The 57,671-nt window shown below is 44.6% G+C and carries 35 protein-coding genes and 5 tRNA genes (2 of these 40 cut by a window edge); 27 read left to right on the top strand and 13 right to left on the bottom strand.

The window, feature by feature from the left end; translation table 11 throughout:
- Both AC23N5_RS11690 and AC23N5_RS11685 read left to right on the top strand, forming a co-directional pair.
- Positions 1 to 835 carry the 3' end of a TonB-dependent receptor gene (locus tag AC23N5_RS11690; protein WP_487755713.1) on the top strand. 2,717 nt of this gene lie to the left of the window's left edge, so only the last 835 of its 3,552 coding nucleotides appear in the window; its start codon lies beyond the left edge, outside the window; its stop codon occupies positions 833 to 835.
- A 19-nt stretch (positions 836 to 854) separates the two neighbouring features.
- Positions 855 to 2,624, top strand: a complete 1,770-nt coding sequence (locus AC23N5_RS11685; protein WP_487755712.1) for a RagB/SusD family nutrient uptake outer membrane protein — start codon at positions 855 to 857, stop codon at positions 2,622 to 2,624.
- Positions 2,625 to 2,687: 63 nt separating this feature from the next.
- Here the strand turns inward: AC23N5_RS11685 and AC23N5_RS11680 are convergent, their stop codons facing one another.
- Positions 2,688 to 5,642: a hybrid sensor histidine kinase/response regulator transcription factor gene (locus AC23N5_RS11680; protein WP_487755711.1), complete on the bottom strand. Its 2,955-nt coding sequence runs from the start codon at positions 5,640 to 5,642 to the stop codon at positions 2,688 to 2,690.
- Between the two features lie 292 nt (positions 5,643 to 5,934).
- On the opposite strand from AC23N5_RS11680, the gene AC23N5_RS11675 reads away from it, so the two are divergent.
- The 6 genes from AC23N5_RS11675 to AC23N5_RS11650 all read left to right on the top strand — a co-directional run bounded on the left by AC23N5_RS11675 (position 5,935) and on the right by AC23N5_RS11650 (position 24,342).
- The gene (locus tag AC23N5_RS11675; protein ID WP_487755710.1) at positions 5,935 to 7,653 is read left to right on the top strand and encodes a hypothetical protein; all 1,719 of its coding nucleotides are present in this window, start codon (positions 5,935 to 5,937) and stop codon (positions 7,651 to 7,653) included.
- 11 nt (positions 7,654 to 7,664) lie between these two features.
- A complete protein-coding gene (locus AC23N5_RS11670; protein WP_487755709.1) occupies positions 7,665 to 9,617 on the top strand; it encodes a hypothetical protein in 1,953 nt (650 codons plus the stop codon).
- A gap of 30 nt (positions 9,618 to 9,647) precedes the next feature.
- Positions 9,648 to 13,757, top strand: a complete 4,110-nt coding sequence (locus AC23N5_RS11665; protein WP_487755708.1) for a hypothetical protein — start codon at positions 9,648 to 9,650, stop codon at positions 13,755 to 13,757.
- Between the two features lie 12 nt (positions 13,758 to 13,769).
- Positions 13,770 to 15,866: a fibronectin type III domain-containing protein gene (locus tag AC23N5_RS11660; protein WP_487755707.1), complete on the top strand. Its 2,097-nt coding sequence runs from the start codon at positions 13,770 to 13,772 to the stop codon at positions 15,864 to 15,866.
- Complete coding sequence (locus AC23N5_RS11655; protein ID WP_487755706.1) at positions 15,863 to 22,939, top strand: beta strand repeat-containing protein; 7,077 nt, start codon at positions 15,863 to 15,865, stop codon at positions 22,937 to 22,939. The genes AC23N5_RS11660 and AC23N5_RS11655 overlap by 4 nt, the downstream gene beginning before the upstream one ends.
- A gap of 74 nt (positions 22,940 to 23,013) precedes the next feature.
- On the top strand, positions 23,014 to 24,342 hold the full coding sequence (locus AC23N5_RS11650) for a PKD domain-containing protein (protein ID WP_487755705.1): 1,329 nt from the start codon (positions 23,014 to 23,016) through the stop codon (positions 24,340 to 24,342).
- A gap of 31 nt (positions 24,343 to 24,373) precedes the next feature.
- On the opposite strand, the gene AC23N5_RS11645 is transcribed toward AC23N5_RS11650, so the two are convergent.
- Complete coding sequence (locus AC23N5_RS11645) at positions 24,374 to 24,625, bottom strand: BPTI/Kunitz domain-containing protein (protein WP_183976228.1); 252 nt, start codon at positions 24,623 to 24,625, stop codon at positions 24,374 to 24,376.
- Positions 24,626 to 24,811: 186 nt separating this feature from the next.
- Here AC23N5_RS11645 and AC23N5_RS11640 point away from each other — a divergent pair, with 186 nt between their 5' ends.
- Positions 24,812 to 25,864, top strand: coding sequence for a sugar phosphate isomerase/epimerase family protein (locus AC23N5_RS11640; protein ID WP_183976230.1), 1,053 nt, complete (start codon positions 24,812 to 24,814; stop codon positions 25,862 to 25,864).
- Between the two features lie 73 nt (positions 25,865 to 25,937).
- On the opposite strand, the gene AC23N5_RS11635 is transcribed toward AC23N5_RS11640, so the two are convergent.
- The 7 genes from AC23N5_RS11635 to AC23N5_RS11605 form a co-directional block, all read right to left on the bottom strand.
- Positions 25,938 to 26,363, bottom strand: coding sequence for a nuclear transport factor 2 family protein (locus tag AC23N5_RS11635; RefSeq protein WP_487755704.1), 426 nt, complete (start codon positions 26,361 to 26,363; stop codon positions 25,938 to 25,940).
- Between the two features lie 81 nt (positions 26,364 to 26,444).
- A complete protein-coding gene (locus AC23N5_RS11630; protein WP_487755703.1) occupies positions 26,445 to 26,675 on the bottom strand; it encodes a response regulator transcription factor in 231 nt (76 codons plus the stop codon).
- 5 nt (positions 26,676 to 26,680) lie between these two features.
- The gene (locus AC23N5_RS11625; protein ID WP_487755702.1) at positions 26,681 to 27,067 is read right to left on the bottom strand and encodes a response regulator; all 387 of its coding nucleotides are present in this window, start codon (positions 27,065 to 27,067) and stop codon (positions 26,681 to 26,683) included.
- 95 nt (positions 27,068 to 27,162) lie between these two features.
- Positions 27,163 to 27,357 carry a hypothetical protein gene (locus AC23N5_RS11620; protein WP_487755701.1) on the bottom strand — a complete coding sequence of 65 codons (195 nt, stop codon included), beginning with the start codon at positions 27,355 to 27,357 and terminating at the stop codon, positions 27,163 to 27,165.
- The gene (locus AC23N5_RS11615) at positions 27,347 to 27,586 is read right to left on the bottom strand and encodes a hypothetical protein (protein WP_487755700.1); all 240 of its coding nucleotides are present in this window, start codon (positions 27,584 to 27,586) and stop codon (positions 27,347 to 27,349) included. Before AC23N5_RS11615 ends, AC23N5_RS11620 begins: the two co-directional genes overlap by 11 nt.
- Before the next feature lie 54 nt (positions 27,587 to 27,640).
- Complete coding sequence (locus AC23N5_RS11610; RefSeq protein ID WP_487755890.1) at positions 27,641 to 27,874, bottom strand: hypothetical protein; 234 nt, start codon at positions 27,872 to 27,874, stop codon at positions 27,641 to 27,643.
- Between the two features lie 257 nt (positions 27,875 to 28,131).
- Positions 28,132 to 28,647: a c-type cytochrome gene (locus tag AC23N5_RS11605; RefSeq protein WP_183977036.1), complete on the bottom strand. Its 516-nt coding sequence runs from the start codon at positions 28,645 to 28,647 to the stop codon at positions 28,132 to 28,134.
- 153 nt (positions 28,648 to 28,800) lie between these two features.
- Between AC23N5_RS11605 and AC23N5_RS11600 the strand changes: the two genes are divergently transcribed.
- The 5 genes from AC23N5_RS11600 to AC23N5_RS11580 all read left to right on the top strand — a co-directional run bounded on the left by AC23N5_RS11600 (position 28,801) and on the right by AC23N5_RS11580 (position 38,512).
- The gene (locus AC23N5_RS11600) at positions 28,801 to 29,880 is read left to right on the top strand and encodes a dipeptidase (RefSeq protein ID WP_487755699.1); all 1,080 of its coding nucleotides are present in this window, start codon (positions 28,801 to 28,803) and stop codon (positions 29,878 to 29,880) included.
- Positions 29,881 to 30,058: 178 nt separating this feature from the next.
- Positions 30,059 to 30,349: a carboxypeptidase-like regulatory domain-containing protein gene (locus tag AC23N5_RS11595; RefSeq protein WP_183977018.1), complete on the top strand. Its 291-nt coding sequence runs from the start codon at positions 30,059 to 30,061 to the stop codon at positions 30,347 to 30,349.
- Between the two features lie 11 nt (positions 30,350 to 30,360).
- Positions 30,361 to 33,468 carry a SusC/RagA family TonB-linked outer membrane protein gene (locus AC23N5_RS11590; protein ID WP_487755698.1) on the top strand — a complete coding sequence of 1,036 codons (3,108 nt, stop codon included), beginning with the start codon at positions 30,361 to 30,363 and terminating at the stop codon, positions 33,466 to 33,468.
- 31 nt (positions 33,469 to 33,499) lie between these two features.
- Positions 33,500 to 35,092: a SusD/RagB family nutrient-binding outer membrane lipoprotein gene (locus AC23N5_RS11585; RefSeq protein WP_487755697.1), complete on the top strand. Its 1,593-nt coding sequence runs from the start codon at positions 33,500 to 33,502 to the stop codon at positions 35,090 to 35,092.
- Between the two features lie 87 nt (positions 35,093 to 35,179).
- A complete protein-coding gene (locus AC23N5_RS11580) occupies positions 35,180 to 38,512 on the top strand; it encodes a VCBS repeat-containing protein (protein ID WP_487755696.1) in 3,333 nt (1,110 codons plus the stop codon).
- A gap of 3 nt (positions 38,513 to 38,515) precedes the next feature.
- On the opposite strand, the gene AC23N5_RS11575 is transcribed toward AC23N5_RS11580, so the two are convergent.
- Positions 38,516 to 39,124 (bottom strand): Uma2 family endonuclease, encoded by a 609-nt coding sequence (locus AC23N5_RS11575; RefSeq protein ID WP_487755695.1) that lies wholly within the window; start codon positions 39,122 to 39,124, stop codon positions 38,516 to 38,518.
- 93 nt (positions 39,125 to 39,217) lie between these two features.
- Between AC23N5_RS11575 and AC23N5_RS11570 the strand changes: the two genes are divergently transcribed.
- The 12 genes from AC23N5_RS11570 (at position 39,218) to AC23N5_RS11515 (ending at position 51,215) form a co-directional block, all read left to right on the top strand.
- The gene (locus AC23N5_RS11570) at positions 39,218 to 42,181 is read left to right on the top strand and encodes a DUF5107 domain-containing protein (RefSeq protein WP_487755694.1); all 2,964 of its coding nucleotides are present in this window, start codon (positions 39,218 to 39,220) and stop codon (positions 42,179 to 42,181) included.
- Between the two features lie 11 nt (positions 42,182 to 42,192).
- Positions 42,193 to 42,936: an SDR family NAD(P)-dependent oxidoreductase gene (locus AC23N5_RS11565; RefSeq protein WP_487755693.1), complete on the top strand. Its 744-nt coding sequence runs from the start codon at positions 42,193 to 42,195 to the stop codon at positions 42,934 to 42,936.
- A gap of 142 nt (positions 42,937 to 43,078) precedes the next feature.
- Complete coding sequence (gyrB, locus tag AC23N5_RS11560; protein ID WP_487755692.1) at positions 43,079 to 45,049, top strand: DNA topoisomerase (ATP-hydrolyzing) subunit B; 1,971 nt, start codon at positions 43,079 to 43,081, stop codon at positions 45,047 to 45,049.
- Between the two features lie 178 nt (positions 45,050 to 45,227).
- Positions 45,228 to 47,507: a polyphosphate kinase 1 gene (gene ppk1, locus AC23N5_RS11555; protein WP_487755691.1), complete on the top strand. Its 2,280-nt coding sequence runs from the start codon at positions 45,228 to 45,230 to the stop codon at positions 47,505 to 47,507.
- Between the two features lie 3 nt (positions 47,508 to 47,510).
- Complete coding sequence (locus AC23N5_RS11550; protein WP_487755690.1) at positions 47,511 to 48,767, top strand: alkaline phosphatase family protein; 1,257 nt, start codon at positions 47,511 to 47,513, stop codon at positions 48,765 to 48,767.
- 86 nt (positions 48,768 to 48,853) lie between these two features.
- Entirely contained in the window at positions 48,854 to 49,324 is a 471-nt protein-coding gene (locus tag AC23N5_RS11545; protein WP_183976998.1) for a hypothetical protein, read from the top strand.
- Between the two features lie 53 nt (positions 49,325 to 49,377).
- Positions 49,378 to 50,130, top strand: a complete 753-nt coding sequence (locus tag AC23N5_RS11540; protein ID WP_487755689.1) for an SDR family NAD(P)-dependent oxidoreductase — start codon at positions 49,378 to 49,380, stop codon at positions 50,128 to 50,130.
- Positions 50,131 to 50,201: 71 nt separating this feature from the next.
- A tRNA-Val gene (locus AC23N5_RS11535) sits at positions 50,202 to 50,276 on the top strand.
- Between the two features lie 128 nt (positions 50,277 to 50,404).
- Positions 50,405 to 50,479: transfer RNA gene (locus AC23N5_RS11530), tRNA-Val, on the top strand.
- Positions 50,480 to 50,608: 129 nt separating this feature from the next.
- Positions 50,609 to 50,683, top strand: a tRNA-Val gene (locus tag AC23N5_RS11525).
- Between the two features lie 134 nt (positions 50,684 to 50,817).
- Positions 50,818 to 50,908, top strand: a tRNA-Val gene (locus tag AC23N5_RS11520).
- Positions 50,909 to 51,125: 217 nt separating this feature from the next.
- A tRNA-Val gene (locus tag AC23N5_RS11515) sits at positions 51,126 to 51,215 on the top strand.
- Between the two features lie 174 nt (positions 51,216 to 51,389).
- Here AC23N5_RS11515 and AC23N5_RS11510 read toward each other — a convergent pair.
- The 3 genes from AC23N5_RS11510 to AC23N5_RS11500 are packed head-to-tail and all read right to left on the bottom strand — an operon-like array spanning position 51,390 to position 57,249.
- A complete protein-coding gene (locus AC23N5_RS11510; protein WP_487755688.1) occupies positions 51,390 to 52,304 on the bottom strand; it encodes a dihydrodipicolinate synthase family protein in 915 nt (304 codons plus the stop codon).
- A 37-nt stretch (positions 52,305 to 52,341) separates the two neighbouring features.
- On the bottom strand, positions 52,342 to 53,865 hold the full coding sequence (locus tag AC23N5_RS11505) for a RagB/SusD family nutrient uptake outer membrane protein (protein WP_487755687.1): 1,524 nt from the start codon (positions 53,863 to 53,865) through the stop codon (positions 52,342 to 52,344).
- Between the two features lie 60 nt (positions 53,866 to 53,925).
- Positions 53,926 to 57,249: a SusC/RagA family TonB-linked outer membrane protein gene (locus tag AC23N5_RS11500; protein WP_487755686.1), complete on the bottom strand. Its 3,324-nt coding sequence runs from the start codon at positions 57,247 to 57,249 to the stop codon at positions 53,926 to 53,928.
- Positions 57,250 to 57,431: 182 nt separating this feature from the next.
- On the opposite strand from AC23N5_RS11500, the gene AC23N5_RS11495 reads away from it, so the two are divergent.
- Positions 57,432 to 57,671, top strand: partial view of a FadR/GntR family transcriptional regulator gene (locus AC23N5_RS11495; protein WP_183976990.1) — the beginning only. 465 nt of this gene lie beyond the right edge of the window; only the first 240 of its 705 coding nucleotides appear in the window; the start codon lies at positions 57,432 to 57,434; the stop codon falls past the right edge of the window.

Below are 57,671 nucleotides of genomic sequence, written 5' to 3'. Positions count from 1 at the left end.
AGATTACAGGGCGGTAATTACCAAATACAATAACCCACAAAAATTGTTAAATGATTATTACGAAGGGCAAGTATTGGGTGAAATTTGGGGTTACGAAACCGACGGTTTTTTCAAGTCTGCGGATGATGTAAAAAACAGTGCGAGCCAGAATTTGTTCAGAACGGCTTCCAATGGGCTTTGGTTTCCAGGGGATATTAAGTTCAAGGATGTCAACGGAGACGGTGCCATTACGCCAGGTACTGAAAGGGTAGAAAACCCAGGCGACCGCTCTATCATTGGTAACTCTACGCCGAGATATACCTACGGGGTAATGCTAGGCGCAGACTGGAATAACTTCTTCTTCTCCGCTTTTATTCAGGGCGTTGGACAACAAAATTGGTATCCGAGTAGAGAGGCAAACCTATTTTGGGGACAATACAACCGTCCTTATGGAGACATTCCTAAGAGCCAATTGGGAAATATCTGGACGGAGCAAAACCCCGATGCGTACTTCCCACGCTATGTGTCGCGGATAGCTAGTAATGCCAACGGAACCCTCAGCGCTGCCCAGACCCGCTACTTGCAAAATGTGGCGTATATGCGTCTGAAAAACATTCAAATTGGTTATAATCTGCCCCGCGCCATCGTTTCAAAAATTGGTTCTTCGGCAGGACGAGTTTTCTTGTCGGCTGAAAATATTTGGTCATTATCACCCCTTTACAAACATACCCGTGATTTTGACGTAGAAAGTGCCGTCGCTTCCGACCAAGTATTTAGCCCTGGCGGAAACTCTGGCGATGCCTACAACTATCCAATTATGAAAAGTGTAACCGTTGGTTTGTCTATCACTTTCTAACCACCAAAAAAGTACGACTATGAAGCTTAAATACATCCTTATATTACTTGTCGCAACCTTCTGTGTGGGTTGTGATTTGGAGGAACTACCAGAAGCTACGACTTCAAAAGGCCCTATATTTGGTAGCGAAAGTGGCTTGGTGCTTTATACCAACTCGTTTTATACGCTGTTTAATGGTAAAAACCTCCATCGAGCCGATGCCATGTCAGACTACTTGGCGCGGCGAGAGTCGCCATCGTTTATTACCGAAGGCAACTACAGCGCCCAAGTGAGTACAGGTTGGAGTTGGTCAGATTTGAGAAACATCAATTATTTTATCCAAAACTGCAACGACCCCAAAGTACCCCTTGCCGTTCGCAAAAACTACATAGGTATTGCACGGTTCTTTCGCGCTTGGTTTTATTTTGATAAGGTCAAACGTTTTGGTGATGTGCCTTGGTACGGTAAGGCGCTTGACGTGGCAGATACTGAATTATTGTTCAAAGGCCGTGATCCACGTAGTGTAGTGATGGATTCGGTAGTGGCCGACTTGGACTATGCGTGTCAAAACATATCAACGAGCAGCGAGCCAACCAGAAGCTTAGTGACCAAGTACGTTGCGTACGCATTTAAGGCGCGCGTGTGCCTTTTTGAAGGAACTTTCCGAAAATACCACACCAACTTAGGGCTGCAAAATACAGCCGCTGGGTTTTTAACCCAAGCGGCTGAGGCAGCTAAAAAAGTAATGGACGAAGGTGGTTATAAACTTTTTGATGGTTCGGGAACGGACAAATCGTACCGTCAAGTATTCATAAGCGCTGCACCTGTGACAACGGAAGTGATGCTGTCGGCGGTCTGTGATTTGGCCCTAAATAACCTAAACGATGCCAACTGGTATTGGACAAGTGGTACTTACGGCGATAAAGCGAGCTTTATTCGGACGTTTATCAATACGTATTTGAACATTGACGGAACGCCTTTTACCAATAATCTAGCCTACAAAACCATGTTGTTTAAGGATGAGGTAAAAGGACGCGATAGGCGTCTCCAACAAACCATTCGGGTAGGCGACTACAAGCGGACGAGTGGGGGTGTGTTGGTACCGTCGCCACCGTTGTTTTCCTATACTTTCACGGGCTATATGCCTATCAAGTGGACGCTGGATGACATGTATTACGATACCCGCGACTTGAACATAAACTCTGTTTCTATTTTCCGCTTTGCAGAAGTATTACTCAACTACGCCGAGGCAAAAGCTGAATTGGGAACGCTCACCGACGCGGATTGGGCGGCTTCGATTGGGGCCTTGCGCAAGCGTGCGGGCATCACGGGTGGACTTACGACCAAACCAACGGTCGTTGATAGCTACTTGCAATCCAACTATTTCCCCGCCATTACCGACCCTGTGGTGTTGGAAGTACGTCGGGAACGTGGCATTGAGCTTTGTTTGGAAGGTTTCCGCTTTGACGATATTTTAAGATGGAAACGCGGAGAATTAATGCAAATGGAGTGGAATGGTATGTACGTCCCGTCGCTCAATACGCCGATGGATTTGAACGAAGACGGGATTTTGGACGTAGCATTTTACAAAACGCTGCCATCGTCGCGCCCTGCGGGAGTGACTTACGTGGAAGTGTCGCCTACCATCGCGGGCAAGCCTAACTCACAACTTATTTCGGGAGATACTTCAGGTGAATTGACGTGGTTGAACAACATTCCCCGTAAGTGGACAGACCGAAACTATTATTATCCAATCCCAACGGCTGATATTATCACCAATCCAAAACTTACCCAAAATGCTGGCTGGTAGAGATTGGTAAGGAATTTTGTAATTTATCACGCGCTCGGCCAACGGTCGAGCGCGTTTGTTTTTCTACACTTTGTCTTTTTTGGGCGAGTAGCCGTAGTATTCTTGGTACATCTTTGAAAAATACGATTGCGAACTGTACCCAACCTCATAAGCTACTTGGGTTACGTTTAGGTTTCCTTCTTTGAGCAATTCATTGGCACGTTCCAAACGCACTTGGTGGATAAATTGAGAAGGAGTTTGTTGAGTCAAGGCTTGGATTTTTCGATATAGTTGCGAGCGACTCAAATTGGCTTTCTGGGCCAACGTCTCTATCTCAAACGATTCTTCGGTCAGGTTCTGTAAAATGATGTTCCTGATTTTTTGGAGGAACAACTGTTCTTTTTCAATCAAAATGGGTGGTAGCGATGCCGTAAGTTCAGGCGTAAGCGGGGTAGAAGTACCAATTTTTAAAAGTAATTTTTGGCGAATCGCGATGGTGTTTTTGACCCGAATTAGCAGTTCAGAAAGGCTAAAAGGTTTACTCATGTATTCATCGGCACCAAAGGAGAGTCCTTTCAGTTTGCTGTCAAAAGACGATTTTGCCGACAAGACAATCATCGGAATGTGGCTGGTACGTTCATCGTTTTTGAGGGTTTGAATCACTTCGTAGCCGTCTGCCAAGGGCATCATTACGTCCGTAATAAGTACGTCGGGTAAAGAAGCTAAAGCGATATCAATGCCCTCTTTTCCGTTGGTTGCGGCTTTTACTTGGTAGGTAGTTTGCAAACTTTCTACCAAAAAATGACGAAGCTCTTCATTGTCTTCAATGACTAAAATAAGTGGTTTATCAGACGGAGTGCCCGTTTCTGATGTTTCATTTATTGGCGAAACGGAAGGGGTAAATTCCAACGAAACGGGTGCGGCTTTGCCTTGGGTAGCAGTAGCTTCGTTCAAAGGAAGTTCAACAACAAACGAACTCCCCAAGGCAAGAATGCTTTCAGCTTTAATGGTACCACCCATCATTTCGACCAATTCTTTCACCAGCGCTAATCCGATACCTGTACCTGCATACTGACGGGTAAATGAGGCATCGGCTTGATAAAATCGTTCAAAAATATGCGGTAGTTTTTCGGGCGCGACCCCGATTCCCGTATCATTGACTTTTAGTAAAAATACTTGTTGGGATAAAATCTGCGCGTTGACAGCCACTTTGCCACCCTCAGGCGTAAACTTGATGGCATTAGAAAGTAGATTATAAACAATTTTTTCAAGTTTATCGTGGTCATAAAAATAAGCAAACCCTGGGTCATCGGCGGAGAAAGTGAGGGAGAGTTTTTTCTTCCCCGCCATGCTTTCAAACGCCCCGACGATTTGGGCGGTTTGTTGGATGGGGTTTCCAATGGTTTCGATGACTTCCAACTTACCTGCATCTTTTTTGGTCAAATCCAGCATTTCGTTAATCAATCGAAGCAATTGATGTGAATTTTGTTGAATGGATTTGATGCGGGGTGTGGCGATTGCATCGGTGTTGGTGGCTTCCAATTGTTCGGCAGCGTTGAGAATAAGCGTCAAAGGAGTTCGAAATTCGTGGGTAAGGTTGGAAAAAAAATGCGTTTTCATCTCGTCAACTCGCTTTAATACTTCGGTTTCTTGCTGTCGTTGGCGCAGTTCTTTTCTGAGCTTACGGCGTTTTTGCCACTCTTTAAAACCCAAGTATAAAACAAGAAATCCGACAACTAAGTACAATAAAATAGCCCACCATTCTTTCCAAAAAGGTTTGATTACGATGATTTTGAGATAACCAACCTCTTTCCATTCGTTGGCCGAAACCCGCTGGGTGGTCGTAAACTTGAAAATGCCAGCATCCATTTGATTATAGGTAACGCGATTGGCCATGGTAGAAAAGGTCAATCCGTTATCGGAGGCGCCATCCAATAATTGTTTGTATTCGTACAGCTTAGCGGGCGCTGCGGGAGCGCTATAAATGGTCAGGTTATCGCCTTCTTGTAGGGTGACAATTGGAATGCCCTTTTCATCACGTACGTACGAATAATTTTCGGTGTTATCTTTGATAACGCTGCCATTGACGGTCAAGAAAATGGGGTGGAACAATTGCGTACGTTGGGTTTGGTTTAAATCATAGACCCTGACATACTTCGCATTCCCGACCCACAGCCGATTTTGGGAGTCAATCATCATCGCGAAGGCAAATCGCCCAGAAGGAGTCAAATCCATCCTAAGTAGCCCTTCACGGTCATTATAACGGTAAACCAAATACCCATGCGTAAAATAGTCATTTCCTTCGCGGTCGGTGGCGAAGTTAACGACGCGGTTATTTTCAGGAACGGAGTGAAGAAGAATGTGCTTCACTTTGCCCGTAGAAGGAGTTAGGACATTGACCTGATTTGAAAAACCTACCAAAATATCTCCGTTTTGACGGAGGCCAACGCTCATAGGCTGGTTGTTGCTGAGGGATTCGGCATTGAGTGGATCATGCAAAAAAACGGTAAATTTCCCCGTGCTGGGCGTATATTTTTGAACTCCCTGATTGGTGGCCAGCCAAAGGTTATGGTCAGCATCTTCTACAATGCCGTTGACGTTGATTTTGTTAGGGGTAACTTGGACAACGTTATCGAGCGTTGGGTCAAACCTTAACAGTCCAACTTCATTTAAGCCAATCCATAAAATGCCTTTTTGGTCGGGATATAGAAAATTACAACCATGTTTAGAAAGGTATTTTTTGATGACCAAAGCGCTGTCTGAGATGCGCACAATTTTCTGGAGTTTTGGGTCAAAATAAGATAGTGAAAACCCTAGACTGGTTTTGAACCACACTTTCCCGTCGGACGAGGCACGGGCTTTGGTGTAAAATTCTTCTTTGTCGGCAAGTGGGTCTTTAAAAATTTGAGTTTGTTTGCCATCGTACCGACACATACCTTTTCTTCCCGCAAACCAGTAGTGACCAGAACGATCTTTGGTAATGTCACTTCCTCCAAAAAAATGCCCCTTGACGGAAATCACTTGGAGTGGCTTTGGCATGATTTGGCCCCAACAGGTAAAGGCAGGCAGCAATAACAGTACCAATAAATAATAAGAACATCTCATGGGTGAGTAGGGTATATAAATGCAACATATTTACACAAAACGACACAATAGTGATTGTTTTTTGAGGTGTGGAAACAGTTGAATAAGCGACATAATTGCCTAATGCAATATAGGTATATAAAATGACACTTTGGTGATTGTGTGGAGGGTTTGGGTACGATTAGCTTTGTAGAAATCCAACTAACCTCGGTCGTTGGGCTGCCCTTTACCCTTTTTTTGAAAAGTTATGAATAAACTATGTACTGCCTGTATTGTTTCCATTTGGCTGGTCATTGGGTTCGACAGTCTTGGCCAAGCCATTGACTTGAGTGCTTTGAAAGGTGGGGATACTAAAGTAAAAGTAAGCGGTGGTCTGAACGGCAATGTGGTCTATACTGCTAGTCAAGCGACCAATATTCCGCCCATTAGTTTGTTTTTGAGCGGAAATCTCAATGTAAGCTACCGAAATTTTAACCTTCCGTTGAGTGTCAATTACTCCAATCGGAAGTTTACGTACAGTCAGCCTTTCTCTTTCAACTTCGTCACGTTTCGGCCTTCCTATAAATGGATTTCGGCAGAAATAGGGACTTGCTTTATGTCTTTTTCTCCCTATTCGCTCAGCGGTCACCAGTTTCAAGGTGTGGGCTTGACCCTCACGCCCAATCGGTGGAGCGTCAGTGCCATGTATGGGCGTCTTTTTAAAGCGACTGATGGCAATCCCGAGCTTCAACAACTTCCTACCTATCGGCGCATGGGGATGGGTGTCAAAACGGTATATAAATCTGACCATTTTACCCTTGGCTTGAGCCTTTTTAATGCGGCAGACAAGCCTAATTCGTTGGCGCACCTTTCTGAGCCACTTCGCCCTCAGCCGAAAGAGAACATGGTGGTGGGCTTAGAATTCAGTACCATGCTTTTTCGGAAATTAGAGGTGAGTGCCGCCTATCATTCCAGCTCGCTTAATGCCGATACCAATCAGCCTGATAGCAATGGCATCGCCCGTCAAAAATCAATTTCGGGTTGGCTGCTAAACAAATCATCGTTGGGGCAGTCGTATAATAGTTACCGTATTGGAATGAATTACAATTTGAGTAAATCCAACGGCATTATCGGCATCGAATACCAAAAAGTCGATCCTGACTACATTACCTTGGGTGGTTATTATTTTGTCAATGATTTTGAGAACCTTACCCTTAAATACAGCCAAAGCCTGTGGTCGGGAAAAGTGAACTTGTCGGGTAGTTTGGGGCTTCAGCAAGACGACATTGCCCGCCAAAAATCGTCGGGGCAACGACGCGTGGTCGGGATGGCAAACCTCATGTTTTCACCTTCTCAACGCTTAAACGCAGGAATCACGTTTTCTAATTTTACTTCCTATTCTTTTGTGAGAACAGCCTTTGACGAAATCAGAAGATTGAATCCTTTTGAACAATTAGATACCCTTAATTACCGCCAAATCAATCAGAATATTTCAGCATTTGTCAATTATACGTTGTCTCAAACTGAGACAAGAGTGCAAACCATCAACGTCAATGTTTCTCAAATGCAGTCCGTTGCTAAGCAGGGCGACGTCGTGCGCGTGGGGCAACAATCGGGTTTTATCAATTCTGACATTACCTACAACTATCAATTACCCCAAAAAGCCCAAAGCATTGGGGTAGGGGTCAACACAAGTTTTAATTCCATTGGTACCCAGAACTCCTTTTCGGTGGGGCCGTTGTTTCATGTCCAAAAAGGGTTTCTCCAAAACAAGCTGACGACCAACACCGCCTTGTCATACATCTACTCAAAAGATGCGACATTAGAAACGAGCGCGGGGGCTTTTAATCTTCGCGAAAGCGCCCAGTATAATTGGGACAAAAAAAATAGCCTCTCGGCCAATCTGGGCTTCACGCAAGTGTCGGGTTCTACATTGGCGGGGCGCACGTATGTGTCGGCAACGGTGGGCTACATCAATCGTTTTTAATCAATCAGGAAATGAAAACTATTCGATATATCGTACTCATGGCACTGGTCTTTCTGCCGCTGGCGAAAACGATGGCGCAGCATTTTCCAGTACAGGCAACTTTTTATTCCAAACCACCTTATCCCATTTTCTTGTCGGATTATGCCAATCCTGTGGGTCAAAATTTGACGCTCAAAGTGTTGCTTCGGGACTTGAACTTAGGCCCTACGCAGATTTATTTTCGTTTTCGTATTTCAAGCAATCGGATGACGGTCGGAAATCCTTCTTTTCGGGTAAATATGCCCATTTTTACCCTGACTCCTGGCATTGTTCAGACCTTCACCCAAGCCGACTTTGGGAAATATTTTGAGTGGATGAATCTGGGTATGAACCCGTTTTCGTATGCCCTACCACTACCAGAAGGTATTTATACATTTTCGGTTGAAATCATGGATGCGTTGACGAATAAACCGCTTTCCAAGTTGGAACAACTCCCGCCCGTTTGGCTCATTGTGAACGACCCGCCGCTGTTGGCGCAGCCCCAAAACGAAAGCATTCAAAAGATACAAAATCCGCAAAACTTGGTCTTTCAGTGGACGCCGCGTCATCGTCAGGCCAATACAGTTGAATACCAGTTTACGCTGACGGAATTGTTGGTGCCCGATAATTTCAACGGCAATTTACAGAACCTTTTCCTATCCCAACCCCCTTACTACCGAACCACGACGCTCAATTCTTCTTTTTTGTACGGCCCGACCCTTCCTCCGCTCATCGCAGGGCGTACCTATGGCTTTAGAGTGCGGGCGGTGGCCAAAAAAGGATTTGAGGACATTGGTATTTTTCGGAACGATGGCTACAGCGAAGTGGGTATTTTTCATTATGGTGAAAAAAATCGCGCTCCCGTCATTCTTTCGGCCCGATGGGGAAACGACGCCAAGCCTCTGATTACTTGGAAAGGCATCGAGCGACATGCTCAATTTGAGGTCTTTTACAAAAAAACAACGGTCACAGAGGAGGTATCTTTTCCATACTTTAGTTTATCTAACCCCTATCTCCAAAAAGTAGGAGAAAATACCTATGCGGGAAAAATCAACGCCGTAAGCGATGTTAAGTCAAGTTATACCTTTCGGGTAAGTGGTATCACGGGGGTTTCAGGCGAAGAGTCGCTTTCCTCGGGGTTTGTCACCTTACCGCCGATTGATTGGTCGAAAATCACCATCAACGGAATCACGCGCGACGACGAAGATTACCTTGGGCTGTTGGCGGGGAAAAGCCGCAAAGATAACCCTAACCCTTTGGTGGCTACTTGCCAAAACCCACGCATCAATCCGACCGATACCAAAACCAACGCGGTAGTGCTGGGCGATACCCTTCATGCGGGTGGAACGGATGTGGTTGTGGTATCAGACGAATACGTCAAAGCCCTCATCAAAACACCGAGCGGAGGTACGACCGACGTTAAACTTTATTATTCTGCCGATTTTAAAATCAATCAATACAACGAGCTGATTTCAGGGTATTTGACGGGAGAAGTGACCAACCACCGTATCAAACTCCTGAGTTCGGGAAATGCCATTGGGGAAGAAGACATCACCAATCAGCAATTGGTTTCACTTGGGCTAAGAACCGACTCGCTCAAAGTGCTGGCCAATCAGTATCACGACCAGAGTAAGAAACAATTGAGCTATACTACTGCCTATAAGTACATTTCGGTCATTTCTACGTCTCTACCTACCCTTCTAAACTTGCTGACGGCCAAGCAGGCATTGCTCCAAGAAAGTATTCAAGTGCTCAACGGCGAGTTGACTAAAAATCTGCCCAATCAGCAGCGCACCCAACTTCAAACAATGAAAACCAAACTAACCGCTCAGTTAAGTGAAACCCAACGAAACATTGACCGCTTGAGTACGTATATCCAAAACTTTGGAGGACGTAAGTTTTCCAATGATGTACAGGGGTTGCTTTTGCCTCAACTCTTTTTATAACTGCCCAACGCCCGTTAATCTCTTAAAGTTATGTTTGCTCGAAATAACCTATTGATACTCTTCTTTTTATGGTTTGTGCTGACCGCCCCCGTTACCTACGCAGGCAACGATCCCACTACGACCAGTGGCGGTGAAAATCAGCGCAAAACCATGCTGGCGTTGGAAGCAGCCCTCAATAAAAGCCTCAGTGTGCCTAATGCGGTGGAAATGGTCAACGTGCTTTCGCCTACTCAAATTCCAACGGCAGATTTGACCCAAGAAGCAAAAGAAGCCAAAGCATTGTTTGAAGAGCTGGAGCGGCAGAATAAGGTCTTAACTCAGTTTAAAAACAATCCCCTGCAATCGTTGCCCGTAGCGATTCCGTTGGACGGTACAGGTCAGGGATATTTGGCCTTAAAAAAAGCAGTTTTTTACCCTACTCACGTCGAATTGGAAGTGTATGCTCGTCTGTATTTGGGTGACGAAGAACTTTATTTCGGCAATAAAAAAGTGAATTACGTGCCTGGCTCTGGTTTTGCGGGCAATGCCTCCTTAGCATTGCTGGGCACGCAAGAGTTTTCAAATGCACAATACAAACTAAGCCTGACAGGGGGCACCGCCGCCAACTTGCCCAATGCCAACGCAACCCAACTGAAAATCAATTGTGGAGCTTTTGAAGCGTTGGTGTTGAAGGGAAAATTTGAATTAAACAAAGAGAGTTTTCTCAAACTGGACGCCAAAGGCTATCCGATGGCGGAGGGGACGGTGGTTACTTCGGGGATTGACATTCAAGTAACTAACCTAAGTTCGCTCACTGTCAAACTCAAAGACCCCTTGGCATTTACTTTGAAAAAGTCCGCTAAAGTAATGGGCTTTCTCTTAGAAACTGCCTATTTAGACTTTTCCGAAACAGCTACACCTGCATCGCTCAATACGCTTTTAGATATGTTTCTAAACCCAAGAACAGACAGCAATCGAAAACAATGGACAGGTCTTTATGCCGAAAAAACGCGGGTTTATTTGCCACTTTTCTTTTATCCAGCTACCAACAAAGATCCTAATCCGGCACGCCCCGTTTATGAGTCTTCGGCTTTGGTCATGGATCCATCGGGTATCTACATGACTTCTTCTGAAACTGCGGTTGCCAAATGGGATAAGATGGGAGGTTCTCCTATGACTGTCGATCAAATCCGATTTGTCCTCAAGAAAAGTAATTACAACTCGTTTGATTTGAAGGGGAAAATTGGGGTGTTATTAGCAAAAAGCCCTTTTGCGTCTAAAGGTGACAAATCCTATAATTTTGATAACCTCAAACCGGAAGAATACCTCAAGTACACAGGCAGTTTGGATGATAAATCGGAAAATTTTGCCATGAAGGCCGAAACCGCCAACAGCATGTATTTTATGGGGGCCAAATCGGCCTTACGTGAAGACTCAAAAGTAATATTTACCCAAGATTCACCCACGTATCGCAGTACTGCCATCACCGCTACACCCGATGGCAATTCGACGACAAATAACCTCGGTCTTCCTGAATTAACAACTGGCCTTTTAGATAGCCCAGGCGCGCATTCTTTCAAAGCCCGGCTCGTTACTCCTAAATTAAGTTTTCGCTTTGTGATTGGAAAAGACTTAAATGGTAATACAGTAAAGCACGATACAGTTTCGAGCAATACCGATAAAATCGTAAGCTTAGGAATTATTCTGGCAGAAGATGTTGTATTAGGATATTCATTTTTAAGCAAAAAACCCATTTTCAGCTTTTCCCGTATCGGTTATCAGCAAATGGGAAAGATACCAGTTTTTGGGAATGCTGGCTTTAAAAAGTTGATGGTCAGTTATGATGAACAGGAAAAAATGGCGACCCTTGAAGTGGAAGCGTATGCCAATTTTAATCCCCAAAGCAGACAAGCTGCTTTGGGTTCAACGCCCGTTGCAACCACCAACCCGCCCGCAAAATCTACCATCCAAATCAGTGTGGGTTTTAACCTTACTTTTGGGCTGGAAGTGTCCGACGAAAAGTCAGAAGTTTCCTTCGACGGGTTTGAGCTTACCTCTTTACGCATCAGAAATGCCACAACAAACGGTTTTACTATAGATGGTTCCCTTCGATACGTCACCGACGATGAAGACTACGGAACGGCCGTGATGGGAGATTTGATGGCTGAGATAGAAACGAAGTCCCTGAAAGCTGCTGATAATAAACCTTTACCCCGATTTCAAATCAACTGGATTGCTGGTAAGAAAGACGGCTATACATACGGATATTTTGATGGAATGTTTGATATGGGCGCAGCGGCAGGGATTCCAATGGGCGCTGTTAAGATTAACGGATTTGGCGTGGGGGTCGCGGTCAATATGTATCAGACCAAAGAGTTTGGAAGCCGAAAAACAGCTACTGGGTTGAAATTTTTACCCAAAGAAAAGGTGTATGGAGCCATGATTTCGGTCTCGCTTATCACACAAGATGCGAACCAAAGAGGCTATGTAGGCATCTATTTTGAATTTGCAACGGATGGTGACGGTTTTCGTAAACTCACTTTATACGGCCAGTGGGAAATAGCGAAAGATGCTACTCCAATGGATAATTTTAATGTAAAGGATGTCATTGCCAAAACGGCCGGCAGTTTACCAACAGCCCCAGGGGCTTCTAACACAACGCCAGTAGCCAAAACTACAAGCAATTCTACGTTGTATAATAAACAGGTATTTGATGCTATTAAGATGCTGGATGTGCCGTTGGATGACAAATTTGCCCTGTTCAAATTCAACTTCATGCTCGATAACTCTGAGGAAGAATTTCATGCCGAAGGAAACCTATATGGTTTTATGCACATGAATCTTGATTCAGCAAATAGAGAGGACGGTTCATACATTCGGGGAGCGGCTGATGATGAAGGACTGGGCTTTTTGGGAATGATCAGTTTTCGGGCTCAAAAAGACAAAGGGTATTTCTGGATTGGTCGTCCTGATCAGCCCTTAGCCATTGAAGCGATGATCAATGTTGGTACAAAGCCTGACTCTCCCACCTATATTCGTTTCGGGGCTACGTTTTTTATGATTGGAGGAAATGTAGGACTGCCTAGTACCAAAGTCAAGTATTATTCTTTGCTCGAAAATGCCAAAGATCGAATCAATTCTGAACTCAGGGATAGGAAGCAAGATGAGGTTCATTTTGATTTGCCACCCTCTTTTCAAATGGATGGTAATCGGTACTTTGCCATGGGCTTTTCTTTGGGAGGGTCGGTGGAGCTTAGTAACTCAGAAGCCAAGATTTTCCCTTATTTCCAAGCATCAATAGGTTTTGGGATGATGTTGTCGTACAGCCAAGTGCCTACTTGCAACAATGCTAATTTCTTAGGTTCTGCAATTTTTCACGGTTCTGGTGAATTGGGTTTAAGCATTAATATAAAAGCCACTGGAAAAACGAGATTTGCGATTCTGAAAGGAGCTTTTTCGGTAGGCGGTGTAGGCGACGGCAAAAAGAGTTACGGTGCTGGTGTATTTGAATATAGCATTCTGGGAGGGATTGTTGAAGGAAAGGCTTTTTTCAAAGTAGGGAGCGCCCCCTGTTTAGACCCTCGCATATATAATTTGAGCAGTAATGTCAATTTGGTAACCGATACATCGCCCAAAACCAATATCATATCTTCTAATTCATTTGGGCGTGCCGAATTTACGGAGGGCGAAGTGTTTCTCAATGAAATGATAATTCTTAAAATCCACCCTGAAATAGCCGTCTATGAACGTTGCAACATTGTCCTTGATGGTCGGGACACGCTTGTCAATGTGGCAATAGTGGCTAACTATAGCATCAGCCCTATTAGTAATATTCAGCGCTGGAAAGACAAACGATCTGAGCGAAGGGATGATGAAATACGATTTGTAGGATTGGACAAAACTTTCAATAAAGTCGTAAAAAGGTCGCCTAAAAGCGTACTTTGGTGGAAAGCCAACCTGCACGTTCCTGGCCAAAATAACCTTCTAAAAGTTAAGCTACTTATCACTGACGATGCCAATATTCAATTCGGCGACGGCGATCGAAATTGGGATAAACTGGGTGGTTTTGAGCAAAACTTTGAGTTTCGGTTCCGAACGAGGGCTTCTTTTAAAACGGAACACATTAAAAAAGATCACGACTACTATATCCGAAACCCCTAATTGATTCTTCCCATGAAAAAGATACTTCTTCTTTGCTATTTATTATGGGCATTCCCAGCTGAAATGATGGGGCAGGCTAAGGTAAGTACCAAAACACCATCAAAAACTACACCACGCGCTTCCGTAACAGAAGAGCCTGGTACATGTATTGGCTTAGTTGTAAAACCTATAAAAGGACAAATCTATATCCGATGGGCGCCTACGATGCAAAGCTACTGGGAGTTTGGTTATCAAAGTGGCTATGTGTTGGAGCGTATAAATGTAAAGACTCAACAGAAAATAGTCCTTCAAACAACTATCAAACCTCAGCCGTCCACCGTATGGAAACCATTTGTAGATAAAAAAGACCGCAACTATACTATTTTGTATGCGGCTATTTATGAGCCCCAGGAGTATTCCCAAGACATCCTTCAGCAAATGAACGAACGTCGCCATTTATTCCAATTCGCCCTTTTTGGAGCTGATATGGACTTTCAGGCTGCATGTATGGCAGGTTTGGGATTTGTGGATTCAACGGCCGTAGGTGGGGTACGTTACCAGTATATTGTCAGACACAAAATAGCTCCTAAATACGGGCTTTCCCCTACCGTTTCTGCCGAGGTAGGACTGAATGATACTATTCCGTTACCGAGTATTTCTGAATTTTTTGGGGTAGGTGGAACAAATAGTGCGAGTCTTTTTGCCGCAACCAAAACACTAAAAAAATACTATAATGCATACCGAATTGAGCGCTCTACCGACTCTCTTGATTTTGAATCTATCAGTGATTTACCGATCATTGTCACCAATAAACGGGATAGTTTGGTGGTAAGCGATACCCTCAAAGACAATGATATTTATTACTATTATCGCATAAAAGGGTTAACTATTTTTCAGGAAGAAGGGCCTTACTCTAAAGTCATTAAACTGAAAGGAAAAACAAATCTTCCACGTCCCGAAATTTACTCGGCGCAAGTGCTTAACAAAGATACAGTCGAAGTCACCTGGCTTTATCGTGACAGTCTCAACCGATACATTCAAAAATATCAATTAGTCGGGTCTTTGTTAAGAGATGGTCCCTATACCCCGATTAGTGGAGATATTCCTCCCGAACAGCATTATTTCAATTTTAAACCGCTGACCCCTACCAAGGGATTTTCTTTTTACATCAAATTACGTACTTACCCCATAAAGGGAGAGATGATGGAAACCCTTCCTTATCCCATCGTATTGGCCGACGACGACCCGCCAGCTCGCCCGAAAGGTCTCAAAGGAAAGATTGAAGTAAAAGATGAGATTGGAATTGTGACATTGAGCTGGGAAGCTAATACAGACTCTGACTTGATGGGATATTTTTTGACTCGAAAGTTAGGAGTGGAGACGGAGTTTTCACGCATTAATAATAAAGTATCCACGGCTACAACACTAACAGATACACTTCAACTGAAACATCTTCAAAAATTCGTTACCTACAGTGTCAATGCCATGGATGATTTGTTTAAGCAATCGGAAGCATCAGAGCCGTTGATTCTTGCAATCCCCGACATCAATCCCCCCACCTCGCCCATCATCGACAGCTTTGCGATAGAAGATAAAAAAATCTTTCTCCGCTGGACGCGCAGCTATTCTGACGACGTTCAAAAACACATTTTGTACCGAAAAAAACTGCCTACGACGGCTTGGGAAGAAGTAATGACCCTGACCGATACCCTTCGTAATACGTATATTGATTCAAACGTGGTGGAAAAAAGTCTCTATGCTTATACGCTCATTGCGTTCGACGATGCCCAAAACCAGTCAGAACCCGCGAGCCCAGTGGTTCTTGAAACGCCCTACTTTACCCAAAACGTTGATTTTGTTCGCTTTACCTCAGTATTGGATACCGTCGATTATCGGGTCAAACTGTCATGGGAATGCAAGCAAACTGATAAAATTGACAATTTCTTGATTTACCGTGCCTCACAAGGAAAGGAATTGGCTTTTGTCAAAAAAATGGATAAAAACAACCGTGAATGGCGTGATTTGATTGAAGTTGAGCCCAATACGGTGTATAAATACGTCATTCGGGCTAAAATGCAGGAAGGGTATTTGTCGGGCTGGAAAGAAACTGAAATTGAGTTGAAACCATGAAAAAATACGTACTCCTTTTTTGGGTAATGCTGTCGGCGATGGCCCATACGTTCGCTCAAAATTTCTCCTGTACGGCAGGAAGCCCCGTAAGGGTGCAATTTACAGGTTGTGCCAGTACGCCCACTTGGGCTGATAATGGTACAACGGCCACAACATTGCGTACCATTTCATCGGCAGGTACTTACACGGTCAATTGTGGGGGAACGCTCCACTCGTTTCGCATTACCAACGTCAATGCCTGTCCCTCATTCGCTTGTGATTTAAGTCTCAATGCTTCTGTCAACCCCGTCACGGCTGGGCAAAGTTCGGTGTTGAGCTACTCGGGATGTGATGATGGTACTGTGACTTGGGATCGTGGCTTGGGCACGGGTGATAACAAAACGGTTTCTCCAACGGCCACTACTACCTACAACGCAACCTGTACTCCTACCAATGGAATAATTTGTACAAGAGCTGTAACGGTCAACTTTGTGGATTGTGCGGTAACTGCCAATGCAAACCCTTCCGCCATCGTTGCTGGGCAAAGTTCAACATTGTCATTTACAGGTTGTTCGGGCGGTTCTGTTGATTGGGTGACCGATAAAGATGAAGGAGTAGGGTCGGGAAATAATGTGGTGGTCAGACCGACGGTTACGACCAACTACGTTGCGGTATGTAGTAAAGGGGGAGGCTATTGCTTGGGTACTGTGACAGTAAATGTATCAAATTGTGATATTACGGCCTCCGCCTCATCCACTAACATCAACGCAGGTCAAAGCTCGACTTTGAGTTATACGGGCTGCGTGGGTGGAAGCGTGAGTTGGAGCAATGGTCTGGGGACGGGCAATAACAAAACCGTCACCCCTGGCTCATCGACCCGATACACAGCGACGTGTACCCCAGCGGGCGGCGGTAGTTCATGCACGTCATCAGTGACAGTGAATGTAACAGCCTGTTCTGTGTTGGCTTTTGCTCAAAATACCAACATCAACGCAGGCCAATCGACGATATTGGCGTACGAAAACTGTACCAATGGAAATGTGAGTTGGAGCAATGGTTTGGGAACGGGTAACAACAAAACGGTTACTCCCGCCACGACGACGACCTACACAGCGACGTGTACTCCAACTGGTGGGGGTAGTTCATGCACGTCATCAGTGACAGTGAGTGTAACAGCCTGTTCTGTGTTGGCTTTTGCTCAAAATACCAACCTCAATGCAGGGCAATCGACGATATTAGCGTACGAAAACTGTACGAATGGAAGTGTGAGTTGGAGTAATGGTTTGGGAAATGGCAACAACAAAACGGTTACTCCTTCAACAACAACGACTTACACGGCGACGTGTACTCCCGCGGGTGGTGGCAGTCTTTGTACTTCCTCGGTAACGGTAAATGTGACAAATTGTACTATTACAGCCTCGGCTTCCCCCAACAACATCAACGCAGGCCAGAGCACGACTTTGAGTTATACAGGTTGCGCGAGTGGAAGCGTGAGTTGGGATAACGGTTTAGGAACGGGCAACAACAAAACAGTTACTCCTTCAACAACAACGACTTATACAGCCACCTGTACCCCAACTGGCGGCGGCAGTCCTTGCACATCGTCAGTAACGGTAAACGTAACAAATTGTACTATTACAGCCACGGCTTCCCCCAACAACATCAACGCAGGCCAAAACTCGACCTTGAGCTACACGGGTTGCGCGAGTGGAAGCGTGAGTTGGGACAATGGTTTAGGAACGGGCAACAACAAAACGGTTACTCCTTCAACAACAACGACTTACACGGCGACGTGTACTCCAACTGGCGGAGGCAGTCCTTGTACATCGTCAGTAACGGTAAACGTAACAAATTGTACTATTACAGCCTCAGCTTCCCCCAACAACATCAACGCAGGCCAAAGCTCGACCTTGAATTACACGGGATGCGCAAGCGGAAGCGTGAGTTGGGATAATGGTGCAGGAACGGGCAACAACAAAACGGTTACTCCTTCAACAACAACGACTTACACGGCGACGTGTATCCCAACAGGCGGAGGTAGTCCTTGTACATCTTCGGTAACGGTGAATGTAACTAGTTGCACAATCACAGCCTCGGCTTCCCCCAACAACATTAACGCAGGCCAAAGCTCGACCTTGAGTTATACAGGTTGTGCGAGCGGAAGCGTGAGTTGGGACAACGGTTTGGGAACGGGCAACAACAAAACAGTTACTCCTTCAACAATGACGACTTACACGGCGACGTGTACCCCAACAGGCGGAGGGAGTCCTTGTACTTCCTCGGTAACAGTAAACGTAACAAATTGCACAATCACTGCCTCGGCTTCCCCCAACAACATCAACGCAGGCCAAAGCTCGACCTTGAGTTATACGGGCTGCACGAGCGGAAGTGTGAGTTGGGACAACGGCGCAGGAACTGGAAATAATGTAACCGTAAGCCCCGCCATGACGACGACCTACACCGCGACGTGTACGCCAACTGGCGGCGGCAGTCCTTGTACTTCTTCAGTAACGGTAAATGTAACAAATTGTACTATAACTGCCTCGGCTTCCCCAAATAATATCAACGCAGGCCAAAGCTCGACTTTGAGTTATACAGGCTGCGCGAGCGGAAGTGTGAGTTGGGGCAACGGAGCAGGAACTGGAAATAATGTAACCGTAAGCCCCGCCACGACGACGACTTACACCGCGACTTGTACGCCAACTGGCGGCGGCAGCCCTTGTACTTCATCGGTAACGGTAAATGTAACAAATTGTACTATAGCAGCCTCGGCTTCCCCAAATAGTATCAACGCAGGTCAAAGCTCGACTTTGAGTTATACAGGCTGTACGAGCGGAAGTGTGAGTTGGGACAACGGCGCAGGAACTGGAAATAATGTAACCGTAAATCCAGCCACGACGACGACCTATACAGCGACGTGTACACCAACTGGCGGCGGCAGTCCTTGTACTTCATCGGTAACAGTAAATGTAACAAATTGCACTATAACAGCCTCGGCCTCACCCAACAACATCAACGCAGGCCAAAGTTCGACTTTGAGTTATACGGGCTGCACGAGCGGAAGTGTGAGTTGGGACAACGGCGCAGGAACTGGAAATAATGTAACGGTAAGCCCCGCCACGACGACGACTTACACGGCGATGTGTACTCCAACTGGCGGCGGCAGTCCTTGTACTTCTTCAGTAACGGTGAATGTAACAAATTGTACTATCACTGCCTCAGCTTCCCCCAACAACATCAACGCAGGTCAAAGCTCGACTTTGAGTTACACGGGCTGCGCGATCGGAAGCGTAAGTTGGAACAACGGCGCAGGAACTGGAAATAATGTAACCGTAAGCCCCGCCACGACGACGACTTACACGGCGACGTGTACTCCAACTGGCGGCGGCAGTCCTTGTACTTCATCGGTAACGGTAAATGTAACAAATTGTACTATAACAGCCTCGGCCTCACCCAACAACATCAACGCAGGCCAAAGCTCGACTTTGAGTTATACAGGCTGTACGAGCGGAAGTGTGAGTTGGGACAACGGCGCAGGAACTGGAAATAATGTAACCGTAAGTCCCGCCACGACGACGACTTACACCGCGACTTGTACGCCAACTGGCGGCGGCAGCCCTTGTACTTCATCAGTAACGGTGAATGTAACGAGTTGTACTATCACTGCCTCGGCATCCCCAAATAGTATCAATGCAGGCCAAAGTTCGACTTTGAGTTATACAGGATGCGTGGGTGGAAGCGTGAGTTGGGATAATGGCGCAGGAACGGGCAATAATAAAACGGTTACTCTTTCAACAACAACGACTTACACGGCGACGTGTACTCCCGCGGGTGGTGGCAGCCCTTGTACATCTTCGGTAACGGTGAATGTAACAAGTTGCACTATAACAGCCTCGGCTTCCCCCAACAACATCAACGCAGGCCAAAGCTCGACCTTGAGCTACACGGGTTGCGCGAGTGGAAATGTGGGTTGGAGCAATGGCGCAGGAACTGGGAATAATGTGACCGTAAGTCCAGCAACGACGACAACCTATACCGCTACTTGTACCCCTTCGGGCGGCGGCAGTCCTTGTACTTCATCGGTAACGGTAAATGTAACAAATTGTACTATAGCAGCCTCGGCTTCCCCAAATAATATCAACGCAGGTCAAAGCTCGACTTTGAGTTACACGGGCTGCGCGAGCGGAAGTGTGAGTTGGAATAATGGCGCAGGGACTGGAAATAATGTAACGGTTACTCCTTCAACAACAACGACCTACATGGCGACGTGTACCCCAACTGGTGGTGGCAGCCCTTGTACTTCTTCGGTAACGGTGAATGTAACAAATTGCACTATTACGGCGTCCGCCTCACCCAACAACATCAACGCAGGCCAAAGCTCGACTTTGAGTTACACAGGCTGCGTGAGCGGAAGTGTGAGTTGGAACAACGGCGCAGGGACTGGAAATAATGTAACAGTAAGTCCAACATCAACGACGACTTATACAGCTACTTGTACGCCAACTGGCGGTGGGAACATTTGCGCTACATCCGTCACTGTCAGTGTAATACCTTGTTCAATCTCGGCGTTTTCTTCTCCACCTAGTATTAATGTTGGGCAAACGTCTATTCTCTCCTATACGGGTTGTAGTAATGGAAGTGTTACTTGGAATAATGACGTTGGCAGCGGAAATACCCGTACTGTGACGCCTGTATTCACCACTACATACACGGCAACTTGTACCCCTTTTGGCGGTGGAAATGCTTGTAGTGCTGAGGTAACTGTAGCTGTCAGTCCTGCGCCGATTTTCATTACTTCAACTTCTTCCAAAGCTCCTTCGTGTACCGATGGCAAAAACGGCAGCATTTTCATTGGTTTAAGTCGCAGAACCGTCACGGGAGAAACAAACATTCGCCTAACCCTCCTTAAAAATAACTCACTGGTGGGGACTTTCCTGGGACAAGCGGCTGCCTTTGTAACTCCCGAAAATTTGGACGCAGGTACGTATCAAATAGTGATTGAAACGATGATTGGTTCGGTAGTGTCTGCACGAGCCGAGGGCAGCATTACCTTGCTTAATCCCTTGCCAGTGGTTTTTTCGTTGTCCAAAACTGACATTAAATGTTTTGGAGGTACGGATGGAACGCTTCAAATTGAAGCGAGTGGCGGGACAGGAGGTTTTTTCTACCAAATTAATGAGGGAAACTCAAGTGCGTTTAACGGAGGTACGAAACATAATCTCACAAATGTCGGCTTAGGAACGTACCGCATTCGGGTCAGCGACAGCTTTAATTGTACTGCTTTGCCCCAAAATATTTCCATCAATCAGCCAAGCGAGAAACTGGAATTGACCAAAATTTCGCAAAAAGACCCGCGTGGGTTTGAAACCAAAGATGGTCAGGGTGTGGTCAGGGTCAAAGGGGGAACGCCTAGTTATGTATTTGAATGGGTCGATGAAAAAGGAGTAAGCTATGGTTCAGGTGAAACAACCTTGCCCGAGAATGCCAACAAGACGCTGCGAGGGGGGACGTATTTTGTCCGAGTCTATGATGCTAATTATGCGACGGCTACCCAAAAAGCGGGCTGTTTTAGCGAAGTGGCTTTTGCGCTGGTAGAACCGCCCATCATTGAAGCCCGCATTGACCTAGCGAAAGAGGTTTCGTGTTTTGGTAAAAAAGATGGAGTACTGTTGGTTACGCCCAAGGGCGGTGTACCTTCAACGGCTGGAGAGTATAAGATGCAGTTGTTGAGCCAAACCAATGCTTCATCGGTGCTTTTGCCCAACAAAAATTCATTTGAAAAGTTGCCAGCGGGTCAATATACCTTGACAGTCACGGATGCCAATGAGGTGTCCCGAAGCTTTAATTATACCCTAACGGAGCCTTCGAAAGTAGTTACTCGGGTGATTGAGATAACTCAGCCTACGTGTTTTGGTGATAAAACGGGAAGTATTGAAATCAGTGCTAGCGGTGGAAGGGGCGGACATTCGGCTACTTGGAATACGAATAGTAATGCAATGAAAATCACTGGATTGTCGGCTGGAAGATATACCGCCATAGTTACTGATGCAGGCGGATGCCAGTCGGACATCGTTGCGGTTGAAATCAAAGCACCTCCCAAGTTGGACATTGCATTTAGAATCACCCAACCTACCTGCTCTTATTCTTGCAATGGTTCGGTAACGGCGGGTGTTACGGGAGGAACTGGCGCCTATCAAATGTCGTGGGAAGGGCGGATCAGCCAAGACACTAGGCTTGAAAACCTGTGCGGAAACGAACTTTTGTTGTTCAAAGTAACTGATGCCAACCAGTGTGTCGCAACCAAAACGGCCGTTTTACTTCGTCCTGCGGGCATTGTCTCCAAAGTTGAAAGTGAAAAGAAGTTGTGTCAAGGACAAAGCATTCGATTGGATGCTACCAACGAACAAGCGGACAGCTATTTGTGGAAACTTCCCGATGGTACGACTTCTACGCAACCAATTCTTGAAACAAAACTGGCAGGAATGTATTCACTATCGCTATTTGACAAAGCTAAATGTGAGTTTAAATCAACCGTAAATGTTGCTCAAGTGGCGACAAACGGAAAGATTCGGTTTGCGTCGGCATCCACGGCACCGCGCAACGAGTCAGTGGTTGTGCTGAACCTTTCAGATCCTGCTCCAACTCAGGTGGACTGGTTGTTGCCCAAAGAAGCTTTGGTGAAAATTAAAACCAACGAACGGGTGGAGTTTAGTATCGGAACCCTCGGGAATTATACTGTGGGCGTTAAAGCTACTTTTGCCGCGTGTGAAATGTACCAATCAAAGCCGCTTTCTATCGTAGATTTTTATCCCAAAACGGTTGCAGTCCACAACGATGATGTCGTTTTGAAAGTAAGTCCCAATCCGAGTTTTGACGATTTGGAGGTCAATTTACGTTTTGACCAACCGACTTCATTTAAGCTTCGACTGTTTGAAGCAGGGAATCCCGACCGAGTTGTTTTTGAAATGGAGGAAAAGGACAAAGCTGATTTTGTTACCAAAATCAGCGCCTTTTTGCTGAACTCTGGGCAATACATTCTAACGGTTGATACCCCAACGGGAAGAATCTCCCAAAAAGTAACAGTACTCAAATAAACCATAAGACAAGGTCAGACGACAGTCAGACCGTTTAAACAGACGAAAGCCAGACCCTTTAAATTGCCTGATCCATGTTTAGAGCTTTACTTTATACCGCAACTTTATTTTTTATTCTGGCTGCACTGGTAGGTTGCGTCAAAGAAGTGGCACTTCCAGTGACGGCAGATTTCGACTATCAGTCACCCAATAACTCGTTTACAATACCTGCCACTGTCACTTTTAATAATACCTCAACAGGAGGTGAAACTTTCCTGTGGACTTTCCAAGGGGGCGAGCCAAGTACTTCTACAAAAAAAACACCAGGAGAAGTCATTTATAAAACAGCGGGTACGTTCAATGTCCGTTTGGAAGTTAGTAATTTTGATGGTAGTCAACGTGTTATTGAAAAAAAGGTCACCATCGACGCCAATTTAAAAGCCGATTTTGGTTACGCTGTAGAGGGAAATACGTACGCTCCTGCCACCGTCAAATTTTCAAATACTTCAGCAGGATTTGAGAAAATTGAGTGGACATTTGAAGGAGGAACGCCTGCCACTTCGATTCAAAAAGACCCTGTTGTCACTTTTGAAACAGGAGGAATTCACAAGGTACGACTGACGGTTTCAAACTCCCGTCTCACCGCTTTTCGAGATACCGTTATTGTATTAGAACCTGAACTGACTCCCACGTTTACTATCGACATACCCAAGCAATTTGAGGAATTGGAAGCACCTGTGACGTTGCAATTAAAAAATACATCGGTGGGTAACACTACCAATCGTTGGGACGTGGAAGGGGCTGAGGTAAGTCAGTCGCAGGAAAAAGAGCCCTCAGTTCGTTTTTCCAAAGCTGGAACGTACAGCATTTCGTTGGAAGTAAATAATGGGAAAAAGACAAAAAAAATCAGCCAGTCGATTACCATCAAACCTAGCAAAGGGTACGCGTACATCAAGGATGCGGAGCTGGGGATTTATGACAGTAGGGGAGAATGGGGTGTTTTTTATTCCACGACCCTAAGAAAAGCCTTCAAGGAATCGGAAGACGTGACCCTTGCCGAGGCTGCTACCATTGATTTGCTTTTTTTTGGACTCAATGAATCCTTTAGCTTCAATCGTTTTCTTTCACCTCATGCGGCTGCTTCGGCGGGAGTAAATCCGATTACAGGCGTGGGTAAAACCATCGTAATCAATCCACTAAACGTAGAAAATGTTCTTGATTTTGAAAATTTGGGAGAGGCCCAACTCAAAGCCTTGCAGATAATTCGGGATGAGAACGAACCTGATGAATTTTTCGATGAAAAAAGCCCTAAAATTGTGTTGTTTGAAAATGAACAGAAGAAAAAAGGAGCATTGCTTATCAAAGAATTTATTAAAGACGGCGCCAATTCTCGCATTCGTTTTGACATAAAAATATTGAAATAAAGCCCTAAATGGGTTTTTTTAATCCCTTTTGTCATTTCCGACACTCACAGTCTCGGCAAGCTTCCAACGTCTCAAAGGGCACCACGCCACCGCAACCACCCCACGTAAATTCTTTGCACTTCTTTTCTTTTTTGTCGTAATAAAATCGCTTAAATGCCGCAAAACACACACCAGACTCAGGTTCCAAAGCGCAATTGGGTGGAATGGGACAAGAGCCTTCACAACTTAGTAGGCTTATGATGATTGCTGTTAGCCAAGCAGATGAGAGAGTGCGCTTTTTCATAGAGCTTATTGTTTATTATTGAGACTCACAACTTCAACAAAAAGTTGGAATTTAAGCACTATGTTTGTGGCAGCCATCAGTAATAAAACCCGTTTTTCTGCTTTAAAAAGTACCAAAAAGCTTGCAGGAATTTGTTTAATTGCGGGCTGTAACGTAAAACATTTTGTCTTTTACTCGTTCAAACCAATGAAAACCATCAAAGGACCTGCCATATTTTTGGCGCAATTTATGGGCGACGAAGCCCCGTTCAACTCGTTGGATACCATCGCAGCATACATGGCCGATTTGGGCTACAAAGGAATTCAAATTCCGACTTGGGATTCGCGTTGTATCGACCTCAAAACTGCTGCTGAGTCAAAAACGTACTGCGACGAGTACAAAGGAAAATTGGCCGACATCGGCGTGGAAATCACCGAATTGTCTTCGCACTTACAAGGCCAATTGGTAGCGGTTCACCCTGCCTATGACCCTATGTTCGACGGTTTTGCTTCTCCAGAAGTGCGTAATAACCCTGCGGCTCGTACGGAGTGGGCTATTCAGCAATTAAAATGGGCGGCAAAAGCTTCCCAAAACCTCGGATTGACTTCGCACGTGACGTTTTCGGGTGCATTGTTGTGGCCTTTCTTGTATCCATGGCCGCAGCGTCCAGCAGGTTTGGTAGAAACAGGCTTTAAAGAATTAGGAAAACGTTGGAAGCCCATCTTGGATGCTTTCGACGAAGCAGGCGTAAACGTAGGTTACGAACTTCACCCAGGCGAGGATGTTCACGATGGCGTTACGTTCGAGATGTTCTTGGAAGCCGTTGGCAACCACCCACGGGCGGGTATCAACTATGACCCAAGTCACTTTGTGTTGCAACAGCTTGATTATCTACAGTTTATTGATTTTTACCACGAGCGTATTTTTGCTTACCACGTTAAAGACGCTGAGTTTAACCCAACGGGTAAGCAAGGAGTTTACAGTGGTTTCCAAGGCTGGGCTGACCGCGCGGGTCGTTTCCGTTCGTTGGGTGATGGTCAAGTAGATTTCAGCGGAATCTTCTCTAAATTATCGCAATACAACTACGATGGTTGGGCGGTATTGGAGTGGGAGTGCTGCATCAAATCGCCGATTCAAGGAGCTGCTGAAGGAGCACCATTTATCGCTGACCACATCATCCAAGTGACCGAAAAAGCATTTGATGATTTTGCAGGTACGGGCGCCGATGAAGCCTTTAACCGTAAAGTTTTAGGTTTGTAAATAACCTACCTTCCCGAAAGTTTCAAACTTTCGGGAAGGTATTTGAAATCCCAAGAGGCTCTCAAACCCTCTACTACTTTTTTTCGGTCGCTACGGCCGTATGGTGCGAGGCGGCAAACATCCACCTGCCGTTTTGTTTTTGGAGGGTATAAGTAAAAGCCACGAGATAACCTCCAAAGGAATGAATGCCACTGGCGACAATCAAATTGCCTTCTTTAAAAAATTTGAGATTAGACACGTCGCTGTTGGTGCTCTTTCGCCCTTCGTTATTTTTTACCACAGATTCTCGGTTTGAAAAAAGTCCCTTAGAATCCGTAAATCTAAAATCAGTTGAAAGGCGACTGTCGAAAAAATGGTGAGGATCAGCGTTGTATTCGGAGATGAATAATTGAAGTACTTTTTCGGGGTCGTCTGTATTGTCTTTTTGGGCAAAACTGACCGAGCAAACACTCAACAATAGTAACGAGCAAAGGGCGAATTTGAAGGGTAAGGTTTTCATTGGAGCATTAAAGTTTAGTAAATGACTGAGGCAAAGATCAGGGATTCATCTAAACTCTAATCTCCCCAAAATTGGTAGTTTTTAAACCAACTTTTGCTCAATGGCTTTCACCACTGCTTCGGGGGCTGAGTTGACGTGGAGTTTTTCGTAAATGTGCTTGATGTGGTAATGCACGGTGTGGACGCTTAAATTACACGAGTGGGCTATCATCTTATAACTCATGCCTTTAACCATGCAAGCCAACACCTCACGCTCCCTACCTGTCAGTTCGACATACGTGGGTTGTGACTGCACAAACTGGCTTTGAAACATCTGCATTACTTTGAGTGCAATGGCGCGCCGCCTTGATACACATCTTGTATGGCCTGAAGTACATCATCGGGGTCAGGGCTTTTGAGGACATAGCCCGAGGCACCGCCGCAAACCGCCGAAAAGATGCGGTGGTCATCCTCGAAAATGGTGTGAATCAGTACTTTGGTGTCTGGAAAAGTAGCTTTTATTCGACTCAATGCCTCAATACCCGAAAGTCCAGGCATCTGAATATCCATCAGCACGACGTCGGGGCGATGTTTACGGATTTTGGCTACGGCTTCGTTGGCATCTTCGTAGGCTCCAGCCAAATAAATTCCTTCGGTGTTATTAAAATAGAGTGTCAGGCTTTGCCTAAGCACTTTATTGTCTTCAAAAATAACGATACTAATCATTGAGAGCGATTGAAAATGATTGTTGCCATAAAGCTAAGGAAAACCAAATGAATGCGTTCTCCCCAATTTGGGTAGGCGCGTTTTCAAATTCTCTTCTATTTAGCGTCTATGGCTTGAGCAATTAAACCTTGCAACAATTTATCTGGTATATCGGCTCGTTCTGATTTATCGTAAAGTTGTTTGATTAACTGACCTAAGTCACCTCTTAATGAAGCATATTTTTTTGCGAGCCGCTTAAACTCGCGGTCGAAGCTATCAATGGTATAAATCTGTACCATTTTATGAAGCATCTAATTCATCCAATAGGTCTTGAACAGGATGGGCTCTGCGTTTACCTTGCTTGACCTCCTTCAGCTCTTCAAATCCTTCCTTAATAAGTTGCCATGTTTCTTTTTCTGAAGGATTCAATGTGTTCTCAAGTTTCTCTGTATGAGTAACTTGTACAAATGGGAGTGCATTGACCAATTTCATAAAAAAAGGAAATTCGCTATCAGGTACGTTAAGAGTTATTTGTCTCATAAGTAGTTGTATATGCTGTTATAATACCAAAATAAGTACAAATAAAGTGCATAATCAAGTTTTAGAAGCTGTTGACAACACGACCTCAACTCTAGCCCCACTTTTCGACCAAACGTTCACCTCAAATCCACCCTCCTTGGCCCGTTTTTGAAAATTTTTCAGGCCGTTTCCATCGGTGATTGTGGCAGGATCAAAGCCTTTTCCATCGTCCGAGATACGAATGCGGAACTCCCTGTTTTGTTGGTAAATCCGAACCTGCGCGTGGGTTGCTTCGCTGTGTTTGGCGATGTTGTGCAGGGCTTCCTTATAGACCAGATACAGGTTGCGCCTGGTGTCTATGATGGTGTGAATGGCCTCTTTCGATTGGTTTAATCGCTGGAAAGAACCTAACGAAAAGTGGGCTATTTCTAGGCATAAGGCGCAATCGGGTTAAGTTTTTGGACTTCTTTATCCGTTTGCCATCCCCAATTTTGGTAGTCTAAAAAACAAACCTCCCGAAAGTTTAGAACTTTCGGGAGGTTAATAACTGTCTTATTGTGAAACGATTAGTTTCTTGGAGGGCCACCTGCTGGACGAGCACCGTTAGGACGGCCTGGGTGTGCTTCGCCACGGTGGCAAGTAGAACAACCGATGCGAGGTTTACGGTCTTTAGTTGCGTATGAAGGCAACGCAGCAATGACTTCATCGTTGATTTTGCCCACCATAGCCACCATGTCAGTCGCAATTTTGTGGTCGCCTTTTTCGTCCGATGCCCAGTCGTTTAGGTTGTGGCAGTGGCTACAGCTTACGCCCAGCGTTTTGCTCCAACGGTTTTCCATGATGCCCAAAACGGCTTCTGCGGGTTGGCCTTTAAAAATTTTAATGTTTTTGAATACCTGTTCTGCGGGTAATTTTTCTTTGCCCACAATCGCCTCCTTAATGGCTTTTACGTGCTTGGCGCGGTCAGCAGCTAGGCTGTCTTCACGAGGGTCAGCAGAGGGGGCAGTGGTGCGAGAGGGAGTTAAAGCCAATAAAGAAGCGATGGCAGTTACTCCAAAAAGGGATAAAATCCATTTTTTCATGGGAAGGAAGAGGTTTAAATGGGAACTTTGATTACGATAGCAAACATAGATAAAAAGTAAAAGTTTCCAAGAATCTACGCTAAAATAAGTTAGGAAAACGTGGAGATTTGATAGATTTGAGGCTGTTTTGAACAAGTACCTAACAAATTAACCATGCTTATCATTGACGCACACCTCGACATGGCCATGAATGCCGTCGAATGGAACCGTGACTATACGTGTTCGGTTCAGGAACTTCGTGAACGTGAAATTGAAAAAAACTTAACCGATAAACGCGACCGTGGTAAAGGGACGGTTTCGTTGCCCGAACTTCGCAAAGGGAAAATTGGCTTGGTCGTGGCAACGCAACTGGCCAGAGTAACCGAGCGTGGCAGTGCCTTTGACGGCTGGTATTCTCCCGCCCAAGCTTGGGCCATGACCCAAGCTCAACTCGCGTGGTACCAAGCCATGACAGATTTGGGTGAAATGGTGCAAATTACGGATTATGAAGGGCTCACAAAGCACCTTGCGTTGTGGGAAAATACGTCTATCCCCGACGAAACCAAACCTGTTGGTTTTATTTTATCCTTAGAAGGAGCAGATTCGTTGGTAAATCTTTCTTACCTCGAAAAAGCCTACGGCTACGGATTGCGTGCCCTTGGGCCTGCTTGGTACGGGCCAGGTCGGTATGCGTCGGGCACGGCTACGACCGACGGTTTGACGGCTGCTGGAAAAGATTTATTACGAGAAATGGACGCGCTCGGAATGATTCTGGACGCTACGCACCTTACCGACAAAGGTTTTGACGAAGCGTTGTCTATTTATAAAGGTACGATTTGGGCGAGTCATCACAACTGCCGTACGTTGGTGCCTCACCAGCGCCAGCTTTCTGACGAGCAAATTTTACGTTTAGTGGAAAGAGGTGCCGTAATTGGCGGGGCGTTGGATGCTTGGATGATGGCACCAGGGTTTTTGCAACGGCAATCAGACCCCAAAGAGTTTGGCGTAACGATGGATAAACTCGTAGATCACTGGGACCACATTTGCCAATTGACGGGCAACAGCCTCCACGTAGCATTTGGGACGGATTTGGACGGAATGTTTGGCCGCGAGCAGTCGCCTTACGATTTAGACACTATCGCCGACCTGCAAAAGTACCAAGACTTACTGCGCCAACGCGGCTATGCCGAAAGCGATATTGAGAATATATTTCATAAGAATTGGTTAAGATTACTTACAAATACTTGGAAATAGCCTAAATGGGTTTTGCATTATTGCGAGATTAAATATTGGTATATCGTTAATTTGTCCAATTTTTAAGTGTATAAATGACATATTAAAAAAATTTAACAAATGTTGTCATTTAAATAACAATAATTTAAAAATTGCGTATAACTTGCATTTGGTAATCTAAACTAATCCAAATCTATTTATGCGTAAAATTTTATTTGCCAACTTAGTTGTAATACTTATTGCGACTGGGAACTTGATGGCGCAAGACAGGGCACTGTCGGGAGCCGTCAAGGTTAAAAACGGGCAACGACTGCCCTGTGTGAACATTCTACTCAAAGGCACCAACCGAGGAACGAACTCCGACGGTGATGGTGCCTTTAAACGTTCGGTTCCAGTTTCTGGGACTTTTGTGTTTTCTTCGGTGTGCTACGAAACAAAAGAAGTAGCGTTCAATTCTTCCACCTCTCAACTGAAGGGCTTCATCCATTAATCAAAACTACTATGCAAAAAAATAAACTTGTATGGTTCATAGCCATTTTACTTTTCATGGTAAATGGCCTACGAGCACAAACGCGTGTCATAACAGGGAAGGTGACTTCCTCGGCAAATGAAGCCCAACCTGGCGCTTCGGTGATTGTTAAGGGCACAAACAAAGGAACGGTCACGGACGCTAATGGTGTCTATAGTTTAAGCGTGCCAAATGGCGATGTGACGTTGGCCGTATCGATTATTGGCTTTAATGCTCTAGAAAAACTAGTGGGAGCTAATGTTTCGAAGATGGACTTTTCGCTTACTGAAAATGCAAGTACCCTAAACGAAGTAGTCGTGACGGCACTTGGTATTTCTCGTGAAAAGAAAACACTGGTGTATGCAACCCAAACGGTAAAGCCGACTGAATTGGTTGAGGCAAGGGATCCCAACAACGTGATAAATTCACTATCGGGTAAAATTGCCAATGCCGTTATCACGCAAGGTTCGGGTGGGCCAGGCTCGGGTGCTCGAATTGTCTTGAGGGGTAACCGCTCCATTCAGGGGTCAAACAATGCGCTGATTGTAGTAGATGGTGTGCCATTGAGCAATGGTACAAACGGTACCGCTGGAAGCGACTTCGGTTTTGTGCAAGGTTCTGACGGTGCTTCGAGTATCAACCCTGACGATATTGAGTCGGTTACAGTATTGAGAGGAGCCTCCGCAGCAGCGTTGTATGGAAGCCAAGCAGGTAATGGCGTTTTGGTGATTACGACCAAAAAAGGAAAAGCAGATAAAGTGGCGGTAAGTATCAATTCAGGGTTTAGTACTGAAAATGTTTGGGCATTGCCTCGCTTTCAAAATACCTACGGACAAGGCAACGGCGGTACATTGAGCACAACATCGGGCGAAAGCTGGGGTGCTAAAATGACGGGACAATCTATCACCAACTATTTGGGACAGCCTGGGACTTATTCTGCACAGCCTAATAATGTTCGGGATTTTTTCAGAACGGGTTCGAGCTTAAATAATGCGATTAGTGTAACGGGTGGTACCGATAAAATGCAAACGTATGTATCTTATACCAATAACCGCATTGGGGGGATTATCAACAAAAATGATTTATTCAGAAATACGATAAACCTTCGTATTACGAATCAAATCTCGAAGCGTTTTTCGACGGATGCCAAAATCACGTATGTGAATCAACGGATAAATAGCCGCCCACGGTCGGGTGAAGAAAACGCCCCAGTATCTAACATTTACAATGTGGCGAGAAACATGACGACTGCCGATTTGATGCAGTATGAGAAACTGAGCAACGTTGGTATCCCAGAACCTACTACTTTTCCATCTACGCTAAGTTCGATTTATCAAAACCCTTATTGGATGATAAATAACTACATCAATAACGAAGCGAGAGACAGGGTGATTGGATTTTTAACGGCTAAATACAAACTGACGGATTGGTTGACGCTTTCAGGAAAAGCGAACCTTGATAAAACTACTGACAACGGCGAAACGTCGATTTATCAAGGAACAATCTTGTATTCTAGGCCAGGTGGTGATTATTCAAGAAATACCATCAACGTAACTGAAAAATGGTTTGACTTGATGCTTGATGGTAATAATAACATTACTAATAATTTGAAAATTAATTACCGTCTAGGTGGAATTTTCCAAGATAGCCAGTACGATGGTAATAACCAATCAGCAGGTGGGTTGAACGTAACCAATAAATTCAGCTTGAATTTTGCCCAAAACCCATCCGTTACATCAAGCTTTACACAGGTACAAACACAGTCGGTGTTTGCCCAAGCCAACTTGTCGTTGAAGGAGTCCGTATTTTTGGATTTAAGCTTGCGTAACGACTGGGATTCACGGCTTCCAAGTCCTCACTCGTTCCTTTATCCTTCTGCGGGGCTTTCTACCATCCTTTCGGATTTAATTAAATTACCAGAAAGCATCTCCTTCTTGAAAGCAAGCTTAAACTATGCCGAAGTAGGTAATGGGGGTAGATTTGGTCTATTGAAATCGGTTTATAACTATGGTCAAGGTGCTGGAAATGGCTTTTTACAAATCAATTCTACGCTTCCTTTCCCTGAGTTAAAACCTGAAATCGTTAGGAATTTAGAATTTGGACTTGAGGCTAAATTCTTACAAAATAGATTGGGGGTAACCGCTACTTATTATAAGAGTAATTCATTCAACCAATTGTTGAGCGTGAGCTTACCAGTTGCCACTGGATTCAGCAGACAATACATCAACGCTGGAAATATCCAAAACTCGGGTATTGAATTGGTACTAACAGGCACGCCTTTGCCGCAAGATTCGCCTTTGAAATGGGATATTACTTTCAATGCCGCGATGAACCGCAACAAAGTAGTGGCATTGAGTGACCAAGTAAAAATATTCTATCTTGGTGGTGGATTCGGCCGCTCTGCAACGCCAGTTGTTGAAGAAGGCAAAGCTTATGGCGATTTGTTGGCTTTCAAATGGAACAAAAATGCCTCTGGACAATACCTAGTTGACGCCAATGGCAAGCCTAGTTTAACGCAAGAGCAAAGCTATATCGGTAATTTCAACCCAAAAGCAACGCTCGGTCTATCCAACTCGTTTGACTACAAAGGTGTTTCTCTACGTTTATTGGTGGATGGCCGTGTGGGTGGCATTGTTGTTTCAGGAACTGAAATGAACTTGGCATTTAGTGGTATTACAGAAGGAACGGAGGCATACCGCGAAGGCGGCTGGAATTTGGGTGGCGTAAATGATAAAGGAGAAGCCAACTCAAAAGCCATCAATGCACAAGATTTCTGGCAAATCGCTTCTGGTAAAAGATACGGTGCAGGGGAGTTTTTTGCCTATGATGCTACTAACTTTAGAGTACGCGAACTTTCAATCGGATACAATCTTCCTGTAAAAAACATTAAAGCGGTGAAAGCAGCCAAATTGATGCTCGTTGCCCGTAACTTATTGTGGTTATACAGAGGTAGTTCAATATTGGACATTCCTGGTTTAGAAAAACGTAAAATGTGGTTTGACCCTGATATGAGTTTGGGTAATGGCAACTTCCAAGGGGTTGAATATGGTACAATGCCTGCAACTCGTACATTGGGAGTGAATTTGCAAGTAACGTTCTAAGGTTTAATTTTTTCAATTAAAAATTTACAAAATGAAAATAGATAGCTTTTTAAAATCCTTGTCTGTTCTCAGTTTTTTTGTACTATTATTCAGTTCTTGTACAGACAAATTTGACGAAATCAATACAGACAGAAACTCAGTTGCTACCGTAGGTTCGGCCGAATTACCCTTCCTTTTTGCCAAAGCCGAAGCTTCAGCGGTTCCTAATATTTGGAATTATCAGATAGCACAAAACCTGTTTGCGGATCAATATGCCCAATATTTTGCTTGTACAGCTACCTATTTCCCCTCTGACCGATTGAATATTCGTATGGACTGGGTAGGGGCTGCTTTTAATCCGATTTATACCGATATGGTGCCTCAGTTGCAATCAATCAAGGCGGCTGCTCCTGCGGGTTCTGCCGAAGCGGCGATTGCCGACGTGGTTTGGGTGCTTGGTTTTCACAGAGTGACGGATTATTGGGGGCCAATTCCGTACTTCAATGCTGGAAAATCGGGTAGTTCGGTGGCGTATGATGCACAGGATAAAATCTATGATGATTTCTTCAAAAAATTGGCTGCCGCTTCTGAAGTCTTGAAAAATAAGCAAAACGAAAAGCCGTACGGAAGTTTTGACTTGATTTATGGTGGCGATGCTGGTAAGTGGTTTAGATTTGCCAATACGTTACGATTGCGTTTAGCTTTGCGTATTTCAAAAGTGGATCCCGCACGCGCAAAAACCGAAGCGGAAGCAGCGGTGGCAGCAGGCGTATTTCAGTCAAGCCCTGGCGATGATGCGTTACTTCAGAAAAGCACAAAAGGGTCAGATAACAACGGCCTTTCCATCATGTCAGATTGGAACGAGTTCCGTATGAGTGCTTCGATGGAGTCTGTGATGAAAGGCTATAAAGACCCTCGTATGTCGGTTTATTGGTTGCCAAACAATGCTACAAAAGCCAATCCTAATGGGACTGGTAAATACGATGGTTTGCGCAATGGGCTTACTTCTACCCAATTGACGGAGGCAGTTAACCTACCAACCGCCAATGCCAAAGTAGGGCCTAGATGGTCTTCCCCTGATTTTGGTGGAAATGCCAATTATTTGGAAACCCCACACAACATCATGTCGGTAGCAGAGGCGTTTTTCTTACGTGCCGAAGGTGCCTTGTTGGGTTGGAATATGAACGGTACTGCCAAAAGTTTGTACGAAGAAGGCATTCGACAATCAATGGTACAATGGGGAATTACGGATGCCGCAGCCATCACGGCCTATATCAATAGCCCAGATGTGCCAGTTGCTCCAGAAGATTTCTTGAAATCGCCAGCGGTGTCAAAAGCTCCAATTAAATGGGCAAGTGACATAGCCACCCAAAGAGAACAAATTGCGATTCAGAAATGGTTGGCAATCTTCCCTGATGGATCAGAGGCTTGGGCCGATTATCGTCGTGCTCGTAACTTCATTTTATATCCAGTGGCAAATTCTGAAAACCCTGATATTACAGACCCAACAAAGCAATGGATACGAAGAATACCATTCTTGTTGTCAGAAAAACAAAACAACAAAGCGGCGGTTGATGCAGCAGTTCCATTGTTAGGTTCTGGTGGCGATAAAGTGACGACCCCTCTTTGGTGGGATAAAAACTAGCGCTGTCTTTTTGTACGAATACTTTTTTGTAGATTCCACCGAATAGTGTTATTTGGTGGAATCTCTTTATCACTCATACCCTAAACCATGCGAAAACTTCTATTGGCCCTTTTTACACTGGTTTTTTTGAATTCGTGTAAAGACAATAATGCCCTTTTTACTGAATTGTCCGATTCTGACACAGGTATCAATTTTAGAAATACGCTGTTTGAAGATGGCCCTTTAAACGTTGCTAACTACATTTATTTCTACAACGGCGGAGGGGTAGCCGTTGGTGATATTAACAACGATGGGCTACAAGACATACTTTTTACGGGAAATATGGTAAGAAATAGGCTCTTTTTGAACAAAGGGAACTTTCAGTTTGAAGATATTACCAAAAAAGCAGGCGTTGACCAAATGCAGGGCTGGTGTACTGGGGCAACGATGAGCGATGTAAACAATGATGGAAAATTAGATATTTATATTTGTCGAAGTGCCGATATTAATCCAGATCGCCGTAAAAACCTTCTTTTTATCAATAATGGCGATTTAAGTTTTACCGAAAAAGCCGATGAATATGGCTTAGCCGACAATGGTTATTCGACCATGGCCTCTTTTTTAGATTATGACAAAGACGGTGATTTAGACTGTTTTATCATCAACCACTCGATACAAAAATATACCGCAGGCGTTCAAGATAATCCTGAGTTAAGAAAAGAACGGAATCCAGATTATGCCAGTAAACTTTACCGCAACGACAATAACCACTTTACGAATGTCTCTGACCAAGAAGGCATCTTTTCAAATGTCTTGACTTTTGGTTTGGGGGTCACGGTCTCCGATTTTAACAATGACGGTTGGCCTGATATTTCGGTGTCCAATGACTTCAACGAACCTGATTATTTCTTTGAAAACAATGGAAATGTGACAGGGGCATCCCCACGTTTTACCGAAAAACTTGTGCAGAAAATGGATAACATTTCCCTCTATTCGATGGGAACCGATGCTGCTGATTATGACAACGATGGCAATGTTGATTTGCTGACGCTTGATATGATGCCTGAAGACAATAAAACCATCAAAATGCACAGTGGTCCCGAGAATTTCGATAAGTTTCAGTTTCTGTTTAGGCAAGGATTTTATTATCAATTTAGCCGAAATATGCTTCAACGCAACAATGGAGATGGTACTTTCAGCGAAGTGGGGCAATTGGCTGGCGTATCAAATACCGACTGGAGTTGGGCGGGTTTATTCAGCGATTTTGATAAAGATGGATTCAAAGACCTCTTCATTACCAATGGCTACGTAAAAGATTATACTGAAATGGATTTTTTGAAGTATTCGGTGGATAGAGTCATTAAATCCATGGCAAAAGACTCCGCCAATGTGGATCCTATTCCCGAGTATTTACGAAAAATGCCTAAAAATGAAACCCAAAATTATGCGTTCCGAAACAAGGGCGATGGTACTTTTCAAAAAATGTCTAACGAATGGGGTTTTACTACCAAAGGCGTTTCTGCGGGGGCGGCTTATGCGGATTTGGACAACGACGGCGACCTTGATTTAATCGTGAACAATACCAACGCATTGGCGAGTATTTATAAAAACAATGCAGAATTAGTAAGTAAAAACAATTATTTGTCCGTCAAATTGGATGGGGGCGCTACGAATCGTTTTGGCATTGGTGCAAAGGTAAAATTGTACTGCAAAGGACAGCTAATGTACCAAGAACAATCGCCAGTAAGGGGTTTTCAATCATCCAATGACCCTGTTTTAAATTTTGGCGTGGGAGAACATACCACGATTGATTCGTTGATAGTCATTTGGACCAATGATTCTTATCAAAAGCTCACTTCGGTTAAAACAAATCAAGTGTTGGAAGTAAAAATAGCGGATGCTAAAAACAAATGGGTGTATCAGCATCAAAAGTCAAATCCGATTTTTACCCAAAGTAATTTGGCCAATGTAATTCATAAAGAAAACGGATTTGGTGACTTTACTGTGCAATCGCTTTTGCCAAATTATTTCAGCCGACAAGGGCCATCCATTGAGGTCGCCGACATCAATAATGATGGTTTAGACGACTTTTTTATGGGTGGAGCCAAAGGCGAAGTTTCGCAACTATTCATCCAAAATAAAAACAACACATTTAGCAAAGTAAATACGCCAGTTTTTGCACAAAATGCGGGCAGTGAAGATGTCGCAGGGACGTTTTTCGATGCCGATAACGACGGCGATAAAGACCTGTATGTAGCGGCGGGAGGGTATGAGTTTGAAGCAAACGACCCCTTGCTACAAGATAGATTGTACCTGAATGATGGAAAAGGAAACGGTTCGTCGCCACGATATACCCTAAGCGAAAGCGCCCTTCCAAAATTGTTAACAAGCAAAGGCTGTGTAAAAGCGGCTGATATTGATTCTGATGGGGATTTAGACCTTTTTGTTGGCGGACGAATCGTCCCTCGAAGCTACCCTGTTGCTCCCAATTCGTATATTTTGATTAATGATGGAAAAGGGAACGGTTCGTCGCCACGATTTTCTGAAAATACATCTAAAACTTGTGCTGAATTGAGCCAAATCGGGATGGTAACGGATGCCGTTTGGATGGATTTAAACAATGACAAACAGCTAGACTTGATTGTAGTAGGAGAGTGGATGCCGATTAAAGTTTTTATCAATTCAAAAGGAAAATTGACAGATAAATCGGAGGAATATATCCATTTTGCAAGTACTGGATGGTGGAGTAAAATCAATGCCACAGATATGGACGGCGATGGCGATTTGGATTTGACCATTGGGAATTGTGGGTTAAACACCCAATTTAAAGTCAATGAGAAAGAACCGATGACTGTTCATTACAAAGATTTTATGGATAACGGTTCGATTGTGCCTGTCCTGAGTTATTACATTGGTGGGGTATCGTATCCGATGGCCTCTCGGGATGATTTGTCGCACCCCATTCCATTTATCAAGAAAAAATTCACTGATTATAAATCGTATTCAACGGCTACGATTACCGATGTTTTTAGCCCAGAAGAGCTGGCAAATGCTAAAGTGTTGAAAGCAGAAATCATGCAAACCCTTTATCTCGAAAACCAAGGAGCCAAAGGATTTAAAGCCCATGCACTACCGATGGAAGCCCAATATGCGCCTGTAACGGGTATCATAGCGGATGATTTTGACAATGATGGTAAAAAAGATTTGCTCTTGGCGGGTGGCAATACATGGACACGCATCAAATTTGGGCGTTACCTTGCCAATCACGGTGTGTTGCTTTTGGGTGATGGAAAAAACAATTTTAACTATGCTCCCCAATCCAAATCAGGATTGAGCCTTAGAAGTAATATCAGAAGTGTACAAACGATTAATTCAGGCAAAACAAAACGGATAATTGTTGGGGTAAATGACGGCGAAGCGTTGATTTTGAGTAGGAAGTAAAATTTAATAGTCAATTTCTTCGTCACGAAGCAGTTGGGCAAGATTCAGGGTGCAATCTTCCATCAAGGGAATGTTTTCCTCAAAATTGACCAGATACCAAGGGGCATTGGGCGTAATGACAAAGATTTTCTTGGTGTGGGTTGTAATCCAAATGACTTTTTCAACCCCAAAATCAAGCATTTTCTGCGATTTGTTCAACACATAATCAAAGTCGTTCGTCAGCCCCGTTTCTTCGAGAGCTACTTTAATGTCCACTTCAATCACTATTTTGGGGGCTACATCGAAGTATTTATCGGTCAATGTAATTTTGCCTTTTTCAAAAATGGCAATATCGTTGGCTAAATTACTCCCTGAACTTACGTGCAAGCCAGACTCATTGGAGGCAACTAAATATTTTTTTCGATTGATATTATTATTAACAAACCAATTGATAATAGAGACCAACACGGCCTGTAATGAACTGCTGCCCATGATTTCTTCTAATTTTTTCTTTCCTGACAATACTTCCAAATAACCGCGATAAGGCAAGGCTTGCCCGTTCAGCTCTTCATAGACCAAGTGGGCGGGTATTTTCCGAATTTTTGGGCGTCGTTTGGTGGCAATGACAACCATAGCGTGTTCTTTTTTTGACAATTTTACTCAAAAAAGCGACATAAACCAAGCCAAAATTTTATCTTGCATTATCCAATAACTTCACACACACCCATGAGTCCGCTCTCTTTTTTAGCCCCCAATCAATGGTTAGTTATCGGCCTGATGTTGGGACTGTTCCAAGCTTCAACGGCTCAAAATGCAGTGGTTCGTGAAACCACCCAAACCCTCACCACCTACCCGTTTTCTGACCCTGACCCCGTGCCTAAACCTGGACGTATCTATCCTTATTTTCGCTACGATGGCTACACCGACAAGCCTGTAATGAAGGATTGGAAATTTATTGAACTCGAAAACGACTACATCAAAGTCTATATCACGCCCGAAATCGGGGGTAAAATTTGGGGCGCGTATGAAAAGTCCACCAACTTCCCTTTCATTTACTTCAATCACGTCGTCAAATTCCGAGACGTGGCCATGCGGGGTGCGTGGACGTCGGGTGGGATTGAAATCAACTTTGGCGACATTGGCCACGCGCCTACGGTATCGGCTCCTGTTGATTATTTTACGCGAACGAATGCCGACGGAAGTGTGAGCTGTTTTTTGGGGGCATGGGATTGGTCGGCAAGAACGCGCTGGATGGTGGAGGTAAACTTGCCCAAAGACAAAGCCTATTTTACCACCAAGTCGCATTGGTATAACGCTACGGCTTTTGAAACGAGTTATTATCATTGGATGAATGCAGGTTTTAAAGCGGCAGGAAACTTAGAATTTGTATTTCCAGGGACAAATTACATTGGTCACGACGGGGAAGTAGGCCCGTGGCCAAAAGATTCGTTGGGAAGAAACTTGAATTTTTACGAACAAAACAACTTCGGGACGTACAAGTCTTACCACGTTTTAGGTAAAAAAACCGACTTTTACGGCGGTTTTTGGCACGACGACAACATGGGTTTTGCCCGTTATTCACCCTACCATGATAAATTAGGTAAAAAAATCTGGATTTGGGGACTGTCGCGCGAGGGGATGATTTGGGAAAAACTATTAACGGACAACGACGGTCAATACGTTGAGTTGCAGTCGGGAAGGTTGTTTAATCAAGCAGCGGAAGGGAGTATGTACAGTCCTTTTAAGCACGTGTCTTTTATGCCCTATACCCACGACAGTTGGACTGAATACTGGTTTCCAGTGAAACATACCCGTGGTTTGACCCACGCTACACCTCAGGGGGCTATGAATCTACGAGTGAAGGACGGTTGGCTTAAAATGGATTACTGTGCTGTTTCATTGGTTCAAGACACACTCTCTATTTCGATTGATAACCAGAGGCTTCTTTTAAAAAGGTTGGATTTAAAGCCCTTAGAAACAGTTCGGGATTCTATCCGCTGGTCGGGCGAGGTGGAGAAATTGGCGATAAAGATAGGCGATGAACTCATAGCAGACGGACAGCCAACCGCTACTCGAAGACCTTTGGCAGCCCCAAAAGAGTTTGATTGGGAGTCGGAATATGGGCTTTATACCCGCGCTAAAGACCTAGCCCACCAACGTCATTACGAGGAAGCGGAGGTTTATTTTACCAAACTTCTAGCCAAGAATCCTACGCACGTCGATGCGCTGGTGGACCTTGCTGAGTTGTATTTAACCAAAAAATGGATAAAAAATGACCTTGCCTCAGCTAATCTAAAGCAAGCATTGTCCATCGATGCTTATCACCCTAAAGCAAATTATTTACGAGGTACGGTAGAGTGGAATAACTTGAACGTTGCGGAAGATTTTCTAGGTGTAGCTTCGCTGGATGTGCGGTATCGGTCGGCGGCAAAAACGCATTTGGCTACCGTTGCCATCCGAAACAAAGACTGGAAAAAGGCCGAAGAATACCTGAATTTAGCCAAGGAAGCCGATGTGCAAAACATCCGAGCAGCAGAACTGAGCCTTATTAACACCCGAAAACAGGGGAAAATAGTGCAGGCGCTGAAGCTTGCCGAAACGCTGCTGTACCAAGATCCGCTGAACCATTTGGCTCGGTTTGAAAAATACCTTATTACCCAACGCCCCGAAGATAAAATCGACTTCGTCGCCTCAATTCAGTCTGAACTCCCGCACGAAACGTACCTCGAACTGGCGATTTTGTATGAACAACTCATTTGTAGAGAAGAAGGGTTACAACTGTTGGAATTGGCACCAAAGCACCCCATGGTGTTGCTTTGGAAAGGAAATTTTATGAAGTCATTAGGGCAGGATGGCAAGTCGGTGCAGCGTGATGCGTTGAAAATGCCAACGGAAGGAGTTTTTCCGTTTCGGGTGGAAGATAACTTGATGCTTCAGAACGCTCAGTTCGATGAAGACAAAGAGCAAGTAGCCAAAGCAAGTTACTATTCATTTTTGGTAGCATCAGCGGTTCAAACGCGCGACCCAAAATGGATAAAGAAGGAAGAGGATGAAATCGACTATGCTCCTTATTTTCTATCCAAATCAGAATTGTTTAAAAATGAAAAAGATGTTGTAAAAAAAGCCCTCGAAAAAGCCTACGAAATTGACCCGAAAAGTTGGCGCGTAGTGAAGCGTCTAGCTGAGTTTTATGCGGCCAACGGAGAGTTGAAAAAGGCAATTCGTATCAACGAGGAAAAGTTGACCAACTACTTAAAAACCAAAAAAGTTGAAACCTCTGATTTGCCCGAACACGAAATTTATATTTTGGGACAACAGCGAGCAGAACTATTGAAGCAGGCTGGGCGCTACAAAGAAGCCCTTGAGGTGCTAAATTCGCTGACCATTCTGCCCAACGAAGGGGCTTCGGGAGCGCATAAATTGTACCGCGAACTTAACATTCGGTATGCCGCGACACTCAATCAGCAAAAGAAATACCGTGAAGCGTTTGCCGTTTTAGAACAGGCCGAAAAATGGCCCGAAAATCTTGGCTCGGGCGAGCCTTACAATCCTGATAACCGCTTGACGTGGTATTTGAAAAAGTGGATGACACAAAAGTTGACCAAACAAGAACCACAGCCCGCAGACATTACTAAATTAACCAAGAACTTGTCAGCTTACGAGTTTGAGCTGTTAAAGCTATTTCAGTAAGATAGGAATCAATGAACAAACGACTTGTCATTATTACAGGAAGTAATCGCGGCCTCGGAAAAGCACTCGTTGACACGTTTCTCATGGACGAAAGCCAAGATACAGTGGTAGGGATTTCGCGGTCGTACGTGGAGCAATCTTCGCCGCGCTACGTGGACGTAGGGGCGGATTTGAGCAGCATTGAAGGCTGTGAGTCGGTACTTTTGATGCTTGGTCAACTGATTGAACGGGACGCATTTGAGCAAGTGATTCTATTCAACAATGCAGGTCGTTTGGGGGAAGTTGTACCCTCTTTTCAAGCGTCCCCGTACGACATTGCCCAAACCATTTTTGTGAACCAAACGGCGCCGATGATTTTACAAAATGGCCTGCTGTCCATTGGTTCTTCCCAAAACGTCGCGGTCGAAATCATCAATCTTTTATCAGGAGCCGCTCTCAAGGCGTACGATGGATGGGGGGCGTATTGTGCGTCGAAGGCAGGGTTACTGATGGCTACGCAGGTGCTTGGTACGGAGATAAACCTTCATCAGCTGCCTGCCAAAGTTTGGGGTTTTGCTCCTGGCGTGGTGGACACCGAAATGCAGACAACGCTTCGCACCTTGGACAGTTCCCAGTTTTCTCAAGTCGAACGTTTTCAGCGCCTTTTTGCCGAAGGACAACTCCGTTCTCCCGCCAGCGTTGCGACATTTTTATACCGAGCCGTTGGAAATCCTCAATTTGAAAACGGCGGTTTTTATGACATTCGAAGCTTTTAAAAAGCTGTTGATTGGCGCGTGCTAATTTTGCTACTTACCACCTTCAATTTTTAGGATTTTTGCGTAGAAATTTGTAGTTTTACGCCTTAATTAATACAAAAAGTACATCAATAAGTACCCTATTCGTTACCAATTCCAACATATGGCAACCGAAACGATTGAAATTTCCGAACAGATTGACAGAAGTAATTATTCAGCCGAAAACATCCAAGTTCTTGAAGGTCTCGAAGCCGTTCGCAAGCGTCCTGCGATGTACATTGGAGACATTGGTATTAAGGGACTTCACCACCTTATTTGGGAAGTAGTTGATAACTCGATTGACGAAGCACTAGCGGGGCATTGTGACCTTATCAGCGTCACCATCAATACCGACAACTCAGTTACAGTAAAAGATAATGGTCGGGGGATTCCGACAGGCATTCACCCCAAAGAAAAAAAATCTGCGTTGGAAGTGGTAATGACCGTTTTGCACGCAGGGGGTAAATTCGACAAAGACACATACAAAGTATCAGGTGGTTTGCACGGGGTAGGGGTATCCTGCGTAAACGCCCTTTCAAAATACCTTCGCGTGGAAGTACACCGTGAAGGAAAAATCTTTGAACAAGAATATAGCATTGGTAAGCCCAAGTACGCCGTTCGCGAAATTGGCGAAGCAACCGATACAGGAACGTTTGTACATTTCTTGCCCGATGACAGCATTTTTACGGTGTCAGAATACAAGTACGAAACGGTCGCCAACCGTATTCGCGAGCTGTCATTTTTGAACAAAGGCATCCGCTTGACGTTGACCGATTTGCGTGATTTAGATGAACATGGACAGCCACGCACCGAAGAGTTTCACTCACAAGGAGGCTTGACAGAGTTTGTGACCTACCTTGATAGTACCCGCGACCAGCTTATCCAAACCCCTATTTACATGGAAAATGAAAAAGGGGTGGTGCCTGTGGAAGTGGCAATGATTTACAATACTTCGTACTCAGAAAACGTGGTGTCGTACGTCAACAACATCAATACGATCGAAGGTGGTACGCACGTTTCGGGCTTCCGTATGGCGTTGACGCGTACGTTGAAAAATTACGCAGAAAAAACGGGGATTTTGGCCAAAGAAAAAATCGAAATCAGCGGCGACGACTTCCGTGAAGGTTTAACGGCCGTGATTTCGGTAAAAGTAGCCGAACCGCAGTTTGAAGGACAAACAAAAACCAAGTTAGGGAACTCCGACGTGGCAGGGGCAGTGAGCCAAGTGGTGAGCGAAATGCTCGACAACTTCTTGCAAGAAAACCCCAAAGAAGCCCGCACGATTGTTGATAAAGTGATTTTGGCGGCAAAGGCGCGTATCGCAGCGCGCAAAGCCCGCGAAATGGTGCAACGTAAAACCGTGCTTGGGGGCGGTGGTTTGCCAGGAAAACTAGCCGACTGCTCAGAAACCGACCCGTCTGCTTGCGAGTTGTACTTGGTGGAGGGAGACTCGGCGGGAGGCTCGGCCAAACAAGGTCGTAACCGCGCATTTCAGGCTATTTTGCCGTTGAGAGGTAAAATCTTAAACGTTGAAAAAGCCCAAGAATACAAGATTTACGAAAACGAAGAAATCAAAAACATGATTACTGCCCTTGGGGTGCAGTTTGGTCGTGATGGCGATGAACGTGCGCTCAATATCGAAAAACTCCGCTACCACAAGATAATCATCATGACCGATGCCGACGTGGACGGGAGCCACATTCGGACTTTGATTTTGACGTTTTTCTTCCGTTATATGAAAGAACTCATTGACAATGGCTACATCTACATTGCCCAACCACCTTTGTATTTGGTGAAAAAAGGCAAAGAAGAGCGCTATTGTTGGACAGAAACGCAGCGTGAACAAGCCGTGCGCGAGATTTCGGGAGGAAAAGAAGACAGTGTCTATATTCAGCGTTACAAAGGTTTGGGGGAAATGAACCCAGAACAGTTGTGGGAAACAACCATGAACCCAGAAAACCGTAGCTTGAAGCAAGTAGGCATCGAGTCGGGGGCGGAGTCAGATCACTTGTTCTCTATGTTGATGGGTGATGAAGTAGCGCCTCGCCGTGATTTTATCGAACGCAATGCAAAATACGCCCGCGTTGACGTTTAAACGTCGCTTGAGAATTTATTACGTGGCGAAGGCTATGTTGAAATAACTCTTGTTAAGAAAACGTTAATAAAAGCCATTCGTCCTATCCGACGAATGGCTTTTTGTTGATAACCACCTATTTTTGAAGAATAAAAAAAGTAACATGCCTGCATCCGATAACCTTAAAAATTTAGCGTCTATGTTTTCTTTTGGACGCGACCGCCGTGAACCCAAAGTAGGAGGACAAATAGCCGAAGACCAAGATCGTTTCTCACGTTCGGTAGAACGGGTGAGTCAAACCATCGAACAAAGTAATTTTATCAGCCGTGATTTGAGTTGGTTACAATTCAATTTTCGAGTGCTTGACCAAGCCCGTAGTAGCCGTCGAACGCTGTTTGAACGAATGAAATTCTTGGCCATTTCAGACTCAAACCTAGATGAATTCTTCACCATTCGGGTAGGAAGTTTGTACAATTACCTCGACTATGGCAAAGAGCGGGTGGACTATTCGGGGCTGAGAGAAATCCCTTTTCGCAAGGCGTTGATGTCGGCTATTCATAAATTCACTGAGGCGCAAGACGAGGTGTTTGAGAAACAACTTATGCCGTTGTTTGCGGAGCATAAGCTTCGCATTGGTGGTTGTGTGGATTTGGACGAAGTTGAAAAACAGGAGGTGGGGAAGTATTTCGACCGAACGATTTACCCGATGCTGACACCGATGCTTTTTGACTATACCCATACGTTTCCTGTGTTATTGGCCAAAACCCTGATTTTTGCGGTGATTACCAACTCACACGAAAAAGGAAAGGGTGACGAAGAAAATCGCCGCATTTCGTTTGTTCAAATTCCCGTGAACCTTCGACGGTTCTATACGATTGAGCGAAAAAACGGAGAGTTTTTGTTTATTCCAATTGAAGAGATTATACGTCACGAATTACATAAATTATACCGAAACGTAGAGATTACGGACATGCACTTGTTCCGTATTGTGCGTAATGGAGACTTCTCCATTGAGGAAAATGACGATGATGAAAGTGATTTTCTGGACGAAGTAAAACAGAAACTAAAAACGCGGCGCTTGGGACGTGTAGTGCGAATGGAGGTCGAAAAAGGAATGACCGATTGGCTCCTAAACCTACTCAAAAAGCGCTGGGAATTTGATGATTATAACGTTTTTACGTGCAATCACTTACTCGATTTTACGTGTTTGTGGCAAATTATCAAACATCCCGAATTTGCCGAACTTACGCCGCCGCCGCCTTCGGCAGTTCCGCCGTTGGGCCTTGAACCTGGGCAAATTTTAGACGATATTTTTGAGACTATCAAGGAGGGAGACGTAATGCTGCACCATCCTTACAACAACTTTGAGCCAGTATTGAAGATGTTGGAAAATGCCGCAGAAGACCCGCAAGTTTTGGCAATTAAGCTGACGATTTATCGTTTGGCCAAAAAATCACGTATTACGGCTGCCTTGCTAAAAGCCGCTGAAAACGGAAAGCACGTATCGGTTTTGTTTGAAGTAAAGGCCCGTTTCGACGAAGAGAATAACATGCGCGAAGCTGAACGCCTCCAAAAAGCAGGCTGTTTTGTGATTTATGGCATTACGAGGTTTAAAACCCACACAAAACTCCTACAGATTGTTCGGGCAGAGGAACAAGGAGTCATCAGTTATTCTCACCTAGCTAGCGGTAATTATAATGAAGAAACGGCAAAACTTTATACCGATATTGGTTTGCTCACCTGCGACGAGGTTTATAATCGTGACATTACGGAGTTTTTCAACGTAATTACGGGGCATTCGTTGCCAAACGATTATCAATACCTACTCACCGCGCCGCGCGACATGCGTAAACAAATTGTCAAATTAATTCGGCGGGAAGCAGAAAATGCCGCTCAAGGACTTTCAAGCGGGATTTGTATCAAAATCAATTCATTAGAGGACAAATCGACCATTGAAGAATTGTACAAAGCCTCGCAAGCGGGTGTGCCAATTCGCCTTATTGTCAGAGGTATTTGTTGTTTGCGTCCAGGGCGGGCAGGTTTGAGTGAAAACATTACTGTGCGGTCAATCGTGGGTGATTTCTTGGAACATACCCGTGTATTCTACTTTCATAACAATGGAAAACCCAAAGTATATGGAGGAAGTGCCGATGTGATGGTACGTTCGTTTGATCGTCGGATTGAATCCATGTTTGAATTTGTCAACCCACGGGTTAAACAACAAGCAATTCATATTTTGGACTATAATTTCCGTGACAATGTCAATGCGTATGAGTTACAGGAAGACGGTAACTACATCAAATGCGAAGACGAAAAGGGGGAGGTTTTCAACATCCATGAACGTTTTTTCCATGTTACCTTAGAAGAAGTAATGGCCACGCGCTTGTTTGTAAAAGAAGATGCGGCTTTATTGGAAAAACAAAAAGAAGAAGTAGAGGCTACAAACATTCCTGCTGCCACAGAAACGGGAGAAGAATAAACCATGAAGTATTTTAGAACACTTGTTCAAGCTGGAGTCATCTTCTGGGGGGCATCCATGGGCGTAGAGGCTCAAACACGCACGCCCAAATCGCTTTTTGTGATTGTGGATGGAATTGCCTCAGATGTGATTGAAAAGCTTGATTTGCCTAATCTAAAAGCCATCGGACATCCTGGCGGTTATACCCGTGCGTATGTTGGGGGAAAGAAAAATACCTATTCTCAAACCCCCACCATATCGGCAGTGGGCTACAATAGTTTATTGACAGGAACGTGGGTGAATAAACACAACGTTTGGGACAATAACATCAAAGAACCCAATTACCATTATTGGACTATTTTTCGCTTTTTTGAAGAACAATATCCTTACAAAAAAACGGCTATTTTCTCGACTTGGTTAGATAACAGAACCAAGCTTTTAGGTACTGGTTTGCCTCAGACCAACCACTTAAAAGTAGATTATTATTTTGATGGTTTTGAATTGGATACCTTGCATTATCCCCACGATGGAGAAAAAGAATACATCCACAAAATAGACGAACGTGTGGTGGAGGAAGCCGCCCGATATATCAAAGACGAAAACCCTGATTTAACTTGGGTGTATCTTGAATATACCGACGATATGGGCCATAAATACGGAGACAGCGAGCAGTTTACCAAGGCGGTTAAAATCATGGACAACCAAATGGGAAAGTTGTGGAAAGCAATTCAGTACCGTGAGGCTAACTTTAAAGAAGATTGGCAGGTGTTTATCACCACTGACCATGGACGGGATGTTGCGAGTGGACGAAACCACGGCGGGCAGTCGGAGCGAGAACGGAGTACTTGGATAGTAACCAATGCAAAGGGATTGAACGATTACTTTGGTGATAAAAAGAAGCAAAATGTTCTACCAGCAGTGGTGGATATTATGCCAACGATGGCTAAACATCTACAAATAAACATCCCTAAAGAACAGGCATTTGAAGTAGATGGTACCCCATTAACTGGGAAATTATCTTTTATTGATATGTCAGTCAAAAAAGAGTCTTCAACGATACAGGTGGGTTGGAAAGCTTTGGAAAAAAAAGAAAAAGTGAAGGTTTGGGCAACAACAACAAACCATTTTGAAGAAGGAGGGCATGATTTATATTGGCTGATGGATGAGGTTCCAATTGAAAATGAAAAAACGGTAATTGATGTTTCAAAACTGCCGTCTAAGTTGTATAAAATCGTCATAGAGGCTAAATTTAATCTTCAAAATAAGTGGGTGGTCGAATAAAAACTTCCAACCTTTTTGCTGTCAACAACGTCATGGTTTTAGAAAACACACCAATTATTTAAAGTAATTGATAATTTATAAAAACCATGAGAAAAATACTGTTAATAGGCTTAGTAGCGTTGGTTGGATTACGATGTAAATCAACTTCTGAGGCCATGATGATGCCCTCAGGCTGTGCCTCAGAAAAGCCTACTTTGGTAGGAAAATGGACCATGACGGAGTTTCGTTATTATGGAGGTTGTTGCCCTGTTATTGCAGATTCTACTTGGAAAAAAGCAACTGATAAGTCGTATGCCATTGAGTTTACCAATAATGGGAAACTCAAAGTGATTGATTACATGGCCAACGGGCTGTCGTCGAGCAACGCTGCACAATTGGTGACTAATTATGCCTTTGATGGCAAAGAGATTGTCATAGATGAACAAATTTTAGGGGGAGTTCCTTGGCAAAAGAATGTAACGATTGCACAACTTACCACCCGAGAACTAATTTTCGTAGTTACGGTTGGAAAAGAAGGCGAAAAAAATGCCCGAAAATTTGTCCGAATATGCGAATAGCGTTTTTTATCCTACATTTGAAGTTGAATAATTAACACTTAAATCAACTACTTATGTCACGTATTGCCCTCATTACGGGTGCTTCTTCTGGAATTGGTAAAGCGACCGCAGAAGCCTTTGCAGCCATTGGGATTGACCTAATTTTATGTGGCCGCCGCAAGGAACGTTTAGAAGAACTTGCTATTCAGCTTGGCCAAAAGGTAAAAACAACTTTTTTGGTTTTTGATGTTCGTTCCTACAAAGAAGTTACCGAAGCCATTCAGTCGCTACCCGAAGCGTGGAAAAATATTGATATTCTAATTAATAACGCGGGAAATGCGCACGGATTATCATCAATTCAGGAAGGAGATGTGGCGGATTGGGATGCAATGATAGATGGAAACGTGCAGGGATTGCTTTATGTGTCAAAAGCCGTGATTGATGGGATGGTCGAGCGGGGCAAAGGTCATATTGTCAATTTGAGTTCAGTCGCTGGAAAACAAACCTACGCCAACGGTGCGGTGTATTGTGCCTCTAAAAAAGCCGTAGAAGCCATCAGTGAAGGAATGCGCTTAGATTTAACGCAGCACGGAATCAAAGTGACAAACATTGCGCCAGGGGCCGTGGAGACGGAGTTTTCGTTGGTACGTTTTAAAGGAGACGAAACGAGAGCTTCAAAGGTATATGAAGGTTTTGATCCACTTTTAGCCCAAGATATTGCAGATGCCATTGTTTATGCAGTAAATGCACCAGCACGCGTAACTATCGCAGACTTAACGATTTATGCCTCTGCGCAGTCAGCACCCACAATAATTTTTAGAAAATAATTAAAAAAAAGCTTGACCAAAGAAATTAAATCGCACATATTTGCAGCCCGAAACGACGAAAAAAGGGCATCGGGAGTTTAGCTCAGCTGGTTCAGAGCATCTGCCTTACAAGCAGAGGGTCGGGGGTTCGAATCCCTCAACTCCCACAAAAGTAAAGGAGGCTCATCTGCTTTACAAGCAGAGGGTCGGGGACGGTCGGCCGCTGCCGTTCAATCCCTCAACTCCCACGAACAAACGACGAGTTTGTCAATAAAAATAGTGAAGAAAGACCTTAGGGAGTTTAGCTCAGCTGGTTCAGAGCATCTGCCTTACAAGCAGAGGGTCGGGGGTTCGAATCCCTCAACTCCCACAAAAATAAAGGAGGCTCATCTGCCTTACAAGCAGAGGGTCGGGGACGGTCGGCCGCTGCCGTTCGAATCCCTCAACTCCCACGAACAAACGATGAGTTTGTCAATAAAAATAGTGAAGAAAGACCTTAGGGAGTTTAGCTCAGCTGGTTCAGAGCATCTGCCTTACAAGCAGAGGGTCGGGGGTTCGAATCCCTCAACTCCCACGGAAAATAAAAGGAGACCAATCTGCCTTACAAGCAGAGGGTCGGGGACGGTCGGCCGCTGCCGTTCAATCCCTCAACTCCCACATTAAAAAAGCCTCAGTTATCTGAGGCTTTTTGCGTTTTAAGCACTTTTAGGGAGTTTAGCTCAGCTGGTTCAGAGCATCTGCCTTACAAGCAGAGGATCGGGGACGGTCGGCCGCTGCCGCTCGAATCCCTCAACTCCCACAAAAATAAAGGAGGCTCATCTGCCTTACAAGCAGAGGGTCGGGGACGGTCGGTCGCTGCCGTTCGAATCCCTCAACTCCCACGAAAAATAGAAGGAGACCAATCTGCCTTACAAGCAGAGGGTCGGGGACGGTCGGCCGCTGCCGTTCGAATCCCTCAACTCCCACATTAAAAAAGCCTCAGTTATCTGGGGCTTTTTGCTTTTTAAGCACTTTTAGGGAGTTTAGCTCAGCTGGTTCAGAGCATCTGCCTTACAAGCAGAGGGTCGGGGACGGTCGGCTGCTGCCGTTCAATCCCTCAACTCCCACATTAAAAAAGCCTCAGGTACCTGAGGCTTTTTGCGTTTAAGCACTTGAAATGTAATGCCTCTACTGAGGCTACTTTGAATTACTCTAAAATTTTTGATTGAATACTTAAAATAGAGCGCTACTATTTATCGTCCCAAAAGAGACTGCATCTTAGTAGAAGAAACATTGCGTTCCTAAAATTTCGAAGCATACCGATAAAAATCAATTCTGTTTAAATCCTCTAAAAAAGCTTCGTACTGTGATTCTGGCATGTTTTGTACTGGCAAACGGAATTGTCCACAGTCAAGTCCAATCACCCGCATGAAAGCCTTTCCTGTGGCTATACCGCCATATTTCCCCAAAAGCTGGACGATTTCGATGGATTTTTCTTGAAGTTTTCGCGCTTTTACTAAGTCGCCAGCCTTAAATGCTTCTATCAATTGATGATACAAAGGAGCTGCATAATTGAAGGTGCTGCCCACTCCGCCGCGGGCTCCCATGGCCATTCCTCCCAAAAATACTTCATCCCACCCCCATAAAATATCGTACTTTTCATCTGCAAAGTTTAAACAGCGGTTAAATTCCATCATATCGTGGTGCGTGTATTTGATGCCTTGGAAATTGGGAAGTTGGCCATCCATTTTTTCTAAGAAGTCCACCATTGATACGTTAACACCCGTCAAAACGGGAATATGATAAAAATAAAGCCCCGTTTTTGGAGCAGCTTTACCCACCTCAATGCAAATTTGGGCTAACACCTCAGCTTTATTTAAAATAAAATAATGGGGAGCTAAAATGGCTATGGCGTCGAACTGAAGTTGCTCGGCAAGTTGCGCAAGGAGTTTCATTTCTTGAACGGAATTTCCGCCCACCATGGCAATTTTTAACAAAGGCCCATGGGGAATTTTTCCCCATGCCTTTAATAGCTGCACTTTTTCATCAAAACTCATCGACACTCCCTCACCTGTCGAACCTGCGATAAATGCCCCCTTTACTTTGTTTTGAATGAGCATATCAGCATAAACAGGAATTAGGCTCAGGTTTAGGCTACCATCAGCGTACATGGGGGTAAAAGGCGCGGCTACTAACCCTTCAATTTTTGAAATCATTTGCGTAATAATTTTGGTTGAACGAACATTTTGTTCATCAATAACCTGGTGTTTGGATTAATTTCGGATCGGTATTCAACATCGTGACCGTAATGGGTAAGAGGAGCTTGAAACCTTGCCCTGTCGAAAGATATTGCGGATTGACGTTGGCAAATACATAAGCATCTCCTGCACGTCGTAGCGCCCACCAGCGTTTTCCTTCACCAACAAACTCACGCAGGTATTCATCGAGCAATGCGTTCATATTTTCGGTTTGGCTACTGTTGGTATGAGGCTTGTAAGAAGCTCCGTAGGCCCGTGCTCGAAGGAGGTTGATGTCAACGGATGGGTCAAGTCCTAATTTGGTATTTGCTTCGGCCAAAAGCAAAAGTACATCAGCGTATCTGAAAATCGGGAAATCATTGTCGTACAGTTGAACGCCAGCGTCCACCCGTCCAATAAATTTGGTCAACATAACTCCCGCAATCGGAAAGCCAGCGGTATTTCGGTACATAATTCTAAAGGTTGTTTTGGCACGACGGTCGGCGGGGTCGCTCAGTTTTGAAAGCATAGCATTGGACATTCCTACGCGACTTGCTCCTGAAACAAATGGATAGACGCTGTTTACGGCTGTAGGGGTTCCCGATGGTGCGTCAAAATAAAGGGTGCCTGCTTGGGTGGTATTTACTAAAAAACTACCGTAAGCACCTTGCGTAGCTTCATTTTTTTCAAAACTCAGGCTAAAAATAATTTCTTTGTTATTGCTTTCTTTGGTCGGATCAAAAACGTCGGCATACGTAGCTTGCAAACCTAGGGTAGAAAGGGATTTTACTTCTTCTAAGGCAGCTTTGGCGGCTGTAAAGTCAGCGTTGCCGCCGCCTAAATGAGTCCCAGACCAAATAAACACATCACCTTTGAGCGTAAGGGTAGCTGCGCGGTTCCAATACACCCGTTTGGGGGCGAAGGTCGTCGTTGCTCCAAAAAGTGTAAGGGATTGCTCCAGGTCGTTTTTTATCAATTGCATTACTTCTTGGGCCGAAGAGCGCGTTTTGTAAAGATCGGTAAGGTTACCTACCGATGTCACAGGTTCGGTCGTGATAGGAACTCCTCCCCAAGTTTTGAGCAAGGTGTAATAGATGTACGCCCGAAGCCCATACATTTCGGCCAAATACTGTTTGCGTTTGGTTTCTTCAATAGAAGTTTGGGGAAATAATTTGATGACTGTATTGATTCGGTCGAGTAAATTATAAAAACCACCCCAGTTGCTGGCAGGGACATTGGCGGCACTGATGTTGTGCGACCAATATTGTTTTAACCCCGCATCTTCTGATTCAGTATAAAGACCATCAGCCCAGAGGTCTGAACGCATTTCACCCAAATTGACCAAAGTACTATGGTACCCTCGAAGCGACGCATACACCCCATTGTAGAGCGTAAGTGCGGCGTTGGGGTCTGATAGTACCAATTGCTGATTTAAGGAAGTTTGTGGGGTTACTTCGGCTAATTGTTGTTGGCAAGAAGTAATGGTTAAACATAATCCAACGCCAACAGCAAGGCTTGAAAAAGAAGCATTTATTTTCATTTCGATGTTTTGCTTTTTGTGTTAAAAAATAACGTGACTGCCTAGATTGACTCTTGCTGATTACAAGCTAAGGGTAGCTCCCAGAGTCACAGTTTTGGGTAATGGGAAGCGTCCTGCATCGTTTCCACCGACTTCGGGGAAGGTGCCATTGTATTTGGTCAAATACACTAGATTCGAACCCGTCAGAAATACCCTGAGGTTTTGGACACGATTTCGAGAGAACCTTGATAGCATTTTGGCGGGCATCTCGTAGCTGAGGGTAACTTCGCGCATCGCGAGATAATCTCCTTTTTGCCAGTAATTAGCAGGTGCAGTGGTGCCCCCTCCTGCGTCAGTAAAATAATTGCGACCGTAATTGGCCCAATAATAGCGAGGCAAAGTTCCCGAAGTATTGTCAGGTGACCACGTTTTGGTGACGTCAACGGGGCCATTTTGAGAGCCTTGAACTTGCGACATTCCGCGCAAATACATTTGGTTGACAATCACAAAACCAAGTGAGTAATCAAATTGCCCGTAAAAATTGAAGCCTTTCCACGACAAATTGGTCGAAAAGCCCCCTTGAATGGTTGGAGTTGTGCGGCCGACATAGACGTAATCGCGAAAATCAAGGGTATCGTTTTTGTCAAGGTCTGTCCAACGAGCGTCCCCAAGGAGCTTGATGCGTTTGTTGGTATAAGGTAAAAAGGTGTTTAACAGCTTTGCGTTCGCATCCAATTCGGTTTGATTGGTATAAATTCCATTAAACGTGGGTGCCCATATTTCATCCAGTCCAATTCGGTTTCCTTCTTGCAAACCTGCCACCCAAACCAGCTTGTTTTGGGTAGGATCCCATACTTGAACGGCGCTTTGGCGGTTTTTATCCAAGCCATTGTTGGGCAATTTTTGGGTATAGTTTTTTACTTTGTAAAAATTCGCACTTACATCCCAACTTAGCCCGTTTCCGCTTCGAGGTCTGAGGAGGTTGGCTTTTATCTCCAGTTCAATCCCTTTGTTTTGTAATTGAGCCAAATTGGTGGTATAACTGTTGAATCCTGTCCAAGCTGGAATCGTCAATGAGCTAATTTTATCATAGACGTTGCGCACAAAGTAGTCGGCAATGATGGAGAAACGGTTTCCGAGCAAGCCTACATCCACGCCTAAATTGAGGGTGGTGGCGCGTTCCCACCGCAAATCGGTATTCGTGATATTTCCAGCGGCAAAACCTGGCGCGCCGTTGTAAATTCCGACGTTGCCGTATTGAGGAATTGCGGCATAGTCGCCAAGTGGGGTAATGCTGCCATTTTGTCCCCAACTAATCCTTGGTTTGAAATTAGAAACGTATTTACTGACGATAGAATTGGCAAAGAAATCTTCAAAGTGCATGTTCCATCCCGCCGAGACTCCTGGGAAAAACCCATAGCGATTGGTCGTAAGTTTAGAAGTGCCATCATAGCGCATGTTGAGGGTCAACAAATAGGTATTGGCGTAACTATAGTTAATTCTACCAATGGCCGATGCCAGACGCTGCCAACTCGAAAAAGCGGAATAAGGGATGCCTACGGCGGCGGTAGAAGCCGAGAGCCAAGGGATAAAATCGGTGGCGGCTAAGTTGGCCGTAGCGTTATAATCATAGATTTTGAAGTCGTAAAATTCTCCACCAGCCAGTGCGTTGATGGAGTGATTCCGAAACTCTTTTGCGTATTGCAAAAATCCGTTGTACGAATATTGGGTGGTTCGTTGGTTGGCAAAAGACGAGTTGCGAGTCGCTACAAGTGCACCACCTGTTCCGTTTATGTACGCTTTGGTAAAACTCTCGGAGGTCGTGTAGCGGTAAAATCCTGAGCCTGAAGCTAGTAGTTTTAAAGAAGGGAGGAGTGTGTATTCAAGGTTGAGGCCGCCTGCAAACCGCTGCTCAATGGTTTGATTGTAAAATTTATCTTTGTAATACAGAGGATTCCCAAGCGTACTAGCATCTACTCCTGGGAGAATCTCCCCCGTGAGGTCATGCGTCAAACGGGCAGTAGGAGCAATGCCAGTGAAGCGCTGAATCAGTCCACCGCCCACTGCGCCGCCGTTGTCGGCAGTTAGGTACGAGGGGTTGGTTTTTGTGTTGTATCCCGATAAGTTGAGGGTAATTTTTAAATCTTTACCGACGTTTAACCCACCGTTGAAATTCAAATTGAGGCGGTCCATTTTTGAGCCAATCACCATGCCAACGTCTTTGAGGGCGCCTAATCCCAGTGAAAAATTGCCTTGCTCATTGCCCCCCGAAAAATTGAGATAGTGCTCATTGAGGGTACTTTGTTGTAGAATTAAGTCTTCCAAATCGGCCTGTGACACAGAACGATAAAGTAGGCTATCCATTTGACCTGCCGCAAACGGATTGGGATCCACCAACAAATGGTATTGAGGGTCGCTTAATAACTTACGATTGGCGTTTGAAACCAGTTGAGTCGAATATTTGCCATCTGGAGCAATCCAACCTGAATTGACGCCAAATCCCCAAGCACCTGAAAGTTGGTTTCGGGTATTGTTCATTTCGGCGATATTATTGTCGGCTTTTGCGGCTTCAAATCGGCTGGCAAGCCCTCGGCGATTCCACCGAATGTAATCTTCGGCGGTCATGTAAGCCATCGGATTGCGACGTACGTAGTTTTGGGCGGTTTTGTAGCTGTAAGTTACCTGTGTTTTTCCTTGTTTTCCTTTTTTTGTAGTGACTAAAATAACGCCGTTGGACGCCCGAGAGCCGTAAATTGCGGCCGAGGCAGCATCTTTAAGAAGGTCGATTTTTTCAACATCTTCCATGTTGATACCAAACAACGAAGGAACGATGACGCCGTCCACGACGATTAGGGGAGAACCACTTCCGTTAAAATCAGTTCCACCTCGGAAAACTATCGTTGGGGTGGCGCCTGGTTGTCCCGTTGTTTGTTGCACCCGTAACCCTGCGGCAGTACCTTGCAGTGCTGTCCCTACGTTGGTACGAGGAACAGATTTAAAAACATTTTGATCAATACTGGAAACCGAGCCTGTCAACGATTTACGGCTCTGTTGGCCATAACCAATGACAACTACTTCGTCCAGCGATTTTGACTCTTCGATGAGGACAACCGCGAGAGGTTGTGTGCCTGTCACGTTGATTTCTTTGGTTTGAAAACCAATCATTGAAACGACGAGCATACTTTCTTGACTTGCTTCAATGCTAAACTTTCCCGCGGCGTCACTGGTTGTTCCGCGCGTAGTGCCTCGAACGAGGATAGTAGCACCAGGAAGTGATTGTTGGCGGGCGTCTAAAATCGTACCTGTTACTTGAAATTTAGCCGATTGACCCTTTGCATCAATCATGAGTAACCAACTTACAATAAGTATGACATATTGTAGGGTTTTGTAAGAAATTCGATACATGTGTAACATAAAAAAGGGAATTGGTTTTATATGTATGATGTAACAAAGGTAATAAATAATACATAATGTCAAGAAAAATTGAAATTATTTTCAAAAAATAGGGTGCTTTGTTGTTTTTGACGAGAAGGTAGGCTAATTTAGCCGCATCGTTTCTGATATTAAGTAATACATATTATAAGCAAATGGATTATTCAGACATTCAAAATGATTTGCAACTGACCGATAATCAGACGTTGGTGGACAAGGCTGAAACAAGTATGTTGGAGTTTTTTACCGAGCAACGTTTCAAGGCAGGGGATGTAATTCCGAAAGAAATGGAATTGGCCGCTAATTTAGGCGTAAGTCGAACGGTGGTTCGGGAAGCAATTTCAAGGCTACGGATGAGAGGCTTGTTGGACACCCGAAAAAAGCGTGGAACGGTC

This window comes from Runella sp. R5_40, from assembly GCF_057652295.1.
Note: the sequence above shows the minus strand (reverse complement) of the source record. Positions and strands in the feature narration are given on the sequence as shown.

Bases quoted from the DNA above. Each gene is read 5' to 3' on its own strand.
- AC23N5_RS11500 (WP_487755686.1), bottom strand. From the start codon at position 57,249: ATGTATCGAATTTCTTACAAAACCCTACAATATGTCATACTTATTGTA.
- AC23N5_RS11620 (WP_487755701.1), bottom strand. From the start codon at position 27,357: ATGCTTCATAAAATGGTACAGATTTATACCATTGATAGCTTCGACCGC.
- AC23N5_RS11675 (WP_487755710.1), top strand. From the start codon at position 5,935: ATGAATAAACTATGTACTGCCTGTATTGTTTCCATTTGGCTGGTCATT.
- AC23N5_RS11510 (WP_487755688.1), bottom strand. From the start codon at position 52,304: ATGATTTCAAAAATTGAAGGGTTAGTAGCCGCGCCTTTTACCCCCATG.
- AC23N5_RS11550 (WP_487755690.1), top strand. From the start codon at position 47,511: ATGAAGTATTTTAGAACACTTGTTCAAGCTGGAGTCATCTTCTGGGGG.
- AC23N5_RS11640 (WP_183976230.1), top strand. From the start codon at position 24,812: ATGAAAACCATCAAAGGACCTGCCATATTTTTGGCGCAATTTATGGGC.
- AC23N5_RS11565 (WP_487755693.1), top strand. From the start codon at position 42,193: ATGAACAAACGACTTGTCATTATTACAGGAAGTAATCGCGGCCTCGGA.
- AC23N5_RS11570 (WP_487755694.1), top strand. From the start codon at position 39,218: ATGAGTCCGCTCTCTTTTTTAGCCCCCAATCAATGGTTAGTTATCGGC.
- AC23N5_RS11660 (WP_487755707.1), top strand. From the start codon at position 13,770: ATGAAAAAGATACTTCTTCTTTGCTATTTATTATGGGCATTCCCAGCT.
- AC23N5_RS11635 (WP_487755704.1), bottom strand. From the start codon at position 26,363: ATGAAAACCTTACCCTTCAAATTCGCCCTTTGCTCGTTACTATTGTTG.
- AC23N5_RS11655 (WP_487755706.1), top strand. From the start codon at position 15,863: ATGAAAAAATACGTACTCCTTTTTTGGGTAATGCTGTCGGCGATGGCC.
- ppk1 (WP_487755691.1), top strand. From the start codon at position 45,228: ATGTTTTCTTTTGGACGCGACCGCCGTGAACCCAAAGTAGGAGGACAA.
- AC23N5_RS11605 (WP_183977036.1), bottom strand. From the start codon at position 28,647: ATGAAAAAATGGATTTTATCCCTTTTTGGAGTAACTGCCATCGCTTCT.
- AC23N5_RS11540 (WP_487755689.1), top strand. From the start codon at position 49,378: ATGTCACGTATTGCCCTCATTACGGGTGCTTCTTCTGGAATTGGTAAA.
- AC23N5_RS11585 (WP_487755697.1), top strand. From the start codon at position 33,500: ATGAAAATAGATAGCTTTTTAAAATCCTTGTCTGTTCTCAGTTTTTTT.
- AC23N5_RS11575 (WP_487755695.1), bottom strand. From the start codon at position 39,124: ATGGTTGTCATTGCCACCAAACGACGCCCAAAAATTCGGAAAATACCC.
- AC23N5_RS11645 (WP_183976228.1), bottom strand. From the start codon at position 24,625: ATGAAAAAGCGCACTCTCTCATCTGCTTGGCTAACAGCAATCATCATA.
- AC23N5_RS11590 (WP_487755698.1), top strand. From the start codon at position 30,361: ATGCAAAAAAATAAACTTGTATGGTTCATAGCCATTTTACTTTTCATG.
- AC23N5_RS11670 (WP_487755709.1), top strand. From the start codon at position 7,665: ATGAAAACTATTCGATATATCGTACTCATGGCACTGGTCTTTCTGCCG.
- AC23N5_RS11680 (WP_487755711.1), bottom strand. From the start codon at position 5,642: ATGCCAAAGCCACTCCAAGTGATTTCCGTCAAGGGGCATTTTTTTGGA.
- AC23N5_RS11665 (WP_487755708.1), top strand. From the start codon at position 9,648: ATGTTTGCTCGAAATAACCTATTGATACTCTTCTTTTTATGGTTTGTG.
- AC23N5_RS11650 (WP_487755705.1), top strand. From the start codon at position 23,014: ATGTTTAGAGCTTTACTTTATACCGCAACTTTATTTTTTATTCTGGCT.
- AC23N5_RS11615 (WP_487755700.1), bottom strand. From the start codon at position 27,586: ATGAGACAAATAACTCTTAACGTACCTGATAGCGAATTTCCTTTTTTT.
- AC23N5_RS11625 (WP_487755702.1), bottom strand. From the start codon at position 27,067: ATGATTAGTATCGTTATTTTTGAAGACAATAAAGTGCTTAGGCAAAGC.
- AC23N5_RS11685 (WP_487755712.1), top strand. From the start codon at position 855: ATGAAGCTTAAATACATCCTTATATTACTTGTCGCAACCTTCTGTGTG.
- gyrB (WP_487755692.1), top strand. From the start codon at position 43,079: ATGGCAACCGAAACGATTGAAATTTCCGAACAGATTGACAGAAGTAAT.
- AC23N5_RS11545 (WP_183976998.1), top strand. From the start codon at position 48,854: ATGAGAAAAATACTGTTAATAGGCTTAGTAGCGTTGGTTGGATTACGA.
- AC23N5_RS11630 (WP_487755703.1), bottom strand. From the start codon at position 26,675: ATGTTTCAAAGCCAGTTTGTGCAGTCACAACCCACGTATGTCGAACTG.
- AC23N5_RS11580 (WP_487755696.1), top strand. From the start codon at position 35,180: ATGCGAAAACTTCTATTGGCCCTTTTTACACTGGTTTTTTTGAATTCG.
- AC23N5_RS11595 (WP_183977018.1), top strand. From the start codon at position 30,059: ATGCGTAAAATTTTATTTGCCAACTTAGTTGTAATACTTATTGCGACT.
- AC23N5_RS11600 (WP_487755699.1), top strand. From the start codon at position 28,801: ATGCTTATCATTGACGCACACCTCGACATGGCCATGAATGCCGTCGAA.
- AC23N5_RS11505 (WP_487755687.1), bottom strand. From the start codon at position 53,865: ATGAAAATAAATGCTTCTTTTTCAAGCCTTGCTGTTGGCGTTGGATTA.